This window comes from Acidovorax sp. NPDC077693, assembly GCF_044542805.1.
Lineage (GTDB): Bacteria > Pseudomonadota > Gammaproteobacteria > Burkholderiales > Burkholderiaceae_C > Acidovorax.
On sequence record NZ_JBITVD010000017.1, the window covers coordinates 1 to 57671 of the forward strand.

Sequence of the window (57671 nt, forward strand, 5' to 3'; positions counted from 1 at the left end):
CTAGCTCGCCGTGGTTGTCTGAACGTAGCGCGCAGCGCGCAGTGAGTTCCACGGCGCACCCCGCAACCGCCCCGACGCAGGTTTGCCCCTTCGCACCGCGAAGGGGTCGCAGACTTGGGGTCGCCTTCTCTTTGGTGACTTTCTCTTGGCGAACCAAGAGAAAGTTACCGCGCCGCCGGGCGCGCACCCCGGCCCCCGCCCTCAACACAGGCACGCCGCCTCATCAGCGAGCTCGCGAGCAGCGCCCAGGTTTCGACAAGCTCAACCCGAACGGACAGTGATGACGGACAACGGCTTCGACAAGCTCAGCCCGAACGGCCTGGGGTGCGACAGACCCAGGTTTCCCCCCACATCAGACCGCGCTGAAATCAGGCTTGCGCTTCTCCATAAACGCAGAAAACGCCTCCCGCGCCGCCGGCTCACGCAGCATGCGCCCAAAGCTCTCACCTTCCTCAGCCATCACCTCCAGTACCTTCGCCGTCTGCCCACCCTTCATCAACCGCTTCGTCTCGATCAACGAAGACAACGGCTTGGCCGCCAACTTGCGCGCCTGCGCCTGCGCCACCCCATTGCACTCGGTGGGCGGCACCACGCGGTTCACCAGCCCCACCTCGAGCGCAGCCTCGGCCATGAAAGGCTCGCCCAACAGCAGCGCTTCAGCCGCACGGTGATACCCCAGCATCTGCGGCACCAGCAGGCTCGATGCGGCCTCGGGGCACAGGCCCAGGTTGACGAACGGCATGGAGAACGCCGCGTTGTCGCCCGCATAGACCAGGTCGCAATGGAACAGCATCGTCGTGCCGATGCCCACGGCCGGGCCGCAGACGGAGGCGATCACGGGCTTGGGAAAGGACGCGATGCCGCGCAGAAAACGGAACACGGGCGAGTCCTGCGTGGCCGGGGGCTGCTGCAGAAAGTCGCCGATGTCGTTGCCCGCGCTGAAGATCGCCACGTCGCCCTGGAACACCACCACGCGCACGCTGGCGTCGGCCTGGGCGGCGTCCAGCGCGTCCGCCATGGCGGCGTACATGTCGCGCGTGATGGAGTTCTTCTTGTCCACGCGGTTGAAAGTGATGGTGGTCACACCGGCTTCGGTGTGGGCGAGGATGTCGGGGGTCGCAGTGCTCATGGTGCTCTTATTCCTTGTAGTAAACGATCTGGTGGCTGGTGGCCAGCATGGTGCCGGCCTCGTTCCACAGCTGCACGGTCTGGTCGAAGAAGCCGTTGCGAAACTCCTGCCCGCGCGCCTGGCCGAGCAAAAAGCCGGTGCCCGTGGCCTGCAGTTGTTCGGCCGTGGCATGGAAGTACACGGTGATGGACACGGTGCCCGCAGGCACCTGGCGCGCACGGCGCAACCACACGCGGGGGAAGAACACATCGGCCAGCGCGGCCAGTGCGCAGAAGTCGAGGGCGCGCGGGGGCGCATCGCGCATCCACAGCTGCGTCAGGCTGTGGTCGCCGCTGCCGTCCCAGGTGCGCGGGATGAAGCCGGTGATGGGGCGCATCTCATAACGGTTGAGCCATTCCACAGCGCCCGGCGGCGCGACGATGGCCTGGTGGTCGGTGGGCCGGGGCACCTCGGGCATGGGCACGTCGCCCACGCTCCAGGTCTCGCGGCGCACGGCCGTGACGGCGGTGGCCGTGGTGGCGACCACCGGGGCGCCGTCGGCGTCGGGCTGCAGGATGGACAGCGTCCAGTGCTGCGTGGAGCGGTTGGTGCGCACCGGCACGGCCTGCACGGTGAACGCGCCGGCCGTCAAGGCCCCTGCGTAGTTGACGGTGAGCGACAGCGGATCACCCAGGCGCTGGGGGTGCTGCAGGATGGCCTGCAGCAGCGTGGCCGCGGTGATCCCGCCGAACGGGCCCACCATGTTCCAGTAGCCCGGGTGCGTCGTGCCTTCGTACTGGCCGGCAGCGATCGCCGCCGCGGCAGATTCGGATGCCGACGAAGACGATGACGAAGGCGAAGGGGAAGACGACACAGGCTGGGGCGGCGCATCGGCTGCGCGCCGCAGCTGCAGCGCTTCGTCCAGCGGGTGCGGTAGGGATGTGGATGCGGAAGTCATGCTGCGAGTGTGCCGCCAAATGAAGACTCAGATCGTCGTGCCGGCGACTGCCGCAGCAGCAGCTGCGGCCTCTCCGCCCAAAGGCCCGCCCGCCGCCCCACCCAGTGCCGAGAATGCAGCGGCAGCGCGCGGCCACAGGCTCTGGCGGAACTGGTCGCGGAAGAACCCGAAGTGCCCGATGCGCCGCACCTGCACATCGGAGGGCGTAATGCTCTCCACGCGGCGCTCGGTGTTGGCGTACAGGTTGACGAGGTTGTGCGTGCCGCGCAGCGTCATCAGCTCGTCGTCGGCCATCGACAGGGCCAGCACCGGAAAGCGCACCGCGCCATAGCTTTGCGCCACCGCGGGCCCTTCGGCGCCCACGCTGTAGGCCGGGTGCAGGCACCAGCGCCGCCACTGCAGGATCACGCCCGCTGGCAGGTCGCCCACCTTCTTGAGCGTGCGCCCCGGAAAGTACCCGCACAGCCGCGTGGCCAGGGGCACCAGCACCCACCAGAAATATGGAACGATGCGCTTGAGCTGCGGTGCGTTGTCGCGCCAGTAGCCGCTGCCCGCAGCCACGCTGAGCAGGCCCGCCACCTGCTCGGGCTTCTGGAGCAGCCCCGGCAACTGCGCGCCCAGGCTGTGGCCCAGCAGGTACAACGGCTGCGCGGGCAGCGCAGCCTTGGCCGCAGAGATCACGGCCTCGTAGTCCTGCGCCCAATCGAACAGGTCGGCCTTCACATCGCGCATGGCGCCCTGCAGCGAATCGCCATGCCCCCGATAGTCGAACGTGGTGACCCGAAACCCCTGCTGCGACAACCACAGCGCAAAGCCTTCATAGAACGACTGCCGCACCCCCATCGCCCCACCGATCACGACGCTGGCGCGCGGCGGTGCGCCCTCGGGCTCATAGACGCGCAGTGCCAGCGGCACGGCACCTTGGCTGGCCTGCAAGGTTTGCTTGTTGATCATGTCTGTCTCCTTGTTTCGAAACCGATCTGCGCCGGCTTGAAGAAAAGAAACTATCGCTGAGGGCTGGGCACTGGCTTCGACAGGCTCGGCCCGAACGGGTGGGGGTCCGGTGCCCAGGCTTCGACAAGCTCAGCCCGAACGGGTGGGACTCGTGGACTGGCTTCGACAGGCTCAGCCCGAACGGGCGGGGGCGGGTCAGGTTCTCGGTCACGGTCCCGGTCGAGGTCGAGATGAGACCATCCAAAATCTTCCTGCCCCGTGCCCCTTGACTTCCCACCCCGCCCTCCAGGGCGTAGCGAGCGGGATCAGCTGCTAGGCGGACGGAGCACAGGAACCGGAACGTACTTGAAGTACGTGAGGATTCCGAGCACCGCCCAACGACGCAGATGACCCGCGCAGTAGCCAACCCCCTACAACGCCTCGATGATGCCGGCGGCGCCTTGTCCTGTCCCTACGCACATGGTGACCATGCCGTACTTCAGCTTGTGCCTGCGCAGCGCATGCACCACCGTCGCCGCGCGGATCGCGCCCGTGGCGCCCAGAGGGTGGCCCAGCGCAATCGCGCCGCCCATCGGGTTCACGCGGCTCGGGTCCAGCCCCAGCGTGTTGATCACCGCGAGCGACTGCGCCGCAAAGGCTTCGTTCAGTTCGAACCAGCCGATGTCTTCATGCTTCAAGCCCGCATACCGCAGCGCCGCAGGAATCGCCTCGATGGGGCCGATGCCCATGATTTCGGGCGGCACGCCGCGGGCGGCGTAGCTCACGAAGCGGGCCAGGGGCGTGAGGCCGAATTGCTTGACCGCCTTTTCGCTGGCCACGATGAGCGCACCGGCGCCGTCGCTGGTCTGCGAGCTGTTGCCTGCCGTGACGCTGCCGCGTGCGGCGAACACGGGCCTGAGCTTGGCCAGTCCTTCGAGGGAGGTGTCGGGGCGCGGGCCTTCGTCCAGGCTCACGGTGCGGCGCTTTTCCACCACTTCGCCAGTGGCCAGGTTGGGCGAACGCTCCACGACCTCGAAGGGCGTGATTTCGTCGGTGAACTCACCGGCCTTTTGCGCCTTGATGGCGCGCAGGTGGGATTCGAGCGCGAAGGCATCCTGTGCCTCGCGGCTGATCTTCCACTGCTGCGCGACCTTCTCGGCCGTGAGGCCCATGCCGTAGGCGATGCCCACGTTCTCGTCGCGCGCAAAGATCTCGGCGTTGAACGATGGCTTGTTGCCGCCCATGGGCACGAGGCTCATGGACTCGGCGCCGCCGGCGATCAGCACGTCGGCCTCGCCCACGCGGATGCGGTCGGCGGCCATCTGCAGCGCGGTGATGCCCGATGCGCAAAAACGGTTCACGGTCACGCCGCCCACGGGGTGGTCGAACGCCAGGCCCACGGCGATGCGGGCCATGTTCATGCCCTGCTCGCCTTCGGGAAAGGAGCAGCCGATGATGGCGTCCTCGATCGCCTTGGGGTCCAGCGTGGGGACCTGGGTCATCGCGCTCTTGATGGCGGCGACCAGCAGGTCATCGGGGCGGGTGTTCTTGAAATAGCCGCGGCCCGAGCGCCCGATGGGGGTGCGCGTGGCAGCGACGATGTAGGCGTCCTGGACTTGTTTTTGAGCCATGGTGTTGAAACTCCTTCAATGCTTGGCGGGGCGGCTGGAAGGAATCCAGGCCCACGTAAATACACATTCGACCGGCTCCACGCCGGCGTCGTCGGTCACGGTGACCGCGACCTGCACCTCGCCCTTGTCGCTGGCCTGCATGGCGGCGCGCTGCTCGGCGGTCAGCGTGGCCACGGCTTTGAGGCCGCCCGTGGCGCGCTTCTTGAACGCCATGGACAGCTCCTTGGCCAGCGGGATGCAGTCGTCGCGCACGTTCATGCCGACCACCATGCCCGTGGCCGTCTCGGCCAGCAGGTTCATGGCCGAGGCGTGCACGCCGCCGATGTGGTTCTGCACGCGGTGCTCATTGGCAAGGCGCACTTCCACACGCTCGGGCGTGAGCGACACGAACTTCACCCCGGCCGTGCCGGTGAAGGGCACGGCCCGGCGCAGGATGATGTTCTGCACGAAGCCGCGCATGAAGGCGGGTGCCTCGTCCAGGCGCATCAGCGAGCGCTGGAGTTTGTTGGGGGCGTGGTCCGTCATGGTGATGGCGGTCAGTTGCGAACAGGCTTGCCTGTCGAGAGCATGCCCAGGATGCGCTCGTGCGTCTTGGGCTGGGCGATCAGGTGGCAGAACGCCTTGCGCTCCAGCGTGAGCAAGTATTCCTCGCTCACCAGGGCACCGGCATCCACGTCGCCGCCACAGACCACCTCGGCGATCATGGTGCTGACCTTGAAGTCGTAGGCGCTGATGAAGCCGCCGTCGCGCATGTTCACGAGCTGCGCCTTGATGGTGGCCAGGCCGCTGCGGCCCGCCACGGGGAACAGGCGCTTGTGCGGGGCGCGCCAGCCGCTGGCGGCCATGGACTTGGCTTCGTTGACGGCCACGAACAGCAGTTCGTCCTTGTGCGGGACGATGATGTCGGACTCCAGCAGGTAGCCGAGCTTGCGCGATTCGAGCGCGCTGGTGCCCACCTTGGCCATCGCGGCGGCGGTGAAGCCTTCGGTCAGGAAGGGCAGGATGTCCTTGCCGGTAGAGGCCGCCATGTTCTCGGCGGCGCGGCGCGCGATGTAGGTCAGGCCGCCCGCGCCGGGCACCAGGCCCACGCCGACTTCCACCAGGCCGATATAGCTTTCCATGTGGGCCACGCGCTTGGCGGAGTACACAGCCAGCTCGCAGCCGCCACCCAGCGCCATGCCGTGGATGGCAGCGACGACGGGCACCTGCGCGTAGCGGATGCGCAGCATCAGGTTCTGCAGTTCCTGCTCGATGCTTTCGACCGCATCGGCACCGCCGACCATGAAGGCGGGCATGGTGGCTTCCAGGTCCGCGCCCACGCTGAACGGGGCGTCGCCGGACCAGATGACCATGCCTTGGTATTCGGCCTCGGCCAGCTCCACGGCTTCGGTCAGGGCTTCCATCACTTCGGGGCTGATGGCGTGCATCTTGTTCTTGATGCTGGCGATCAGTATCTGGCCGTCGAGCGTCCAGGTGCGCAGGGCTTTCGATTCGGCAATGGTCGTGCCGGCGGTGCGCCAGTCGGGCAGGTTGGTCTCGCCCAGCAGCGTCTCGGGGAAGATCTGGCGCTCGTACACGGGCAGCTGGCGGCGGGGCACGAACTTGCTTTGCGATGCGCTCCACGAGCCTTGCGCGGTGTGCACGCCACCGGCTTCGGCCACGGGGCCCTTGAAGACCCACTCGGGCAGCGGCGCCTTGGACAGCGCCTTGCCGGCGTCGATGTCTTCCTGGATCATCTTCGCCACCTCGAGCCAGCCGGCCTCTTGCCAGAGCTCGAAGGGGCCCTGCTTCATGCCGAAGCCCCAGCGCATGGCCTGGTCCACGTCGCGTGCGTTGTCGGCAATGGTGCCCAGGTGCACGGCGGCGTAGTGAAAGCCGTTGCGCAGGATGGCCCACAGGAACTGGCCGGGTGCGCCTTCTGCGTTGCGCAAGAGCTTCAGGCGCTCGGCCGCCGGCTTCTTGAGCATGCGGCTGTACACCTCGTCGGCCTTCTGGCCGCCGGGCACGTACTCTTCGGCTTCCAGATCGAAGCGCATCACGTCGCGGCCGACCTTCTTGTAGAAACCGGCCTTGGCCTTCTGGCCGAGGTGGCCCAGTTCCATCAGCTTCTTGAGCACGGCGGGCGTGCCAAAGCTTTCGTAGAACGGATCGGTCTCGATGCTCAGGTTGTCCTGCAGCGTCTTGATCACGTGGGCCATGGTATCGAGGCCCACCACGTCGGCGGTGCGGAAGGTGCCGCTCGATGCGCGGCCGAGCTTCTTGCCCGTGAGGTCGTCCACCACGTCGAAAGTCAGGCCGAAGTTCTCGACCTCTTTCATGGTGGCCAGCATGCCGGCGATGCCCACGCGGTTGGCCACGAAGTTGGGGGTGTCGTGCGCGCGCACCACGCCCTTGCCCAGGCCGCTGGTGACAAAGGCTTCGAGCTGGTCGAGGACTTCGGGCTGGGTGGTGGGGGTGTTGATCAGCTCCACCAGCGTCATGTAGCGCGGGGGGTTGAAGAAGTGGATGCCGCAAAAGCGCGGCTTGATGCTCTCGGGCAGCACTTCAGACAGCTTGGTGATCGACAGGCCGAGGTGTTGGACGCCAGGATGGCGTGCTTGGCCACGTGGGGCGCGATCTTGGTGTACAGGTCGAGCTTCCAGTCCATGCGCTCGGCAATCGCCTCGATCACGAGGTCGCATTCCTTGAGCAGGTGCAGGTGCTCTTCGTAGTTGGCCTGCTGGATCAGCGCCGCGTCGTCGGCCACGCCCAGGGGCGCTGGCTTGAGCTTCTTGAGGCCTTCGACGGCCTTGGTGACGATGCCGTTCTTCGGGCCTTCCTTGGCGGGCAGGTCGAACAGCACCACCGGCACCTTGACGTTGACCAGGTGCGCAGCGATCTGCGCGCCCATCACGCCTGCGCCGAGCACGGCGACTTTTTTCACTTGGAATCTGGACATGGTTTGTGTCATTTCAAAACCGTTCGGGCTGAGCCTGTCGAAGCCTTGGCGGGGAGGTGGCCACCAGGCCCTGGGGCCAAGCTCAGGGCGAACGGAGTGTTGATAGGGGTTGGCGCTTACTGGACCCGGATCCAGGTCTGCGAGCGGCCGAAGGGGCCGATGGAGCCGCGCACTTCGAGCTTCTTGCCGCCCTCGATGGGCGTCATGCGCAGGGTGTAGTTGCGGCCGTTCTCGGGGTCGAGGATCTTGCCGCCCTCCCACACTTCCTTGCCGTCGGCCTTCTTGGCGCCGCGGATGATCTCGAGCCCCAGGATGGGCTTGCCCTTGCGGTCGTCCGAGCATTCGTCGCAGACGTCGTCAGGCTTGGCGTCCTTGGTGAGGCGCTTTTCCAGCGCCCCGTTCAGCACGCCGCCGCCGATGTCGCGGATGCGGATCTCGGCCTTGGCTTCACCGGTCTTGTCGTCGATGTTGCGCCACAGGCCTTCGGGCGTCATCTGCGCCCAGGCCGGCAAGGCACCCGCTACCAAAATAATAGCTGCTACCGCTTTATACATAAGCGCTCCGTGGCAAAAAGGCTGAAGATCCGCAGGGAACGGTGTGGTGACTGGGGAGATCAGGCCAGGGCCAGGTCCGTGTCCATCAGCACCTTGCTGCCAGCGCGGGCGGTGCGCATCAGCGTCGCGGTCTCGGGGAAGAGCTTGGCGAAGTAGAAGCGGGCCGTCTGCAGCTTGGCGCCGTAGAAGGGGTCGGTGTTGCCGGCGGCGATCTCGCGCAGCGCGACCTGGGCCATGCGGGCGAACAGGTAACCGAACACCAGGTGGCCGGCCACGCGCAGGTAGTCCACGGCGGCGGCGCCCACTTCGTCGGGGTTCTGCATGCCCTTGAAGCCGATCTCGGTGGTGAACTTGGTCATCTGGTCGCCCAGCATGGCCACGGGGTTGATGAACTCGGCCATCTTCTCGTTCACGCCTTCTTCTTCCACCAACTTGCCGATCAGCTTGCCCAGCTTCTTGAGCGTGGCGCCGTTGTTGCCCAGGATCTTGCGGCCCAGCAGGTCCAGCGACTGGATGGTGTTGGTGCCTTCATAGATCATGTTGATGCGGTTGTCGCGCACGTACTGCTCCATGCCCCATTCCTTGATGAAGCCGTGGCCGCCGAAGACCTGCATGCACGCGTTGGTGCTGATGTGGCCGTTGTCGGTGATGAAGGCCTTCACGATGGGGGTGAGCAGCGCCACCATCTCTTCGGATTCGGCACGCACCTTTTCATCGGGGTGGCTGTGCACCTTGTCCAGCAGCAGCGTGCAGAAGATCTGCAGCGCGCGGCCGCCTTCGGCGTAGGCCTTGGCGGTGAGCAGCATCTTGCGCACGTCGGGGTGCACGATGATGGGGTCGGCGTCCTTGTCCTTGGCCTTCACGCCCGAAAGGCTGCGCATCTGGATGCGGTCCTTGGCGTAGGCCAGCGCGTTCTGGTAGGCCACTTCGGTCAGGCCCAGCGACTGGTTGCCCACGCCCAGGCGGGCGGCGTTCATCATCACGAACATGGCAGCGAGGCCCTTGTTGGGCTGGCCCACCATGGTGCCGATGGCGCCGTCGATGGCGATCTGCGCGGTGGCGTTGCCGTGGATGCCCATCTTGTGCTCCAGGCCCGTGCAGTAGATGGGGTTGCGGTCGCCCAGCGAGCCGTCGGCATTGATGTTGAACTTGGGCACGACGAACAGGCTGATGCCCTTGCTGCCCTTGGGCGCATCGGGCAGGCGGGCCAGCACCAGGTGCACGATGTTGGCGGTCATGTCGTGTTCGCCGGCGCTGATGAAGATCTTGTTGCCGGTGATCTTGTAGGTGCCGTCGGCCTGGGGCTCGGCCTTGGTGCGCAACAGGCCCAGGTCGGTGCCGCAATGGGGTTCGGTCAGGCACATGGTGCCGGTCCACTCGCCGCTGGTCAGCTTGGGCAGGTACAGGGCCTTTTGCTCTTCGGTGCCGTGGGCGTGCAGGGCTTCGTACGCACCGTGCGACAGGCCGGGGTACATGGTCCAGGCCTGGTTGGCCGAGTTCATCATTTCGTACAGGCACTGGTTCAGCACGAAGGGCAGGCCCTGGCCGCCATAGGCGGGGTCGCACGACAGCGCCGCCCAGCCGCCTTCGACGTACTTGGCGTAGGCGTCCTTGAAGCCCGACGGGGGCTTGACCTCGTGCGTGGCCTTGTCGAGCACGCAGCCTTCGGTGTCGCCGCTGATGTTGAGCGGGAAGGTCACTTCGGCGGCGAACTTGCCGGCTTCTTCGATCACGGCGTTGATGGTGTCCACATCCACCTCGGCATGGGGTGGCATTGCCTTGAATTCATCACTGACCTTGAGCACTTCGTGCATGACGAATTGCATGTCGCGCAGTGGCGGCGTGTAGATAGGCATGGGGTTTACTCCTTGGATGTGGTGGTTTGGTTGGAAACTTTGCGGCGCTTGGCGGCGGCAGGGGTGGCTGCAGGCGCGGCGGCGGCCGGCGAAGGGGACGGGGCGCTGCTGTAGCGCGCCAGGATGTTGTGAAAGCCCTGCACCGCCCGGCCCATGGAGCCGGGGGTCTGCAGGAAGCGCGCTTCGTAGTGCAGCGCGAGGATGAGGCCGTGGATCTCGAACAGCATCTGCTCGGCATCGGTATCCACGCGCAATTCGCCCAGGCCCTTGCACTGCTCGATGGCGCGGCGCATGGCGGCGTGCCAGGTCAGCACCGAGCTGGCCAGCGCGTCGCGCACGGGGCCGGTGCGGTCGTCGAACTCGACCGCGCCGCTGATGTAGATGCAGCCCGAGTCGATTTCGATGGAGGTGCGCTTCATCCAGTTGTCGAACAGGGCCGACAGGCGCGCCACGCCGCGCTCGGCGGACATGGCGGGGTAGAACACTTCCTGCTCGAAGCGGGTGTGGTATTCGCGGATCACCGAGATCTGCAGCTCTTCGCGTGAGCCAAAATGGGCGAACACGCCGGACTTGCTCATGCCCGTGACGTCGGCCAGGGCCCCGATGGACAGGCCCTCCAGCCCGATGTGCGTGGCCAGGCCCAGCGCCGCCTCGACGATGGCCGCCTTGGTTTGCTGGCCCTTTTGCAGGGCACGGCCGGTGCTGCTGCGGGCACGCGGGCTGCGGGTGGCCTGGCTGGATTCGGAGGTGGCGGGCATGCTGGCAAATAAAAACGAACGTTCGTTCTATTCTGCAGCAATTTCAGGGCACCGCCAAAACCCCTGGAAAAAATAGGGAGGGGTACCCAAACGGGCGTTGCAGGGGCGCCACCCGCAAGGCGGGGGCGCGCTGCCCTGCTCTTCTGCTCTGGACCATCGAGCCTTCTGACAGATCCTGTCGTTGGCTCAACCGCTTGGCTGCCCATGCCCTCGTGCTGGCATCGCCGCCGGCAGCGCCCGCCGCTTCGCCCTGACAGCCGGGTAGCCGGGTAGCCGGGTAGCCGGGTAGCCGGGCCCGCCTTACAGGATGAGCGCCAGGCTGGCTTCCAGGTGCTCCGACGGCAGGCGCTTGAAGCCCGAGCGCGCGTAGCGCTGCAGGCGCCCCACGGCAAAGGCGGTGAGCACGCTGGCGGCCACCTGCGCATCCACCGTGGGCGTGGACGACCCTGCAGTCGTGGGCCGCAGGCACTGGCGCAGGGTGGATTCGATGCGGTCGAAGAACTGGTTCATGCGCTGCTGCAGGCGCTCGTGCTCGAACACCAGGGCGTCGCCCACCATCACGCGCACCATGCCAGGGTTGCGCTCGCCGAACTGCAGCAGCAGGCCCACGATGCGCGCCGCCTGGCGTGCGCCGACTTCGGGCGACTGCTCGGGGTCGGGCACCTCGCGGCCGGTGATCTGCGTCACCAGGGTGAACACGGTCTGCTCGATGAAGTCGATGAGCCCCTCGAACATCTGCGCCTTGCTGGCGAAGTGGCGGTACAGCGCGGCCTCGCTCACCGACAGGCGGGCGGCCAGGGCGGCAGTGGTGATGCGCTCCGCGCCCGGCTGCTCCAGCATGGCGGCCAGCGCCTGCAGGATCTGCACGCGGCGCTCGCCCGGCTTGGGGCGCTTGCGCGCCGCGGGGGCAGCCTCCGCGTCGTCGGTGGAGACTGGCTCGGGCAGGGGCGAGAGTTCGGACATGCGGGGCAGGCGCTCAGGTAGGGCCCTGCGTCACCAGCCGCCATGCCGTGGGCATCGCGGGTGGGCAGCAGGACAGGGATCCACAGGGCTTGTGCAAGCGTCGGGGCAGTGGTGCCGCCCCACATGGCGCCAGCGAGGGCCGGCGCCATGTTTGCACAAGTCAATCTTGTATGTAAATGATTCTCGCACAGGGCTTTGCACCCCGGACTGCCTGCCGTGGCTACAGCGGGAACACCACCGTGACGAGCAGTCCGTGGCCTTGCGCACCCGTGCCCAGCGTGAGGGAGGCGCGGTGTACGCGGGCGATCTCGTCCGCGATGGCCAGCCCCAGGCCCGTGCCCTCCCCCACCGTGCCGGGCACGCGGTAAAAGCGCTGCATGACGCGGGCACGCTCGGCCTCGGGCACGCCGGGGCCGTCGTCCTCGACCTCCAGGAACACGCGGGGCGGCCCGGTGCGCCCCTGGCGCATGCCGCAGCGGATGGTCGCGATGCCGCCCGCGGGCGTGTACTTGATGGCGTTGTCCACCAGGTTGGACAAGAGCTCGCGCAGCAGCCAGCCGTGGCCGGTGACGTGCACCGGCTGCACCTCCAGGCCCAGGTCCAGGCCCTTGCCCGTGGCGGGGTCGAGAAAGGTTTCGAGCAGGGTTTCGCACAGGTCTTTCAGGTCCACCCGCTGCGTCTGCTGGGCGTCCAGGCTGCGCGCATCGGCCCGCGACAGGGCGAGCAGCTGGTGCGCCAACTGCGAGGTGCGGCGCGTGGCGTTGCGCAGCTTCTCGATCTGGTCTACTCCTAAAACAATAGCGCCTTGCGCCCGCCCATCGTGCGGTAGCGCCGTTTTTCCATCCAAATCCGGCAGCGAGACGCGCGGCGGCGCTGCCGCCTTGGCCATCATGGCCCAGGCCTCCACCTGGGCCTGCAGGCCGGCCAGGGGCGTGCGCAGCTGGTGCGCCGCGTCGGCCACGAAGCGGCGCTGCCCTTCGGCCTGGGCGTTGACCAGCGCGAACAGCCGGTTGAGCGAGTGCACGAGCGGGCGCACTTCGGCCGGGGACGCGGCTTCGTCGATGGGGCTCAGGTCGCGGGGGGAGCGGTCCTCCACCGCTTCGGCCAGGTCCACCAGCGGCTTGAAGGCGCGGCCCACGGCCCAGTGGATGGCCAGCGCCGCCGCGGCCACCAGCACCAGGTTGGGCAGCAGGACGCGCAGCAGCAATTGCTGGGCCCACTGCTGGCGTGGGTCGGAGCCGTCGGCCAGGGCCACCACCAGCTCGCCCGCGCCGGTGCGCCCGCGCTGCACGGCCACGCGGTAGGTCACGCCGCCGAATTCCACGCTGTGGAACTCGGGCGCCTGCGTGGTGGGCACGGCGCTGTGCACCCAGTCGTCGCCCAGCAAAAGCTTGCCCGACGGATCGCGCACGCTGTAGCCCGAGAAGCCGGCGTTCTGGCGCAGGAAGTCCTCTACCGGCGGCGCGAGCAGCAGCAGGGGCGGTTCGTTGTCGCGGATGGCCGGGGCCAGCACCGAGTCGGACAGCGCGGGCAGCAGGCGCAGCAGGCGCTGGTCGTGCCGGTTGGCGGCATCGTCGGCCGAGCGGTAGTCCAGCCACACGCCGGCCATGGCCAGCAGGCACAGCGGCAGCACCAGCAGCAGCAGCAGCCGGTTGCGCAGGTCCGAGGTCATGGCGCGCAGGCCGGGCCGCTGCGAAGGGGTGGACCGGGGTGGTGTCGGCGTCATGGCGGGAGCAGACGGCAGATGGACGGGCTGGCAGGCTGGCCGATGGACGGACTGGCCGTGGGTCTGGTGGGCCGATGGGGGCCGGTCAGGCCGCCTGCAGCTCCAGCCGGTAGCCGAACCCGCGGATCGAGCGCAGCGCCACGCCGTGCGGCTCCAGCTTGCCGCGCAGGCGGGAGACGTAGACCTCCACCGCGTTGGGCGTGATCTCCTTGTCCCAGCCGGTCAATGCCTGCAGCAGCTTGTCCTTGCTGGCGGGCTTGGGGGCGTTGATGAGCAGGTATTCGAGCACGGTCCACTCGCGGGGGCCGAGCTCGATGACCAGATCGCCATCGCCCGCGCGCACCGTGGCGCGGCGGCCCGCGGTGTCGAGCTCGAGCGGGCCGAAGCTGAGCACCGCCGTGGTGGCGGCCTGCGAGCGGCGCAGCAGGGCCCGCAGGCGGGCCAGCAGCTCGGGCAGCTCGAAGGGCTTGACCATGTAGTCGTCGGCCCCCAGGTCCAGGCCCTGGACGCGGTCGTGCAGGGCATCACGCGCGGTGAGGATCAGCACCGGCATCGACGGGCTGGCCATGTCGGGGCGGCGCAGGCGGCGGGTGAGTTCCAGGCCGTCCATGGCGGGCAGGCCGATGTCGATGATGGCTGCGTCGAACGATTCGGTGCGCAGCACTTCTTCAGCGCGCTCGCCACTGCCCACCCAGTCCACCGCGTAGCCTGCGTCCGACAGGCCCAGCTTGATGCCGCTGGCGACCATGACGTCGTCCTCGACGAGCAGCAGCCTCACGCCTGCGCTCCCTGGTGGCCCACCGGAAGATGACCGCCGCCCGGCATCATCATGGCCTCAGTGCGAGCGGATCATCGTGCCGTAGGCCTGATCCGTGAGGATCTCCAGCAGCATGGCATGGGGGACCCGGCCGTCGATGATGTGCACGGCGTGCACGCCGGCCTTGGCGGCATCGAGCGCGCCGGCGATCTTGGGCAGCATGCCGCCCGAGATGGTGCCGTCCGCGAACAGCGCGTCGATCTCGCGCGCCGTGAGGTCGGTCAGCAGGTTGCCCTGCTTGTCCAGCACGCCGGGCGTATTGGTCAGGAGCATGAGCTTTTCAGCCTGCAGCACGGTGGCGAGCTTGCTGGCCACCACGTCGGCGTTGATGTTGTAGCTCTCGTTGTTCTCGCCGAAGCCGATGGGGCTGATGACGGGAATGAACGCGTCGTCCTGCAGCGCCTTGACCACGCTGGGGTCGATGGAGACGATGTCCCCCACCTGGCCCACGTCGTGCTCGATGGCCGGGTTCTTGTTGTCCACCATCTTGAGTTTTTGCGCGCGGATCATGCCGCCGTCGCGCCCGGTCAGGCCCACGGCCTTGCCGCCGGCCTGGTTGATCAGGCCCACGATGTCCTGCTGCACCTCGCCGGCCAGCACCCACTCGACCACTTCCATGGTCTCGGCATCGGTCACGCGCATGCCCTGGATGAACTCGCCCTTTTTGCCCAGGCGGTTCAGGGCCGTCTCGATCTGCGGGCCGCCGCCGTGCACGACCACGGGGTTCATGCCCACGAGCTTGAGCAGCACCACGTCTTCGGCGAAGTCCGCCTGCAGGGCCGGGTCGGTCATGGCGTTGCCGCCGTACTTGATGACCATGGTCTTGCCATGGAACTTGCGGATGTAAGGCAGCGCCTGGGCCAGGATTTCAGCCTTGTCGCGTGGAGCAATCGAAAGAAGGTCGGTCATGGAGGCGTGCCATCCGCAAGAAGAAAATGTGAAGCGCAAATTGTGCCGCATTCGCGGCGCGGCCCGCTACCGCAGTGCGTGCACCGGTCTCAGTGCCGCAGCCAGTGCGGCACCTTGAAGCGCACGATGGCCATGTAGGCCATCACATAGCTGATCACGAACAGGCCGCAAAACGCCATGAGCAGCGGTGTATTGCTCCAGAACAGCACGGCCGGCACCACGGTCAGCAGGGTGAAGCCCCACAGGTAGGGCGAGGTGCGGTTGTTGCGCATGAGCATGCGGCGGGACTCGTCGTCATGGAACACGCCGCGCACGATGCGCCGGTAAATGAGTTGGTGAAAGTGCAGTGCGTCGGCCACCCCGGGCGACACGCCCCGCACCGCCTTGCGGTAGATGGAAAACACCGTCTCCCACACCGGATAGATCAGCAGCAGCATGGGGAACCAGGGCGACACATCGGTATTGCGCTGCACCAGCGAGATGCTGGCCAGCGCGATCACCACGCCCCACACGTACGCCCCGCCGTCCCCGGCGAACACCATGCCGCGCGGGTAGTTCCACACCAGGAACCCGCCCGTGGCGGCCGCGGTGGACACCAGCAGCGCCGCCAGGGCGCGGTCGCCCACCTGCAAGGCGACGTGCGCCAGCGCCAGGCACACGATGAGCGCCACCATGCCCGCCAGGCCGTTGTAGCCGTCGATGATGTTGAACGCGTGGGGCAGGCCTGCGACGGCGAGCACCACGATGCACCAGCCGATCCAGGGAGCCATGGCCATCCAGCCATCGAGCCACGGCCAGCCCACGCTGGGCAGGGTCAAATCCAGCAGAAAGATGGCCAGCACGCCGGATGCGCCGGTCAGGGCCAGCCTGTAGCGCACCGACAGCCGCTGGGTCATGTCTTCGGCAATGCCGCCCAGCGCAGCCGGCAGCAGTGTCAACAGCCAGGCGCCGACCCAGCTGCCCAGCCGCAGCGAGCCAGGGTCGCCCCAGCCCAGCGACTGCCACACGCCCAGTCCCCAGCTGACGACCATTCCGATCAGCAGCGCAGCGCCGCCGATGCGGGGCACGTCACCCAGATGAAACCGCTGCGGCATGCCCTCGCCATAGACGAGCGCGTGCTCATTCCCCCATCGAACGATGAGCCCTGCAGCCAGCGCCGCCACCAGAAAACCGACTACAGACAACCAAATCATGGGGTGCCGATGGTACCTTTGATACCTGGGGCCCCAGTTAGCAACTGTTGCGCCTGCCGATACACGGGCGACATCCACAGCCGAAACAGGCTGCGAACATGCCAGGCCAGGTGGTCGAGCCGGCGGCCGCTGGCCCGCTGGCCCGCATGCACGATCTCCACCGGCGCCTTGATCAGCGCCCCCCCGGCCAGCCGCAGCCTGAGGCAAAAATCCACGTCTTCGCAGTACATGAAGTAGCGCTCGTCGAAGCCGGCCAGCTCACGCCAGACAGATGTCGGCAGCAGAAGACATGCCGCGTTGACCCAATCGACGCGCTGCTCCGTGCGGCCCAGCAAACGCCGGCGCAACAGCGCCCAGGGGGACGGTAGTTCGCGCTCGCTATCCTGCACACGGCCGCTCTCGTTGACCTGGATGGGGTACGCGCAGCCTGCCGCGTGCCCGGCCAGCGCATTGACCAGGGGCACAAACGGATCATCGCCCAGCACCACATCGGGGTTGAGCACGCACACGAAGGCTTCCTGCGCCGATGCCAGCGCCTGGTTGTGGTTGGCACCGAACCCGATGGGCACGGCATTGCGGACGATGTCGAGCGCAAAAGGGAACCCACCTGCCGGCCGCTGCGGCTCAGCCTCAGGAAGATTGAGTGTGAGCACAACCCTCGATACCACCGGGGAATTCAGGCGGGCCAGGGCCACCAGCAATGCCTGAATCTGCACGCCATGGGCATGGCTGACGATGGACACAACGACGGTGGGTGAAGGGCGGGGAGCAATCAGTGGCACCCCGGTATTGTCGTTCGGATACTGCCATAGTTGTAACAATCTCCTGGAGGCGCACTGGCAAGCCCCGTCATAATTCCGGGATGACGCAAACAATTGAGGACTTGCACGTCTATCTACGTAGCATTCGTCCCGAAGAAAGAACTTCCCTCTCCACCCTCGCCGAGATGATTCCCGCAGGCTCCAAGGTCCTCGACCTGGGCTGTGGCAGCGGCGCATTGGGCCAGTACCTGGCGGAAACCCGCAGCTGTGTCAGCGACGGCGTCACCTGGAGCGAGGCGGAAGCGGCCCACGCCCGCCCCCACTATCGCCACGTGCATGTGGCGGACCTGGAAACCGCGGACCTGCCCACCCTGTTCGCCGGGGAACGCTACGACGCCATCGTGTGTGCGGACGTGCTGGAGCACTTGCGGCACCCCGAGTCGGTGTTGGCAGCCGCCCGGAACATGCTGTCCGCAGAAGGACGGCTGCTCATCTCCGTGCCCAACGCCAGCTACAGCGGCCTGATCGCCGAATTGCTCAAGGGCGAATTCAAATACCGCAAGGAAGGCTTGCTGGATGAGACGCACCTGCGCTTCTTCACGCGCCGGTCGCTGGTGCGGTTCATGACGGAACAGCGCTGGGCCATCGACACCCTGGAGGTCATCGAGCGCCCGATCCCCGAGTCAGAGTTCAAGGTGGAGTTTGACGATCTGCCGCCGTCGGTGGCGCGTTTCATCCTGTCGGGCCCGGATGCCCTGAGCTACCAGTTCGTCGGGGCGGCGCGTCCTGTCGAGTCCGCCGAAGAAGCGGTGGTGGTGCAGGAGTCCTTTCCTGCAGAAGGCAAGGCTCATTTTTCGGCCGAGCTGTACTTGGGGCGCGACGGCCAGTACCGCGAAGCCGACAAGCTCACCGCGTCGGGGATCATCGGCCAGGACCGGCAGACCGTTCGCTTTGACATCCCCGCAGCCGACGTGCCCTGCACGCACCTGCGGCTGGACCCGGCAGACCGGCCGGGCTACCTGCACCTGTACGGCATCGCACTGAAGGACGCCCAGGGCGCCGAGCTGTGGAAGTGGGATGCCCAGGCAAGCCAGCGCTCCCTGCTGGCCACCACGCCCCACCACGAAATCGTCTGGCAGGCGCCCCTGCCTGCCGCCAGCGGAGCGACCCTGCTGCTGATGTCGGGCGAGGACCCGTGGTTCGAGGTGCCGGTCCCGGTAGAGATTCTGCGGTCCCGGTCGCCCGGCGGCCTGGCGCTGGAGGTCGAGCTGGGCTGGCCGATGTCCACGGACTACCTGGCGCTGGCTGCGACGGTGCACCCTCTGCACGACCGCATTGCGCAACTGGAAGGCGATCTACTCGACACGCAAGGTCATCTGCACCAGGTGCAAAGCAGCCTGAGCGCAGACCTGGCCACGGCCCGCAGCCGCAACGCGCTGCTGGAAGAAAGCAACCGCGCCACAGGCCACCAGCGTGCCACCTGGCAACGGGAGGCTACGCGCGTGCAGCGGGACTACGACGACCTGGCCCGTCACTTGAAGAACATCGAGGCGTCCACCGTCTTTCGCGCAACCCGCCCCCTGGTACACGCAAAAATGCGCATTGACCGATTGCTGGGCCGCGCGCCCAAGAGCAGCGCCGCTGCCACCTCCACCGCCCAGCCCATGCCGGCACCGGCCCATCCGGTGGACATCATCGTTCCGGTCTACCGCGGGTTGGCCGACACGCAGCTTTGCATCGAGTCGGTGCTGGCCAGTTCTTGCACCAGCGCCTACCGCCTGATCGTGATCAACGATGCGAGCCCCGAGCCCGAAGTCACCGCGTGGCTGCGCGAGAAGGCCGCCCAGGACAACCGCGTCACCCTGCTGGAGAACCCCGAGAACCTGGGCTTCGTCGGCACCGTGAACCGCGGCATGGCGCTCAGCGACAGCCACGATGTGCTGCTGCTCAACAGCGACACGGAAGTCGCCAATGACTGGCTCGACCGCATCCGCCGCGCGGCGTACAGCGACCAGAAGGTCGCCTCCGTCACGCCGTTTTCGAACAACGCGACCATCTGCAGCTACCCCCGCTTTTGCGAGGGCAACGACCTGCCGGAAGGCTACAGCACCGCCCGGCTGGACGCCCTGTGCGCAGCCACCAACCCTGGCGCGGTCGTGGATGTGCCTACCGGCGTGGGCTTTTGCATGTACGTCCGGCGCGACAGCCTGGCCGACGTCGGGCTGTTCGACACCGAGAACTTCGGCAAGGGCTATGGCGAAGAGAACGACTTCTGCCAGCGCGCCGCCGCCAAGGGCTGGCGCAACCTGCACAACCTGGACACCTTCGTTCTGCACACCGGCGGCGTGAGCTTCGGCGACAGCAAGAGCCCGCGGGAAAAGGCCGCCATGGAGACGCTGCGGCGGCTGCATCCACGGTATGAGACCGAAGTGATGGCATTTGTGCAGGAAGATCCTGCGAAACCCTACCGGCTGGCGCTGGATGTCGCGCGGATACATGCCGCGAGGCTTCCGGTCGTTCTGGCGGTTTTGCACGACCGTGCAGGAGGCACGCTTCGCCACGTGCGCGAACTGGCAGCTCACCTGTCGACGCGCGCGCAATTCCTCGTGCTCACCCCTGCCCCGGGTGGCACCGTGAAGCTGCAGTTCGCCGGTGCGCATGAAGGGTTTGCACTGCAATTCTCCTTGGAAGACGAGGCAGACGAGCTGCTGCAGGCTTTGACCTGCCTGGGCGTGGTGCATATCCACTACCACCATTTGCTGGGCCATGATGAGAAAGTCCTGGACCTGCCGCACCAGCTGGGCGTTGAATACGATTTCACGGCGCACGATTTCTTCAGCTATTGCACCCACATTTCCTTGACCGGCCTGGATGGCCGCTACGTTGGCGAGATGGCGCCAGGCAAATGCAAGTGCTGCGCTCCGGATGCAACAGCCCCCTATGGGGGCACCGTGAATGACTGGCGGCACCGAAATCGCCACTTCCTGACAGCCGCTCGAAACGTCATCGCGCCAAGCCACGACACCGCCCGAAGAATTGCCGGACTTGCACCCGGCGCGAATCTCCTGGTGGTGCCGCATACCGACCTTGATCACGCAGTCCCGCGTCCCACTCCGGCACCGAAGGCCTTGGCTTCCAACGGCACACTGAAGGTCGTGGTACTGGGCGCACTCAGTGCCATCAAGGGCGCCGACATGCTGGAAGCAGTGGCTGAAGAGGCGGCGCGTCGCAATGCCCCGGTCGAGTTCCACCTTTTGGGGTACGGCTACCGCAGCCTGAAGACCCAGCCCAAAACGCATTTGACGGTGCACGGTGCATATGAAGACAAGGACCTGCCCCGCCTGCTGGCGTGGCTGCAGCCTGACGTGGCATGGTTCCCAGCACAATGGCCAGAGACCTACAGCTACACGCTCAGCGCGTGCCTGGAGGCTGGCTTGCCGGTGGTGGCCCCCGACATCGGCGCTTTTGCAGAGAGATTGGCTGATCGCCCCTGGAGTTGGGTCGCGCGCTGGGACCAGACGCCGGCTCAGTGGCTGGAAATGTTCATGCAGGTGCGAGAAGAAAACTTTGTCCGACAACATCTCCCAGCCAGCGTGCCTCCTCTCAGCCTGCAGTTCGCTGCACTGCCGTCAGCCCAGCCTGAGTCACCTGCGCCTGTGCACTACGGCAATACATACATGAGCGGTTTCCCGGCCCGTCTTGAAAGCACGCAGTTGCCCAGCTTGACGCACGAATTCCTCGCCAAGCATCGCGCCAATGCGGCTGCGGGTACTGCTGCGAAATCGCTCCTGTTGAATGGGGTGCTGCGTCTTCGCTCGCATCCACTTCTGCGGGGGATCGCCAAGCGTGTGCCTCAGCACTGGCAAACCCGGGTTAAAAACTGGTTGCAAGCGTAGCCCTGGCTTCAATACTCGCAGGGAGTATTCTCAGCGGGGCGCTGCCCATGCCCCGCCGATGACCCCATGGCGTGGATGTGAAGAGCAGTCTGAGGGGATGAACGGATGCCAAGGCCATCCGCTCCTGTGGTGTTGCTCGTCGGCGGCGTTGCGTTGCTTTGCGTGCCGATCAGATCGACCCGTATCTCAGCGCTGCCCGGCAAAGAAATTGGGCGCCGCCGCTGACATCCTGCATTTGGCAATCTGCTGCCGACGAGGAAACTGCCTCATTTGCCCAGCAGCAGAAATATCTCGTTGTTGAGCAATAGCTCGTCGGGATACCTGCCCTGCAGCTCCGACGGTATGGGCATATCCACATGGCGCCGCTCTTGCCGCACCACATGGAATCCAGCCTGCGCAGTGATCTCCACGAGTTCATCCGCCGTCAACCGGTTGAGTGCCTGGTATTCCTTGAAGACGAATTTTTTATAACCGTCTACCCCAAAGTCCGCAAAACCGAAGTCAACTTCAGCCGCGTCGATAGGGCCTTCATGCTTCTGAATGATGTCCCAGAGCGCATCTTCATCGGCCAGCAAGTGATGCCACGGCACATCGTCATAGCGGCGAAGATGAGACCCAAACGGCGAGTAGAACAGCGGCTCGATCTGCAAGAAGAAAACACCCCCTGGCCGCAAACATGCATGCAGGTCTTTCAGGATCGGCAGAAGTTGATCTCGCTGAACATGTTCAAAAGTCGACCAGCTCATGATTCCGTCGAACTGCGGACGCTTGCCAGCCAGTGCCGAGCCGGGCTGGATGGTCTCGAAGGTCAACGCGGAGGGTATGCGCGCCATGCCCAATTGCTCCTTGGCAATGCGCGGAAGCTTTGCGTACTCCTGGCGGATATCGATGCCATGGATGGACGTTGCACCATGACGCAGAACCAACGACAGGTCGGTGATGCCATCCCCGCAGCCGAAATTCAGCAAACGGGCAGTTTTCAGGTCGAGTGCCCCTTCCATCCAGTGATGGACGACATCGGCCGCGTACTCGAAGTGGGCACGAAACCATTCATCGCTGATCTTGGCCGCATCCCATGGAGCAATGCCCCACATGCGCTCTTGTAGCTTGAGGATCCAGCTCATTCCAAAGGACTTTCTAGCGATAGCGACATGCGATTCAAGGCGGAGGCCTTGTCAACGCTTGCGCAGCACATATGCATCTTGGTGGTTCCAGAAATGGACTGTCTTTTTGTGCACGAGCGTGTCGGCACCCATGGTCTCTGCAATGCGGGCCAGTACGAACGCTTCAGACGTGAACGTGGTGCCATATTCCTGTTCGTCGATCGCATTCGATTCGCTGGAAGCAGCGAAGAAATAGCCGTCGTCGTCCAGCGCCACGTGATCGAAGTTTGCGGCCTTGACGCCGTGCGTACTGAAAACCAGCAGTCCGCCCGGTGCCAAGGCCTCGTACAACTTGGCCAGCCAGCGAGTCCAGGTCGCCTTTGGCAGGTGGCTGAAAAGGGACAGCACAAAGACCAGGTCGTACTTCGCGGGCCATTCCACCTGTTCCGGCGTGCTGGCGGAAAGGAATCCATCCACACCGAAAGTGCCTTTTGCGAACTCCACCGCGCTCGGCACGACATCTGAAACCGCCACCTTGTGCGATCCGACCGCCTTCACAAGATGGCGCGTGAAGCGACCATGACCACTCGCAAATTCAAGGATTCGTCCGGTCTTGAGCAAAGGTTGATCGACCGCTTCGAGCAGCAGCATCAGCTCGGACAGCGTGCGCCACCCGTCGGCCAGATAGTCGCGCAGCGGGTTGCGGCTGGAGTGATGGCCGGCAAAGAAGCCAAAAATATCGTCTTGCGGGGAGATGGTGCAGTCCAGCCCCATCACATTGTTGTAAGAGCCGACGAGGTCGTTGGCTTCAATCAGACTGTGGGCTGCCAGGAGCGTATCGCGCTCGTCCCTGGCACGCGCCAAAACCTGCGCAGCGCCGACCCGGTCGCCCTGAGCCAGCAGCTGCCGGCCTTCATCAAGGAGTTGTTCTCCTGGCGTCATTTGTTGGATTGCCTTGGTTGTCATAGTCGCTGCCGATTATTCATGGATTCGGGGTTTGCAACGTATCGGTGTGAATCCCGCGCTCCGGGCGAACATCACTGACCGGATCGATCGATGCAAAACGCCATCACTTCAGCTCCAATGGTGCGGGAGCCGCACCAAGCCCGGCAAAGGCTTGGGGAAAATAAAGCGAAAGTGCAGGAACTGGAACCATTCGTCGTAGACCGCCAAACCCGTCTCGTCAAAAAGAAAGGCGCTGATGACATAGTCGCCACTGTGCAAAGGCAGGTCCGGGAAAGTCAGAACGGACTGCCATGTGCCGTCCTCCAACTGCACCGGCGCAGCACCATCCTCATGGGTCGCCAGCGATGTGATGCCCACCCCTTTGGACTGCTCGATCATGAAGCCGATGTTGGGCCTCTCTTGTCCACGCCCCCGCGCCTTGATTGTCACGACCAGGTCATTGCCTTTCAAGACAGCCGGCTGGTTCCGCTCTGGCTCCCCAAGGTTGGCAACATCGACCGAGAGAATGCATGCGCTGCCCCCGTCAGGTTCACGTCGCGGTGACTGTCCCGCGTGCAGGTGTGCAGTGTTGTCACCCACCGCTCCGGTTGCCCCTTCTTCAGAGGTCGCCGCGCTGGCGCCTTCGGCGTTCTCTGGTTGTCCTCTTGCGAGTGATTCAGCCTCTGCGTTTGCGGTGCCGCCGAGCGCCAGTTGGCCGGTGACATCCGCCGCCGCTTTTTCCTTTTCGCGGGTGTAGACGTCGTAGGCTGCCAGTACAGCTTCCGTGCCACCAAATTGCTCGACCCGCCCGCCCTTGAGCCAGAGCGCGCGATCGCACAAGTGTCTGATGTGATACGGACTGTGCGAGCAAAAAAGAATGGTGCAGCCGTTGTTGCGAAAGGCAGTGATGCGCTCGACACACTTCTTCTGAAAAGTCTGGTCACCCACCGCCAGGGCCTCGTCGATGATCAACACGTCGGGCTGCACTGCGGTCACCAGGGCAAACGCGAGCCTTACCGTCATGCCGGACGAGTAGGTCTTGACGGCCCGATCCAGGGCTTCGCCCAACTCGCAAAATGCAATGATCTCCGGCTCCAGCCGCTCCATCTCCTCGCGCGAAATACCGATGAGGCTGCCGGCGAAGTAGAGGTTGTCGCGCCCGCTGAAGTCGGGGTGAAAGCCGGCCCCCAACTCCAAGATTGCGGTCACGCGGCCTACCCGGTCGATCTTGCCGTGGCTCGGCTGCAGCGTGCCGGCCAGCAGCTTGAGCAATGTACTCTTGCCGGCGCCGTTGTCACCGATCACCCCAATGCACTCGCCCCGCTGCAGTTCGAACGACACGTCGTTCAGTGCCCAATGGCTGCGGTGCGTTGCCTTGCCCGTGACCAACGCACGCAAGCGGGCGCGGGGTGTGGGGTACAGCTTGTATTCCTTGGCCACGCTCTGCACGCGTAGGACCGTGGTGTGGAGCGCTGCTGGCGCTGACTGTGCTGCGGTGGTCATGGTGTGGTTCATAGCCAGTCCACCAGTTGATCGCGGCTGCGCTTGACCGCGACGCTCAGCAAAGCGGCGCTAAGCACCATCCATGCCAATGTCACCCACCATACGCTGGCGGGGGGCCACACTCCTTGCAGCAGGATCTGCTGGTAGCCCTGCACCAACGCCGTCATGGGGTTGAGCCAAAGCACCCACCGCCAATTTTCAGGAAACAGGCTGAGCGGAAAGAGGATGGGAGACAGGTAGATGCCCACAGACAGCAAAAAACCCACCAGCTGCACGGTGTCGCGCAATGCGGCTGCCAGCACGGCGAGCAGATAGCCCAGCAGCAGACATATGAGCAGTTGCAACAGTAGCAACAAAGGCATGCCAGCCAATACCGGCAATGCGAACCTGTGAAGTGGTGCGTAAGCCAGGGCGACCACAACCAGCAGCGGCCCGTAAATGAGGGCACTGGCCAACACTGCGCGTGTTGTGAAGAGAACGGGGGGTAAAGGGTTCTTCTGCAACAAGCCGCCGGCTTCGATCAGACTGTTCATGCCACGCGAGATGGCGTCGCAGAATGCCATCCACGGCAATGCGCCTACGACGAGGAAGGTGCCGACATTGTGCGAGGGAGCGCCCTCGCCCAGGCGCATGGAGAACACGACGTCAAAGACCAAATAGTAGGCAGCTACTGTGAGCAATGGCTGCAGGTAGGGCCATAGTACTCCCGCTGCGGTGCCTGTATGGCGTGCGGCAAGTTCTCGCCGAGTGAGCACCCAGACCAACGCACGTGCGCGCCAGAGCGCCTGCACTTCATTCAGTAGGGTGAGCATGACAAGTAGCAATCATCAAAAGCAAAAGCCCGCCCTCACTGGGCGGGCCGTAGCGTGGCAAGACTCTGCCCACGCAGAGACCGAAAGCATCAGCGTATCGATCGATGACTATTGCGCGGGTTTGAAGCTCGCCGCAAATGCGTTCACGGCCTCTTGGTTGACCTTCGCGCCCTGCTGCATCTTTTGCGCTTCAGCACTGCGCGCATCTTGCGTCAAACTGAGACGAATCTCTTTCATCAAGTCACTTTTTGACTCTTCGAAAGTCTTGATGCGAGAAGGCTTGCGTTCGTTGAATTTTATGATGTGGTAGCCGAACTTCGTCTCGACGAGTCCACTCAACTCACCTGGCTTCTTCATGGAGGCTGCCGCTGTTTCGAATTCTGGAACCATCCGTCCTTTGGCAAAGAACCCAAGATCACCCCCCTTGTCCGCGCTTGCCTTGTCCGCAGATCGCTCTTTGGCAACTACGGCAAAGTCAGCACCCTTCTTGAGTTCTTCCAGCGCTTGCTCAGCCAATTTTCGCGATTCTGGCACTGTGCCTGCGAACAAAATGTGGCTGACACGGACTTCTTCTTCAGTGCGGAAGCGGTCCGGTTTGGACCGGTAGGCGTTGCGTGCCAAGCCTTCCAAGGCTTCCTGCGTCGGCGCATTCTTTGCATCCTGATACTCAAGCATTGCATCTGACAAGACCTTGTCACGCGCAATTTTCAATGCGGCCGCCACCTTGGGGTCCTTGTCCAAGCCCTCTGCTTCCGCGCGCATTGCAAACGCACGCCGAGCGTACAAGTTAGATGCGATTTGGAGCACGGTTTCAGGCTTTTGCAGAACGACGGTACGCATTTCAGCGGGCATGCGCAAAGAATCTGCGTGCATGTCTTCCGCAGTGATAGCCACCGAAGCACCCTCGATCAAAACTGGACCTGCAGCCCACCCAGGTGTTGCACAGGTGAAGAGGGCAGCAGCAGCGAGACGTTGAATGGGAGTGCAAAGAAAGCGGTTCATAAGTAATTTGATCAGCCAATTCGAGCAGTTAAAAAAAAAGGCGGGGGAAGCCCCCCGCCTTTTTGGATCGCATTGCTGCGATTAAGTGCCCACGAATTACTTCGTGAAGCGGTGTGGCCAGGTGATACCGTAAGTGCCCACGGTGCCAGCAGTGGCTTGTGGGTTCGTCAGCTTGATGAACGAAGCACCCAGGATTGGCAGACCAGTTTGCGAAGCGTAACCAGCGGCCAATGCAGTAGCAACGTTAGTCGTACCTGGCACGCTGTATGTACCACCCAGAGTCGTGGTGAAGCTGTTGCCAGTACCGATCACGCTCCAGCCGTTGGTGAACGGACCGGAAGCAGCGCCAGCAGCCACGTTTTGACGTGCCACGGAGGCAGCCAGAACGGAGTTACCGGTGTCAGCAAAGCTCAGGACGCTGGTTTCACCGCAGAAGCGGGTTTGCGACACGGAACCTGGCGAGAACACAGCACCAGCAGTACGCGAGATTTCTTCACGGTCGAAGAAAGCTTGACCGGTGGAGTTCACGCAGATCAGACCGCCTTGGAGGGCGGTGTTTTCTGGTGCAAACCAAGTTGCATAGGGCGCGGCGCCAGCACCTGTGTCGAGCGTGGTGTACAGACGGTAGTTGTTGTCCGCAGTCGTTGGAGCTGCGTAGTTGGCAGCAACGCTGTAACGGCGGGTAGGCATCGAGAACACCCAGTCAGTCTTGGCCGTGATCGTAGGATCGTTGGCGTACTGGTTGGTGATGGACGTGACAGCCAGTGCCTTGGTCAGGTTGTAAGCCTGAACACGGGTATCAACCGCAGCAGTACCGACAGCAGCCAAGGTGTAAGGCGTGGACAGGTCAGGCAGGTCGTAGTTGGCAGCGCGCAGAGCAGCCGTAGTGACCGCAGCGTTGGCGTTGTTACGCGTGAAGTTCACACGGAACAGGGGATCCGACGTGAAGGACTCAGGCGAAGGAGCAGCAGTAGCGTTTTGTGGGAAGTGCACAAAGTTACCGCGGCCAGCCGTGGTACCACCAGCAGCCGTCACAGCCGTCAGAGCCGTAGCTGCACCAGCGAACGTGGTCGATTGAGCCACGTTGATGATGTACCAGTCACCCATCAGACCGGTCGTGGGGGTATCCAGACCCAGCTGACGAGCAGCTGCTTCGGTCGTGACGTTAGCCAGCGTAGCGTTCAGGACAGAACCCGTGCAAGGAGCGGTACCGTTCACGTGCTTGATGGCAGTGAACAGATCGCTGTTGGCGGTACGAGCGGTGCCGTAGAACTTGCTGCTGTCGATGTCAGCCATGTTGAAAATTTCAACGTAGCCTTCGCGCGTTTGTGCAGCGACATCACCAGCCTTGTCGCTCAGACGGTCGGTCACGAACGACTGGGAAACACCCTTGGCCAGCGCAGGCAGCGTGCAGGTGCCGTCGCCGGTGGTCAGCTGGGCGACGCCGTTAGCGCCAGCGCTGACAGCAGCGGTCCACACGTCGCCAGGCGACAGGAACACTTGGAAGTCAAGAATATCGTCAGAGTTGGCAGCGGAGCGGAAACGCACCTTGGCCAACTTGCCGTACACCGTGTCGGTGTTGACCACATGCAGAACGGTCATGTTGCCGTTTTGCGCGTTGAAGTAAGGAACCACCAGCGAGTGGCCAGTACCGCCTTCAGTAACACGCAGATCGCGGGCATCAGTCGTGGTCAGCTTCCAAGCAGTCGCTGCAGTGGCCGCGTCTGGAATCCAGACACCGCCTACAACCGTACCGCCAGCGCCGCCAGTACCCGGCACCACATCAGCAGAAGCGATGTTTGCAAAGCCCAGGCCACCAATCATGGCAGCAATGCTCAGGGCCAGAACATTTTTCTTCATATCAAGAACTCCAGTTAAAAAAGTTTGTAAGCGCAACTACCACGATTGATTACGCTAAGGGATGGTAGCACAGCGATTCGAGAGGTTCCATCACGTTGCTACCGTAAAAAACCCGTTTGTTGAAGAAATGCAACACTGCTCCTTGGCAGTGGCGCATCTCCCCCTCTAAAGGGCTTCGGCGGCACCGTCAAAGGTCGTGATGGTGCCACCACTGGCCGTCCTCGAGCAGCCAAGTCTCGTCCAGGTGCGTCTCTATATTACTGAGCTTCAGGCCCACCAGGGCGGGTGTTACACCCAGTTTTAGGCGTGCCGTGCACTTTTCTGCTTCGCATGTGACTTTCGTCACCTCAGCGCTGACCACCGATGCAGCAGCCCCCTGCGCTTGCCTGAACTGATCGAGCGTGCGGGCCTTGCGGTAAGACGGGGTGGCCAATGCATACATCTTGTCGAACTGACCTGCCTGGCGCGCCTTCCAGTAGGCCGTCGCGCGCTGTTCCACAGCCGCTTCGGGCGAGGATGGAGTCATGGATGCACAACCCGCCAGCACGGAAGCCGCCAGAGCGAGGGCACCCAGCCGATAAGAAACGAACGATTTAGCCATAGTGTCTAGAAATCCTTAGAAAGTGAGTGTGGGCCGGTGTGCGCTGAAAACAACACACACCAGTCACGGTGCTGCAGCTTGCCGCCGAACCAAGCAGTCTATCCGCCACGTCAGTTGGAGGTGTTGGTGGACTGCGGGACTGATTGCAACGGGGTCGCCTTGGTTCCCAGGCCCAGGTTGTCGATGTCCTTCAGGCCCTTGAGCCTGTCGCGTAAGTCTTCGCTCACTTCACGGATGTCGATATCCGTGCGTACCACCCGCGGCGTGATGACGACGAGCAACTCCGTGCGCCCGCCGTTGACTGTGTTGGTGCTGAACAGCTTGCCCAGCAGGGGCACGTCCTGAAGCAGTGGAACGCCGGATTTGCCATTGGTAGCGTTGTCCTTGATCAGGCCGCCGAGCACGATGGCCTCGCCCGAGCGCACCGCCACCTTGCTGCTGATCTGCCGCTGCAAGAAAGCGCGCTGGTTGTTGGCCTCAGGAATCTGCGCCCCAACATCCGTCACCGTCTGATCGATCTGCATCGTCACCAAATTGCCGGAATTTACGGAAGGGGTTACCGAGAGCCCCACACCGGTGTCCTTGTATTGGATGGAACTGGTTGTGGCGCTGCTGGTGACGTCCGTCGTCGGCGTTGTGATGCTGCTGGTGATGGGCTGCTGGTTCCCCACGGTGATACTGGCCGTGTGATTGTCGAGAACCATCAACGACGGGCTCGAGATGACCTTGACCAGCGACTTGCTCGCCAGAGCGTGCAAAGTGGCCCGCACATTGCCGACCGACTTGCTCAGCGAGTAAGAGAAGCCACTGCCGGGGTTTTTGAATGTGCCCGTATCGCTGTTGCCGAGCACACCGGTACCGCTGTAGTTTCGGCCATTGATGCTGTGCATGTCATTGAAGGCCCATTGCAAGCCGTACTCCAGGTCGTCCGTGAGGGTGACCTCGACAATGGTGGCCTCGATCAATACCTGTGTGGGTGGCAGGTCCAGCCGCTTCAAGGTGGCCTCGATCTTTGAATACTCTGACTTCGTGCCCCACACCAGGATGGAGTTGTTCAGCTCGTCCGCCATGACGCGGATGTTGCCGATGGTGGCCACCGCCTGGCCGGCGGCCTGGGTGCCTTGCTGCGGGGTTCCAAAGCCACTACCGCTTTGATTGGTGCGGCCAAACGATCCCATCGCGGAGCCTGCTCCACCCAGGCTCAAGCCGCTCCGGTTAGCCTGCGTGCCGCCGCCCACCAGACTTCCTGTGTTGCCGAATGCGTTGGGCACCGTTTGCCCGAATGAATTACCAGTGACGCTCGACAAACCGGGGGCAATCCCGGTGTTGGTGTTGGTAGTGGAAGGGCTAGCAGCCCCGCCGAAGATGCCGCTCAGCACCGATGCCAAATGGCGTGCATTGCCGTTTTGCACCTTGTAGATGTGAAGTTGGGCTTCGGCCCCATTGTCGCTGGGCTGATCGAGCTTTTCGATCCAGCGGCGGGCCTCTTCCAGATAGGATGCCCGCGGCGTTACCACCAAAATGCTGTTGAGCCGCTCGATGGGCATGATGCGCAGGGCACCAAAGAGCGGGTTGGCTTCGCCCAGTGCCGAGGCCCCTGCCGATGGGGTGCTCGCTGATGCCACGCCGGGGCGGCCAGCGGAAGTGACGGCCCCGGGCGCACCCTGCCCCTGGCTTGCACCAGGGTTGCCGCCGCTGACCAGGGCCAGCGCAGCCTCTACTTCCTTGATACTGGCATATTTGAGAGGAAACACGCCGACCGACATGCCCTTGAGCAGGTCTACGTCGAAGGTGTTGATCATGTCGAGCCATCCCTCGGCCTGCGTGCGGGTGCCCGCCAACACCAGGAGGTTGCGCAGGTTGTCGACGCGCACCATGGATTCCGCAGGCATCATCGGGCGCAGGATGGCGGCCATTTCTGCCGCCCCGATGTACTGCAGTTGCACCACGATGGCCCCCTGCCCCGGTGACAGCGGGCCCGTGCCCACCTGACGCACAGAGCCCCCAATGGCGCGCAGCGCATCCGGACGGCCCACATGGTAGGAGCCGCGTGCATCCCGTACCATCCCCAACCCATTGGCCTGAAGGGCGCTTTCCAGCAGGAATGCCGCCTGGTCTGGAGTGACAGGATTGCGGGTGGCCAGCGTCACACTACCGGCCAGCGGCGGATGCAGAACGTAGTCCACTTTGAGAATATCGCCGAGCACGGTGCGCACCACCTGCGCCACCGGAGCTTCTTCGAAGTTCAGCGATACCGCCGGACCGTCGAACTGGGGGGTTGCCTTGGGTGCTCCCAGCACCTTGTCGTTGCCGCGAATGAGGCGAGGTTGGTTGACCGCTGCTTCGCCATCGGACGCAGTTGGGGAACTGCCACGCTCACTCACAGTGCCGTTGGGAGAAGCATCGTTGGCAGACATGACCGGCACAGCGCCCGGCGCCGGCACCTGGACCGGTGCCTGCTGCGCGTTGGATAGCTGACATACGGCAAGCGCGGTGGCAGTGAAGGCGTATTGGAATCGTTTCATAACTAGATATCTGTCCGGAGCGTAGCGTCTTTGCGCACATTCTTGCCAACGAAGACCAATGACCGCTGCGCCGAAAAGGCGGCGTCACAGTCCATGAAGCATGAGAGCGCAAAGGCTGATGATGACGAGACACAGTCGCTTAAAGCGGGCGTGCGGCGAACGCAGGCTGTCTGCATGGCTATCGGCTGCCCCCAAAAGTTGCACGTCGGGGGTCAGGCCGGTTGGGCGCCGCAGCGCCACCATTGGTACTGGCATCCGCGGATCCGGGTAGAGGCGCAGCAGCAGCAGGCGGCGGCGATGAGGGCGGCGGCACCACAGCCGCGGGCTGTCCTGTGTAGCTGGTCAGAGCAGCACGGGGCAGCGTCAATATGCGCGTCTGCCCGGAACCGACAAACGTTGCGGTCATCCCTGAGACGGACTGCAGTACCCAGCCCTCGATGGATTCATTCAGCCGGACCCTGCGGTCAACTCCGGCAATATTGATGATGATGCTCGCCCCAGAGGGCCCCTGGAAAATTCCGGATATGCGGGCCGAACTCAGGTTGTCCACCAAGGCCGGCGTCGTCGGCTCCGGCGGTGGTGGCGGAGGAGGAGGCCGCCGGGTCACAGAAAACAGCGGCCGCTCCAGAATCGCCACGAACAGCCCCGTGTCTACCGGTGCAGCATCGGACAGACGCGGAAGCATCGCCACATAGTCTGCCTTTTGGGCACGAGGCGCCTCCCAATGCACGTTGCGGAGTTGGCCTTTGGGCGTGACCCAGAGCCCGGCGAGCACCATCACCAAGGCAACATTGATCAACACCAAAGTCAGCAGTACCGTTCGCTTCATGGGTGCTCTTTCAGCGCACTGAACGCAAAGTAGACCGCCAGCTTCGGATGGAACTTGGGAATGGTGTTTCCCAGTCCGCCAATGATCTGCACTTCAAACTCGTCGATCACCACGATGGGAGCCTGGCTTGCCAGCACGGATAGTGCACTTTGCACGGAAAGCCACTCGCCTTCTGCACGCACGGTGATAGGTATGCGGTCGTAGCCCTTGCCCGTCTTCGGCGGCAGCACCTGACTGCTGCTGATCTGAAGGCCAGCGCTGGTAAGCACATCACGAATCTGCTGCTGCGCGGCATTGCCAGCCTGCGTGGCCTCTTGGGAGGCCGGATACACGTACTTCGCCCGCGCTGTGCGGGCCGTGGTCAACGCTGCCTCAATCTCCTGACGCTGAGCGTCCAGCCCCAGCAAGCGGGAGTACCTGGGCTCAAGTTCATTGAGACGGTCTTGCGCCCATTGGTGCTTGCGGAAAATATAAGTCCCGGCGGCGCCCAAGATGGTCAAAACAAGCAGCGCCACACAGGCCAATGCCAGCATCTCGGCGGATTTTTGGCTCTTCATAAGAATATCAGGGCTTCTTGGCAGGTGAAGGCTCGCCACCTTGGGACGGGGGAGGCCGAGTGCCACCAAATGTTGCCCCCCCGAAAGTGGCCGCCGCGGGAGATGGATTGGTTTTCGGGGTATCCGCTGGCTTGGCGGCTGGTATCACCGACCCACTACCCGCTGGCGCAGACGCTGCAGGAAGCGAAGGCACAGACGACGCAGCACTGGCGGGCACTGCCGGCGCTGCAGCCACTGGAACGGCAGACGCTGCGGGCTGCGGAGGCGCCACCGTCAGAACCCCAAAGAGCTGGGGATCCAGCACAAACTCGATCATGAAGTTTTCCTTCAAGGCTCCGGCCATGCGCGTAGCTGCCGAAGGAGCACGAACGTCACGCACCCCTGGCTGGTCACTCAGTATCTGCATGAGTGCGGACGCATTGCCGGTCAAACCCACGATGGTCACTTTGTCTGCCTGGAGCTTCACGCTTTGCAAAGCCGTGTCGTCGGGCAGCGCGATCGTCAACCGGTGCATGAGCCGCAGCGGATCGATGCGGCGTCCCATGATGTCCGACAGGATGTTCAACTGCTCCACGGCTTGAAGAAGCTCCTCCCGCTGCGCCACTACAGGACGGGCACGTTCGAACACTTCACCGTAGGCGTTGACCGCCTCAATGGCCCGCAGCCGCAGTTGCGCCGTGGGCGTGACAGCCATTGCGAGCAACCAGAACAGCGCAAGAAGCAACAAGCCGTAGCCAACGGCTCGCCAGCGGTTCTCTATGCGTGCACGCAAGGTTTCCCCGTACCCCGCCATCACGATGGCGGGGCCGTGAACGGACCTCACCCAGACCTCGGGGATAGGTTCACCTGTGAGCTGCTCCTTCTGCGAAGCCAAGTATTGCTCGACTTGCTTGCGGGATGCCAAGGCGATATCAAGGTTCACCGCCCCCGGACCGCCACGCACAACCGAGTAGCCCCAGATGACGTCCTGCGCGCCGAACGGACTCGATGTTTTTACGTCGAGCGCTACAGCGCTGGCGATATCGCTCTCTGACATCGGCGGCAGGTTCAGCGTCCTGCGCAGAACCAGTGTTTCCGGCAGTTCCAGTGCCACGCACCGAGCCACAGAGACATTCATGGATCCACGGCCAGACTGCAGCTTGCCATGGAGCCACAGGGTCTTCTGTCCATCCACTTGAATCAGACGAACCGGAATGGATGGATTGATCCATGCGAGCGGCGGCCGTTTTTGCAGCGCTTGCCAGCCCTTGACCGCGGCGCGCCACACGGCATGGAGGTCCACGCCTAAAAAGCGGGCATCAGAAGAAATGGTGGGCATGTTGGGTATCTGGGTCACTCAGCGCGACATGGGTTCAATACTGCGTTCTGCATGGAGCGTTCGCCAGGCGAGCCCGTCCCGGGCGCTGGCCCCCACATCTACGATACGGGCGACACGGACGACCCCCCCGTCCGAAAGAGGCACCGCAGCTTCCACACGATATCGGCGAACAGAGGAAACCGAAACCAACGATGCGTCCAGGGACGTAGTGTCTATCCCTTCAGCTCCGGCTTCGCGCTGCTGGACAATGCGGCGAGCCACCGCTTCATCTCCATTGGCAAGCACCATCAGAACGCCCAGCGGAGCTGCCAAAGGGTTGACCCGAGCGCCACCTCCCGTTGATCCGTAGACGGTCACGAGCGGCGAAAGTCTAGCATAGAGGTCGTAGCCCACTCCTGGGATGCGCAGCAGGTCCTCTGGGGCTTCAAATCGCTCGGCCTGACCTCGCCAATCCTTTTTCTCCCGCGCTTCTATTGTCGATTGCGCCAATTGCTGCGCCGCGTCAGGCCCCAGCCCTCCCGCAAACTGATACAGGCGCGCCAACAGCGCCAGAGAGGCTCCATTCAAGTCTATCCAGCCGTTGAGCGGAGCCAGTTGAACCGGAACGGGCAAGCCCCGGTAGCTCATCGTTCCGGTGACCCCTCTGGATGGTCGGGTGGGGTTGGACGTGAGTTCTTGCAAAGCCAGTGTGATGGCCGCATCACCTATGGCTTGCGACTGCACGGCCTGACTCTGCGCAGACACTGCGCGGATTTCGCCACGGGTGGCTCTGCTCATGCCTGTTACCAAAATGGACAGCGCGGCGACGACCCACAGCACCGCAATCATGGCCATGCCCTTGGCTCTTCGATTAAGTTGCAGAGACGGCGTGCGCATCATGAGCTTCCACCGCCAAAAACCGCATCACCACCCGACCCTCGAGCACCCCGGGGCGTGGAGCGCATGGGAATCACCATCATGGGCCATTCACCCGCTGGCGAGGCGACCGCAATGGCCACCCGGTCCGGCAGCAATTCGGGATGGCTCCAGCCAGCCACCCACTGCACGGGCTCCAGGTTCGTATTCGCGTAACGGAAAGCAAGGGTATTGGCACCGGGCAGCAGCAGACGACTTTGCGCTTGAGACCAGTCCGGCACAGGCACCTCGCCCGCCCAGGGCACGAAACTGAGAACCAAGCCAGTCTGCCCATCCGCTTGCCCCAGCGCCAGTCGGAAATAGTAACGCCCACCAATCCCATGCCGTGCCGGCATGATGCCGATCCAGGTGACCGTGGTGGGAGTGCCCTCGAAGAAGTAAGGGGCCTGCCCTGCCACCGAAGGTTCGTTCAGCCTCTGCAAGAAAGTGCGGCCCATGGCGGACCGGAGAAATCCAGAAGCAATACGGAGCTCGTCAGTCTGCAGCAAACGGGCGTCTATTTTTTCACCGGTCTGCGCCGTGGTGCGCAGCGCGGAGCCCATGGCCAGAACGATGAGAGACAGCAGTGTCATCACCACAAGCACTTCCACAAGGGTGAAGCCGCGTGACGGATGCCGAGACGCGATCTTCACCGGGGAGCCCCCAGACCTTCGATTTTGCGCTCGGGCAGCAGTGTGGTCATCGCGATGGTTCGCGCAGTGGCTCCGTCTTGCCAGCTCACCAAAAATTCCACCTCTTGAAGCTTCGGCACGGCAGGGCCTTGCACAGATGTGGCATAGGGCGCACTGCGGACTTGCCACACATAGCCACCCGAGCTTCCGCCGTCCTGCCACCCGTCTGGCGAAACGCTGTCTCGCATGGACAGCAAAGACTCGGCCAAAAGAACTGCACCCTGCTGGCGCTCTGCCACCCCCGCTGCACGCGCACTTCCGCCACTGGCCCTAAAAAGCATGGTCAAGGAAATCGCCATGATGACAAAGGCCACCAGCAATTCAAGCAGTGAAAAGCCACGCTGCCCGGACATACGCGGTTGCCCCTTCATGGCCCCACAGGCTCTTGGCTGACGCGACCTGAAAGCCAGTCCACACGCAGCCTGACGCCTGCATTGCTGGATGCACGCAGCACGTCGATGCTTCCGCCCGTGGCGCCGCCATCCGGCAGGAAACGAATGGCCGCTACGCCCTCGGCTGTCAGCTCGGCACCAGCGACTGTTGCGCGCACCGTGAGCGATTCTGGAAGTGCATGCATGGTGTTGCCCTGAACCCCGAAGCTGCGTTGCTGCAGATCAACGCTGAACCGGGTCTCGGTGCGCCGCGCGACAGCCTGTTGGCGCGCTTCACGCAACTCCGAGAGCATGGTGCGCAAAACATCCCGATATTGGGCAGTCTCGCGCATCTTCTGGTAGGCAATCGGCGTAATGCCAATCAAAAGCCCCATGATGGCAAATGCCACGAGAAGCTCCACCAAAGTGAAACCTCCGTGGCGCCTCGGCTGCAAGCGCACTTCAGTGATCCAGGAACAGGTCAGGGGGTGTTGCGAACGTCTGCGTTCTCACCCTCGCCCCCGGGAGCACCGTCAGCACCCAGCGAGAGTATTTCTATGCCCCCGTTAGAACCGGAGTTGCTGTAGCGGTACGGGCGTCCCCATGGATCCGAAGGAACATTGCCCTTAACGTAAGGGCCAGACCAGCTGGCGGCATTGCCTGGACGCTTTACCAGCGCTTCCAGCCCCTCCTCGGTGGTGGGGTAACGCCCCACATCCAACTTGAACAGTTCCAGGGACTTGTCCAGGTCTGAAATTTGCACACCCGCCGTCTTGGACTTCGCTCCACCCAACTGATTCAGAACCCTTGGGCCCACCAAACCAGCGAGAAGCGTGAGGATGGCCAGAACCACCAGCAATTCGATCAGGGTGAAACCACGCTGGAGGCGACCATGGGCCCGCGCCACGCGCGCGACCTGGGATGTATGAGTACTCGTCATGGGAAGATGATTCCTTAACATTTAAACAGCGAGATCATTCACGGAAAGAATGCCAAGCAGGATGGAGACGATGATGGCGGCAATAAGGACCCCGAGAATCAGGATCAAAGCGGGCTCCACCAAAGTGAGAAGTCGTTTGATCCCGGTTTCAACCTCCCGGTTCAATATGTTTGCCAATTCCAGCATCATGGGGCCGGTGCGACCTGTCTCTTCGCCTACGCGGATGAGATTGATGGCAAGGGGCTCAAAAATACCCGTGGCTGAAATCGCCTGCACCATCTTGCCCCCCTCCTTGACGATAGGGGCCACCTTGACCAACTCCTGACGCAGTACGGAGTTACTGACGGTCTCCGTCGCGATGTGCAGCGCCGTCAAAAGGGGCACTCCATTGCCAAGCAGTGTCCCCAAGGAGCGGGAAAAAAGCGTGAGTTGATACTTCAAGGCCAAGGGTCCCATCAAGGGCACTCTCAACAGCCGCACCTGCCACCAGCGCTTGCCAGAAGGCGACTTGAGCCATCGTGACAGTGCAACCCACAACAACACAGCCCCCACACCCAGAAACAGACCATAGCGCGTAAAAATTTGGCCCAGCCCCATCACCAGGCGGGTGGGGGTGGGCAGCGCGTCTCCCATGTCCATGAACAACTTTTCGAACTGGGGCACGACGAAGCCCAGCATCACGATCAGCGAGAGCACGGCGACACCCAGCAAAATCGCGGGGTAGATGGTGGCAGAAATGACGCTGTCGCGCAGAGCTCGCTGGCGCTCCATGTGCTCGACCAAGCGGTCGAGCACTGCCGACATCTGTCCGCTGGCTTCGCCCGATCGCACCATGTTGATATAGAAATCGCCAAACAGCGACCCGTGGCGCGCCAGGGCCTTGCTCAGCGGAGTTCCGCCTTTGACTGCATCCAGCGTCGAGCCCACGAGTTCCGCCACACTCGGCTTGTGGCTCATATCGATTAGCACGCGCAGGGCGTTGTCCAGTGCAAGCCCCGCGCGTAGCATGATCGCCAGTTCCGAGGTCAGCGCGAGCACATCTGCTGAATTCACGGCGCTTTTGTCCACACGGCTTTTGCGCCTGCTTCCGAACACGGAAGCGCCGGTCTGCACGCCCGATACCGCGGCGCCGGCGCCACCGGACGCTGCCGCCTCTTGTACCGTCAGTGGGGTCAGTCCTTTGTCACGAAGCGCCTTCATGACCGCCACGGCACTGCCGGCTGACAGTTCGCCCTCCTGAATTTGCCCCTGCGCAGAGGCCGCCCGCCAGACGAAATCAGGCATCGGACTGGTCCTGCGTCACTCGCGCCAATTCGTCGAGGGATGTCGCACCGGCAGCAACCTTGCGAAGACCATCTTCATGCAGGCTCAACATCCCATTGGCCGCCGCGATGCCGTGCAGGGTATTTGCGTCACGCCCTTCAAGGATGGCCCGTCGAATGGGCTCATCCAGCACCAGCAGCTCGTGGATGCCGGTGCGCCCCTTGTAGCCCGACTGCCGGCATTCGGGGCAACCGACGGCCCGGTAGATCAGGCGTTGCCCTTGCGGCATGAAGCGATGAAGTCCTGAACCGGTCATCACGGTGGCATCAGGCTCATAAGATTCCTTGCAGACATTGCACAGCGTGCGCACCAGCCGCTGGGCCAACACACCATTGACCGACGACGTGATCAGATAACGCTCCACGCCCATGTCCTGCATTCGAATGACCGCCCCGGCAGCGGTGTTGGTGTGCAGCGTCGACAGGACCAAGTGGCCAGTGAGTGCCGATTGGACAGCAATCTGCGCCGTCTCACCATCGCGCATTTCCCCGATCATGATGATGTCGGGGTCCTGACGCAGGATCGAGCGCAAGGCATTGGCAAATGTCAGGTTGATCTGGGCATGCACCTGAATCTGGTTGATGCCATCGAGCTGGTACTCCACAGGATCTTCCACGGTGATGATCTTCTGCTCGCTGGCATCGATCTTCGCAAGCGCGGCATAGAGAGTCGTGGTTTTTCCGGAGCCTGTAGGCCCCGTGACCAGCATGATGCCGTGCGGCTTCGCCAGCAACCCGTTGAAACGTGCGAGGGTATCGGCTTCAAACCCCATTTTTTCAAGATCAAGCCTGACGCTGGCGCGGTCCAGCACCCGCATGACAACGCTTTCTCCATGGACTGTGGGCACGGTAGAGACACGCAAGTCCAGTTCACGGCCTTTCACACGCGTCTTGATGCGGCCGTCCTGAGGAAGGCGACGCTCCGCAATATCCAGATGCGCCAACAACTTGACCCGCGAGCTGACAGCAGCGCTGAGCCGCGGGGGGACCAACTCCCCCGGATGAATGACTCCGTCGACCCGGTACCGCACATGCAACCCATCATCAAACGGCTCCAGATGGATGTCAGATGCTCGCAGGTCGATGACACGCCCAATGACCGAGTTGACCAGCCGGATGACGGGCGCCTCACTGGCGAGATCCTTCAGGTGCTCGACGAAGTCTCCCCCATCGGTGGAGTCTTCCAATCCATCGTCAGCCTCGGCGGCCTCCTCGACAGGCCCGGCCAATGCCTTCTCGATATCGCTGTCCAGCGCCAGAAGGGGCTGGATTTCAAGGCCAGTTGCAAGATGAAGGGCCTTGATGACAAAAGCGTCCTGGGGCTTGGACATGGCCACCTGAAGTACAGCCCCCTCCACGCGCAGGGGGCACACGCCATTGGCATGCAGAAATTCTGGAAGCAACCCATCCACCTCGGGCAACAAATCCGGAAAGTCTTGCGCTTGAGCCAGCGGCAATCTCAACTGGGCAGAAATCGCCAAGGCGATGTCCAGGTCGGAAACTACACCGAGGCGAACCAGAACACGCCCCAGGAGTCCGCCCATTTCCTGCTGCGCCAGAAGGGCGCGCTCAAGATCGCGAGCGCTCAACTTGCCGGAACGCACCAGCATTTCACCTATCCGCAGGTGCGGTGTGTCTGGCGAGCTGTCAGTTGGGATGGATAGCAAAATGGGTTCTGTGGTCATGTGCGCAATGCCCAAGCCGCGAAGAAGTCTTGGGAGCAGCCAGGAGGCGCGAAGGCGTGAGTGTATCCGGGGCAGCAGGGGCACCCCCAGCCATCATTTACATTCCAATGCACGACCCATGGCGGCTACCGCCTCGAAGATTCAGCTTTTCCCTGGTGCACATCTTTTCATGCAGTTACTTTCCTGTGGCACTCGCCCTCAACTCCGACAAATTGCGTGGTACCTGAGCACAGGAGCCTTGGCGCTAGGCGCAGGCGCCTGGGGATTCTGGCTGTTCGCATCAAGCCCACACCCACCAGCACCCGAGAGGGATTCCCTCCTTCTAGCACCCATGATCGGCGTGATCGAGAACTGCATCCTGCGTCCTTCAGATACAAGCGCAGCACCCAGCAACGGCCTTTCCCAAAAATGCGATGGTGAACAAGGGTCCGCTGCGGCGTTGGTGGAGTCGACACTTTCCGCCCTGGCACCCCATTCCACCGCTCAGCTGAAAAAGGTGCAGTTGGGCTACACACTCCCCGTGCCGTTGCTGCAGCTGATACGACAGACGCCTGCCGGATGGGAAGTGGATGTTGATACCGCCAACAAGTTTGCGAGAACGATTCGCGACAATGAGCGCCCTCTGATTCTTTACTTGTTCTCTTCGCACTTCTCGACAGGTGCACCGATCGAGAAAATTCTGGCATCCGATGGGGACAACATCGCATCGACCCAAGATGGGCGCCTGAGCACCGGCAGTTACTATGGTGAACCGGTCTACCACTGGTCCACGGCATCGACTCATAACGCCATCACCCGCTGGAGGGTGCGAACCATCAATACGTTGGTCGATCAAATTTGTCGCCTGCCCCCCAAAGACCGAGAGAAGATCCAGGGCATTACCTTGCTGGGCGAGACCCATCAATACTTTCCGAATTTTGAAAGTGGCATGGGCTTTGACTCGCCATATCGGGTCACGGATTACAGTCCACGCTCTGTGGCGGGATTTCAGTCTTTCCTCGCACAGAAATTCGATAGCATCGGCACGCTGAACAGGAGCGTGGGATCCAGTTACTCTTCGTTCAGCGACGTCAAGCCGCCATCCAAGGATATCCGTTCAGAAAAGCTCAGTGGCTTCACTGAGCATATCGACTCTTTTGCCCACGGCTCGCTGCCCATATCGGGGTGGGTCTATGTCCCAGCCAATCACGCCGGCAACACCTCATCGCCGAGGATTCAGATTTACCTCAATGGCAAGTTCTGGGGCAAAACCAATGTGAACATAAGACGCCAAGACGTCTTGGAAGCTCATCCAGAAATGGGCAATGCAGATACCGGCTGGAGAGTGGACATGGACTACCGGCGCATGCCCCTGGGCGTGCACAAGTTGGATATTTTCCTGGAGGCGGGCGGGGGTGGACTCACGCACCTCGGTTCGCGGCGCATTGTCTTGATGGACAAGAGTCAGGCAACGCCTCTGGAACACGCATCGTCAGCGCTGCCCCCGCGCATATCGGCACCATCATTTCCTTTCCATCTTGACCAACCCAGAGATTTGTATTCATACTATTACAACCCCTTGGTGCCACTCTGGCTGGAATTCCGCGAAAAACAAATCAAGGACTACATTGATTTCTTCGGCCACCTGCTCGCCGAATCATGTTTGTCGGGCGTTCCCAGGTACGCTCACCAGATATTTCCCTATGCCAATCCTAGCTGGGACTCCAACAAGCTGTCAGTGGGCTCATCACTCCAAGGAAGTAAGTCCTATCTTCCGGGCGTCAGTCTCTACGGCGATGCAACATACGGCACGTCATTCTTGTCTTGGCACCAGCGAGGTCCGCGCCGTCCGTATGGCATCACCGAGTTTCATCCGTTGAAGCCGTTGGATGCCAAGGCGATTCAGGACGTGATCGAAACCCATCGGCGCAGCGGCGCTAGGTTTTTGTCGTTCTTCCTTGAACCCCGCTGGGAAGGGACCGCGACTCCCAGGAATCACAATATATTTTCTTTCGACCCGAACAATCCGCAGTTTGGATCGGATGTACTGTATGAATCGGTTCGGCAGGTCATCTCTCGCTAGGGACCCGCTGCACGAATCATCGGGCCGTGTGCATCTGCGGTCTCGGGCGGCCTGCGGCGTTGCCAATACTCGCAATAGCTACGGCTATGGCTGCGTTTTGCGTCTTGCACTCCATCCCGATCCGCAGCGCACATTTGGCAGCTCGATTCCTGCAGAGGATCCCTAGCAAGCGAAGACGGCAAGAACATTGCGGCGAGAAGACATGATCAATCAAATGTCTCGGCCAGATGAAAGGCTGATCCTTCAGCATCTTTGGGCGAGACTTGGGGCGATACTCCATCCAGTTGCCAATCGATGCCAAGTGTCTTGTCGTTCCATACGACACATCGCTCATGGGCAGGCGCATAGTAGTCGGTGGTCTTGTAGAGAAAATCCGCACTCTCGCTGAGAACCACAAAACCATGTGCAAAACCAGGTGGCACCCACAGTTGACGCCTGTTGTCAGCGCTCAGCAACTCCCCCACCCATTGACCAAAGGTGGGTGAAGATCGGCGCATATCCACAGCCACGTCAAAAACAGCGCCGGAGACAACGCGCACGAGCTTGCCCTGTGGCTGTTGAATCTGGTAATGAAGACCCCGCAGCACTGATTTGGCGCTGCGGCTGTGGTTGTCCTGAACAAAGGTGCACTCGCGCCCTATCGCTTCCTCGAAACGCTGATGGTTGAAACTTTCGAAGAAAAATCCTCGAGAGTCCTCGAAGACTTTCGGTTCCAGCACGAGGACGTCGGGGATGAGTGTGGGAGTAACGCGCATGTCAACTTCAATCAAATGTCAATGGTGAGGGGTTGGAAGAGCCGGTACTGAAAACTGCTCAGGAGGCAGACCAGCCTGCCAACGATCGTGCATCGTCGTGAATGCGCGCTCAATGGCGGCGGTGAAAGCTGGGGTGTCAAACAACGGAAGATGCATTCGATGGGTCGACAGCTGCGTCTTCAATTGCGTCAAACGCTGTGGATCATCGGCAAGGGCCTTCGCCAGCGCGAAATACTCGTCGAGCGAGTGCGCGATCAGTTCGGGCAAGTGCGTCGCGTGAAGCAAGCTGGCCGCGACCCGACCTGCAAATGACTGGCCCTGCAACGTGACAACAGGCACACCGGCCCAGAGGGCGTCACTGGCCGTCGTGTGTGCGTTGTAGGGCAAGGTATCCAGCAGCAAGCCTGCATGCACATGCCGAGCCAAATGCATCTCCAGCGATCGACGCTGGGCAAAAACAAGCCGCTCCGCGGCCACACCACGGCTCACAGCCTCCGATCTGAGCCGCTGCTGGATGGTTTTGGATTCACAGATCAACCACAGCACGCTGCCCTTTACCTCGCGCAGCAACTTCATCCAGACGGCGAAAAAGGTCGGGGTTATTTTGTAGCAGTTATTGAAAGCGGCGAACACGAAGCCACTGGGGGGAAGCCCTTCATCCTTGCGCGAAGGAGCATCCGCCGCAATGCCTCTTCGGTTGTCATTGGCTTGATAGCAGGCAGGCATGTGCACGATCTTTTCAGCATAGTTCTGCTGACTGGAAAAGGGCGTGACGATCGCATCGCCAATCACATAGTCGAAGGCAGACACGCCCAAACTACCTGGGTACCCCAGATAGTTGACGACGATGGGCGCAGGACGCCGAAGCAGCGCAGAGGCCATGGCATTCCTCGTAAATCCTTTCAGGTCGACTGCAATGTCAATCTGAAGCGATCTCAAATGATTGGCAATCGACGCACTCGTCCAATCCCGCACATCCAGAAAATGCTCGAAGGATTTGCTGACACGGTCGCGCATCGGCGATCCGTCATCAGGCCCGAATGACACACCGAAGGTCTCAAAGCGCGAGCGGTCATGCGCTTCGAACATGCCGACAGCGAGATGAGAAGTGGCATGCTCGTGAAAGTCAGAGGAGAGGTATGCAACCTTGATTCGGCTGTTTCGAGGGCGCGGTGGATGATGAAAAGGAGAAATCTCTTCCCGAATCACAATGTCGTGCGCATATGCTGCGGCACACTTCAGATGGAGCGCTTCGTCTTCGCTGAAAGACAGCGCTTCGAAAGGCAACAGGGCAGGCCGGTCCTGTGCCACAGCTGCCTGAACTCGGGGGATGATGTCTGGCAAATCACTCCATTGACAAGACTCCATGGAGGCCCGCCAAAGACCCGTCCACGCGGCACCGCGGTCTGGCGCCAGATTCAGGGCTGCGCGAAATGCTTCGACAGCTTCCTCATGCCGAGAAAGTGCCTGCAAGATGGTGGCGCGGGTGATCCACGCCGTCACATATTCGGGGCGCATCGCGAGCGCCCGTGAAACGGCATGCAGCGCATCCTGCGTCGCACCGAAATCCTGCAATGCATTCGCAAAATTGTTCCATGCCAGGGGATCGCCGGGGTTGATCTCAACGCTGCGCTGAAGAAGTTCAACGGCTTGCTGGAGCTGCCCCAGTTGGCCCGCCAGTACACCCGATAAATGCAACGCCAACGCATGGCTGGGATTCTGCGCGAGCACCTGCCGATACAAGGCCTGCGCCGCAGCCTTGTGCCCGGATTTCTGCAAATCCAGACCGCGCTTGACCATCTCGAACAACGGATCAACCATGCTCATTTCGACCTGCCCACGTTTCGTTCACCTTCACCATCAGTAAACGACATCCCGAAGAAGGCGCATGAGATAACTGCCGTAACCGCTCTTGGCCAGCGGCTGCGCCAAGCGCTCCACCTGCGCGGCGTCTATCCACTGGCAGCGCCAGGCGATCTCTTCGGGACACGCAATCTTCAACCCCTGCCGGTGCTCCAGCGTCGCAATGAACTGCCCCGCCTCCAGCAGGCTCTCGTGCGTGCCGGTATCCAGCCACGCGTATCCGCGGCCCATGATCTCCACGTTGAGCTGGCCCTTGTCCAGGTACAGGCGGTTCAGGTCGGTGATTTCGTACTCGCCCCGCGCTGACGGCTTCAGGCTCTTGGCCAGTTCCACCACGCTGCTGTCATAGAAGTACAGGCCGGTGACGGCATAGCTCGACTTGGGCTGCGCGGGCTTTTCTTCCAGAGACAGGACCTTGCCCTGCGCATCGAACTCTGCCACGCCGTAGCGCTCGGGGTCGTGCACGTGGTAGGCGAAAACGCTGGCGCCGTCGGTGCGCTGCATCGCGTTTCCGAGCAGCTCATGAAAGTCGTGGCCGTAGAAGATGTTGTCGCCCAGCACCAGCGCGCTGGGCGCGCCGTCCAGAAACTTTTCGCCGATGACGAAGGCCTGGGCCAGGCCGTCCGGGCTCTCCTGCACCGCATAGTCCAGGCGGATGCCCCACTGGCTGCCATCGCCCAGCAGTTGCTCGAACCGCGGCGTGTCCTGCGGCGTGCTGATGATGAGGATGTCGCGGATGCCCGCCAGCATCAGTGTGCTCAGCGGGTAATAGATCATGGGCTTGTCGTACACCGGCAGCAGTTGCTTGCTGATGGCCAGGGTGGCCGGGTGCAGGCGGGTGCCGGAGCCCCCGGCGAGGATGATGCCTTTGCGTTGCGTCATGGTCAGGTGCCGTTCACAGAATTTCAGCCAGCATGCGCGCCACGCCCGCTTGCCAATGCGGCAGCTGCAGGCCGAAGGTGGCTTGCAGCTTGCCGGTATTCAGGCGCGAGTTGTGCGGGCGCACCGCAGGGGTGGGGAATGCGCTGGTCGGCACGGGCGCTACCTCTTTTGCTTTGATTTCGATAGCAGGTTGCGCAATCTGCGCCTGCGCCAGCACGTATTTGGCGTAGGCATTCCAGGTCGTCTCGCCCGCGGCCACGCAGTGGTAGAGGCCCGCATCCTGCGGGCGCTGCTGCAGGTGGCGGATGGCGTGGGCCGTCACGTCGGCCAGCAGGTCGGCGCCAGTGGGCGCGCCCCACTGGTCGTCGATCACCGTCAGGCGCTCGCGCTCCTGCGCCAGGCGCAGCATGGTCTTGGCGAAGTTGCCGCCGCGGGCGGCGTAGACCCAGCTGGTGCGCAGGATCAGGTGCTGGGCACCGGCTTCTGCAATGCGTCGTTCGCCTTCGAGCTTGGTGCGGCCGTACACGCTCAAGGGCGCGGCCGCATCGGTCTCCACCCAGGGGCGGCTGCCGCTGCCGTCGAACACGTAGTCGGTGCTGTAGTGCACCAGCCAGGCGCCGAGCCTTGCGGCCTCCTGCGCGATGGCGCCGGGGGTGGTGGCGTTGAGCGTGCGCGCAAAGTCGGGCTCGCTCTCGGCCTTGTCCACCGCGGTGTGGGCTGCGGCATTGACGATGACGTCGGGGCGCAGGGTGCGCACCGTCTCCACCACGCCGGCGGTGTTCGAGAAATCGCCGCAGTGCTCGGTGCTGTCGAAGTCCAGCGCCGTCACGGAGCCCAGCACCGACAGGCTGCGCTGCAGCTCCCAGCCGACCTGGCCGCCTTTGCCAAAGAGCAGGATGTTCATGCGCTGGCGTCCGCCACGGCCGCGGGCTCCTGCGCCGCGTACTGGGTCTGCACCCAGTCGCGGTAGGCGCCGGTCTGCACGCTGGCCACCCAGTCGGCATGGTCCAGGTACCACTGCACCGTCTTGCGGATGCCGGTGTCGAAGGTCTCGGCGGGCTTCCAGCCCAGCTCGCGTTCGATCTTGCGCGCGTCGATCGCGTAGCGGCGGTCGTGGCCGGGGCGGTCCTTCACATAGGTGATCTGGGTGCGGTAGCTCTGGCCGTCGGCGCGGGGGCGCAGCTCGTCGAGCAGGCTGCAGACCATGTTCACGATCTCGATGTTGGGCTTCTCGTTCCAGCCGCCGACGTTGTAGGTCTCGCCGGGGGCACCGGCCTCCAGCACGCGGCGGATGGCGCTGCAGTGGTCCTTCACGTACAGCCAGTCGCGCACCTGCATGCCGTCGCCATACACCGGCAGGTTCTTGCCGGCCAGGGCGTTGACGATCATCAGCGGGATCAGCTTCTCGGGGAAGTGGTACGGCCCGTAGTTGTTGCTGCAGTTGGTGGTGAGCACCGGCAGGCCGTAGGTGTGGTGCCAGGCGCGCACCAGGTGATCGCTGGCGGCCTTGCTGGCGCTGTAGGGGCTGTTGGGCTCAAAGCCGCGCGTCTCGGCAAACGCCGGGTCGGTGGGCGCGAGCGATCCATACACCTCGTCGGTGGAGACGTGCAGGAAGCGGAAGGCCGCGCGCTCGCTCTCGGGCAGTGCGCCCCAGTAGGCCCGCACGGCTTCGAGCAGGCGGAACGATCCCACGATGTTGGTCTGGATGAAATCCTCGGGCCCGTGGATGGACCGGTCCACATGCGACTCGGCCGCGAAGTTGACCACGGCGCGGGGCTTGTGCTCGGCCAGCAGGCCGGCCACCAGGGCGGTGTCGCCAATGTCGCCCTGCACGAAGACGTGGCGCGCATCGCCCTGGACACCGTCCAGGTTGTGCACATTGCCCGCGTACGTGAGCTTGTCGAGGTTGACCACGGGCTCGCTGGAAGCAGCGAGCCAGTCAAGAACGAAGTTGGCGCCGATGAAGCCTGCGCCGCCGGTAACCAGAATCATGGGTAAGCCGTCTGAGAATGCCTTGCGGCAAAGCTGGCGATTATCCCACCCGCGTTTCCGGCTGGACGTAACAAGCCCCAACGGGCACAGGCCGGCACCAGGACTCAGAAATGGATGCCGCGCATCATCTGCTGCAGGGCCACCGCCTCGGCCGACAACTGCGGCTTGGCGGCCTTGTCGCCCTTGTCCCCCTTGGCCGCGGCGGTGGAGTCCGGGAACATGCGAAAGCTCGTGTTCATCGTGATCTGCGCCACGCGCGGCACCAGGGCATGCAGGATCTGCCCGGTGATGCCCAGGCGGGTGGCGATGCGCACCGGCTTGAAGATGCAGGCCTGGGCGATCATGTCGGCCGCCTCCTCGGGGCTCAGCGTCGGCACGTTGTTGTAGATCTTGGTGGGCGCGATCATGGGCGTGCGCACCAGCGGCATGTTGATGGTGGTGAAGGTGATGCCCTGGTCGGCGAACTCGCTCGATGCACAGCGCGTCCAGGCATCGAGCGCCGCCTTGCTGGCCACATAGGCCGAGAAGCGCGGCGCATTGGTCAGCACGCCGATGGAGCTGATGTTCACCACATGGCCCTTGCGCCGGGCCACCATGCCGGGCAGGAAGCCCATGGTCACGCGCAGGCAGCCGAAGTAGTTGAGCTGCATGGTGCGCTCGTAGTCATGAAAGCGGTCGTAGCTCGACTCGATGGCGCGGCGGATGGAGCGGCCCGCGTTGTTGATGAGGAAGTCCACGCCGCCGTGCTTGTCGATCAAGAGCTGCACGAAGCGGTCGCAGTCGGCCATGTCGGCGATGTCGGCCGCATAGGCGATGAACTCGTAGCCCTTGGCCCGCGCTTCGGCGCAGGCCTCGTCGAGCTTGTCCTGGTCGCGCCCGCAGATCACCGTGGTGGCGCCCGCCTCGGCAAACTTGTGCGCGGCGGCCAGGCCGATGCCCGAAGAGCCCCCGGTCACCAGCACCACCTTGCCGCCCACCGTGCCCTTGAGCGAGCGGTCGATGAAGAGCTCCGGGTCCAGGTTGCGCTCCCAGTAGTCCCACAGGCGCCAGGCGTAGTCCTTGAGGTTGGGGCAGGTCACGCCCGAGCCCTTGAGCGCCGCCAGCGTCTCTCGGCAATCAAAGCGCGTGGGGTAGTTCACAAACGTCAGCATGTCCTCGGGCAGGCCCAGGTCCTTCAGCACGGCGTTGCGCACGCGGCGCACCGGGGCCAGTGCCATCAGGCCCTTCTTCACGCTCTTGGGGATGAAGCCCAGCAGCGCCGCGTTGATGAACAGGTTCATGCGCGGTGCGTGCGCTGCGCGGCTGAAGATGTCCAGCACGTCGCCCACGCGGTAGCCCACTGGGTCCACCAGGTGGTAGCACTTCTTGACGATGTCCTTCTGGTGGCTGATCACGTTCAGCGCATTGACCACGAAGTCCACCGGCACGATGTTCACGCGACCGCCCTCCAGGCCCACGGTGGGCATCCAGGGCGGCAGCAACTGGCGCAGGCGCTGGATCAACTTGAAGAAGTAGTAGGGGCCGTCGATCTTGTCCATCTCGCCGGTCGTGCTGTCGCCCACCACCATGGCCGGGCGGTACACCGTCCAGGGCACCTTGCAGTCCTGGCGCACGATCTTCTCGCTCTCGTGCTTGGTCTGGAAGTACGGGTGGTCCAGGCCCTCGGCCTCCTCGAACATGTCTTCGCGGAACACGCCCTCGTACAAACCGGCGGCAGCGATGGATGAGACATGGTGCAAGTGGCCGGCGTCGATGGCCTTGGCCAGGTCCACCGTGTTGCGCGTGCCTTCGATGTTCACGGCCACCTGGGTCTCTTCGTCGGCCCCCAGGTCGTACACCGCGGCCAGGTGGTAGAAGTGGTCGATCTGGCCCTTGAGCTTTTTGATGTCGTCCGCGGCCACGCCCAGCTTTTTGGCCGTGAGATCGCCGAACACCGGCACCGCGCGGGCGGCCGTCGTGCCCCAGAAGCTGCGCAGGTCGGCCACCTTGTCAGCGCTTTCGCGGCGGATCAGGAAATGCACCACCGCTCCCTTGCGCTCCAGCAGCTTCTTGACCAGCCGCTTGCCGATGAACCCTGTTGCCCCCGTCACGAAATACTGCATGGATAACTCCTGTGTGATCGCCCGATTCTTGCGCAGGCCCACCGGGCGCGGATTCAGCACAAACCCGCGCCGAATCGGGGGCAGCCCCGGCGCCGCCAGTAGACGGCACGCTCTACACTTTTAGGAGCCGGTGCCTACACCTTGCGCGCCGTGCGGCGTACAGTCCGGCCATGCGTGCAAGGCACCCTGCCCTGACAACCCCCACCATCCACACAACGGAGGCCCCATGGTCAAGAAACTGCAGAAACTCAGCGCTGACAACAAGAAGAGCAACGCCCAACTGTCGGGCACCGTGAAGGACTCCGCCCAGCAGATCTGGCTGGCCGGCCTGGGCGCCTTCTCCAAGGCCCAGGAAGAAGGCGGCAAGGTGTTCGAAGCCCTGGTCAAGGAAGGCCTGACCATCCAGCGCAAGACCCAGGCTGTGGCCGAAGAGAAAATCTCCGAAGCCACCAGCCGCGTGACCAACATGGCCACCGACATCGGCTCCAAGGCCCAGGGCCAGTGGGACAAGCTCGAGAACATCTTCGAAGACCGCGTGGCCAAGGCCCTGGCCAAGCTGGGCGTGCCCTCCGCCCGCGACATCGAAGCCCTGAACGCCCGCATCGACGCGCTGTCCAAGGGCACGAGCAAGACTGCACCCAAGGCCGCCGCAACGAAGAAGGCAGCTCCCGCCAAGAAGGCCGCCGCCAAGAAAGCGCCCGCCAAGGCCGCTGCAGCACCAGCCAAGAAGGCCGCCGCCAAGCCCCGCGCCGCCGCCAAGAAGGCGGCGCCCGCAGCATCCAACTGATGCTGCGGCACGCTACGGCACGGGCCATCCGCCCGCGCTGAAGAGGCCCAAGACAAAACGGCTGGCATGCCTTCGGCGTGCCGGCCGTTTTGCCGTGCGGCCCGGGCGCAGCGCGCCGCGCAAGGCCTATCAGATTTGATGCAATGCAGCATCTGCCGCTCGGTTAGAGTGTCGCCAGAGACAAGCACATACCGATCCCCAAAGACGCGAAGAGGGCCCGCCCACATGGTGAAGAAAGCGCCACGCCGCACCGCAGAACGCATTCTGGAAGTCACGCTCGACCTGTTCAACCGGTTCGGCGAACCCAACGTCTCCACCACGCTCATCTCCGCCGAGCTGCGCATCAGCCCCGGCAACCTGTACTACCACTACCCTGCCAAGGACGAGCTGATCAACGCGCTGTTCGATCGCTACGAGCTGTCGCTCAACGAACTGCTGGCCGCCGCCGACGGGGTGCGCAACGTGGAGGACGCCTGGTTCTTCATGCACACGCTGTTCGAGCTGATCTGGCAGTACCGCTTTCTGTACCGCGACTTGAACGACCTGCTGTCCAAGAACCGGCGCCTGGAGACGCACTTCCAGGCCATCCTGAAGAACAAGACCCGTGCGGTGCGCGCCATGCTGGACGGCATGGGCCGTGCGGACGCGCTGCACATCGACACGCGCGAGCTGGAGGCCACGGCGACCAGCATGGTCGTGGTGCTCACCTACTGGCTCAGCTTCGAGTACGTGCGCGACCCGCGCCGGGCCCTGGAGCCCGAGAGCGCGCAGGCGGCGCTGCTGCGCGGCGCCCACCATGTGCTCAACCTGCTGATGCCGTACCTGGAGGCCGGCCAGCGCGCGCACCTGCTGCAGCTCGTGGAGGCCTACGCCGCAGCGCCCGGCTGACGGGCCTGGGCTGCCCGCCACCACCCCCATATCTTCACCAACAAGAACCTCAGGAGACACAGACCATGGCCAAGTGGACCTCTTTCCCACACGCTGGTGAATACACGTTCGATGCTGCGAGCATCAAGAAGCAATGGGCGCGCCTGCACAACGGCGACGCCGAGCCCGTCCCCAAGGAGCCGGCCGTGCTGCAGGCCTGGGCGCTGTTCCACAGCGGCGACTTCGAGAAGGCCGCCGCGGCCGGCATCGCCGCGGGCGGCGCGGGCATCACCGTCGCCAACAAGGCCACGGCGATCTATGCCAACTACCTGGAGCAAAAGGAAAAGACGCGGCTCGACCTCTTCATGCAGGTGGCAGAACGCGCCGCAGCGCAGGCCGCAGCAGAGCCCGGCAATGCCAACGCCTGGTACTGGCATGCGTATGCGCTGGGCCGCTACAGCCAGGGCATCAGCGTAGCCAAGGCGCTGGCGCAGGGCCTGGGCGGCAAGGTGAAGGAATCGCTGGAAAAAGCCATCGCCCTGTCACCCAAGCATGCCGACGCCCGAATCGCCCTGGGCGCCTTCCATGCCGAGGTGATCGACAAGGTGGGCTCGCTGATCGGCGGCATGACCTACGGCGCGAAGAAGGACACGGGCCTGAAGCTGTTCCAGGAGGCGCTCAAGCTCAACCCTGGCTCGGCCATCGGCATGATCGAATACGCCAATGCACTGGTCATGCTGGAAGGCGACAAGAAGATGAAGGAAGCCACCCAGCTGTACGAGAAAGCCGCCGCGAGCGAGCCGGTCGACGCGATGGAGCGCCTGGACATCGAGATGGCGCGCGCGGAGCTGGAAGAGGAATAAGAGGGCATCCCCCTGAGGCGCTTCGCGCCTTCCCCCTTCTCTCGAATCACTGCGTGATTCGGGAAGGGGGACACCGCCAGCGCCCGCAAGCGGGGCGCCGCCTTTGCGGCTTGGCGGCCCTTGCGCGGCGGTCGCTGGTCTGGGCAGCGACCGTTTCCACAGGTCGTGTGCAAAGAAACGCTCTTCCAGAGACTGAGCCGTCGAAGGATGGATAGGAACCACTCGGAGCCAGTGGAGGCCTACACCTCAAGATCTCACGCACAGCCGCCTGCAGCGGCAGCTCTCAGCCCCCGAAGCGCCGCGCGGCGATCTCCAGCAGTCCGTCGAAGATCAGGTTGTCCACCAGCTCGAAGGGGCGGGTCATGCTGGGCGCCATCTTCCAGCCCGCGCCGCCGGTCATCAGGCAGGCCGGCTCCTCGCCGCAGTGCTGGATCACGTGCTGCACCATGCGCTCCACGGCCCCTGCGATGGCATAGGTGCCGCCGCTGGTGAGCGCGTCGCTGGTGTTGGTGGGGAACATGCGCACCTCGCCCGTGGGCACATGCAGGCCTGCGGTGCCGGACTCCAGCGCCCGCAGCATGATGCCGTGGCCGGGCAGGATCAGCCCGCCCATGAAGCGGCCCTGGGCGTCGATGCACTCCACCGTGACCGCCGTGCCCACCATCACCACCACCAGCGGGCGCGCGGGTCCCTGGCGCAGCACATGGTGGCGCGCGCCGACCATCGCCACCCAGCGGTCCGAGCCCAGGCGCGACGGATGGTCGTAGCCGTTGACCAGCCCCGCTTCTTCCGTGGACGAGACCACCCACGAGGGCTGCACGTCCCAGATCTCCATCTGCTCCTGCACGCGCCGCTTGACGGCATCGCCGGCCACCACGCAGCCCAGCATGCGCTCGGGGTGGCGCAGCGGCGCCCAGCTGCCTTCGGCGAGCCGGTCGATGTTGTCCAGGAATTCGGCGCCATGGGCCAGCAACGGGGCCCCGGGACGGGGTGCGTCGTACAAGGCCCACTTGAGGCGGGTGTTGCCGACGTCGATGGCCAGAAAAGTCATGCGGCGGATTATCACGAGTTTTGCCGCGCACCCTGATTCGGGGGCGACACAGGGCGACACAGGGCAACCCAGGGCAACAAGGGCCGAGACGGGGCACGCCGCGGCAGTTCGCCGGCGCGGTATTGTCAAAAATCGTTTCACGTCCCTGTCCGACACGGAGGGCGCGGGCTTTGCCGCTACATTGGTCCTTCCTGTTTTTGTTTCACTCTAGGAGGTACGACATGGGTCTTTTCAGTTTCATCAAGGAAGCCGGCGAAAAACTGTTCGGCGGCAAGGAAGCCCAGGCGGCCACTGCAGCAGCCCCCACGCAGGATGAACTCAACACCAAGGCGGCCAAGGCCATCGAGGCCTACATCGCGTCGCAAAGCCTGGGCGCCACCAACGTGCAGGTGGCCTTCGACGGCACGCAGGGCAAGGTCACCGTGAAGGGCACGGCCCCCACGCAGTCGGCGAAAGAAAAGGTCACCCTGTGCTGCGGCAACGTGGCCAACGTGACCAGCGTCGAAAACCTGATGGACGTGACCAACCCCGAGCCCGAAGCCCAGTACCACGACGTGGTGCGCGGCGACACGCTCTCGGCCATCGCCAAGAAGTTCTACGGCGATGCCAACAAGTACCCCGTGATCTTCGAGGCCAACAAGCCCATGCTGAGCCACCCGGACAAGATCTATCCAGGCCAGAAGCTGCGCATCCCAGAGGTTAAATAAGCCCCCCTGAGTCGCCTTCGGCGCCTTCCCCCGAGGGGGACGCACCCCGTAGCCCGGCAAAGCCGGTTCTACGGGAAGGATGGGCCACCCCCTTAGCCGCTGCGCGCCTTCCCCCAAGGGGGACGCACCCGGTGGCCCGGCAAAGCCGGTTCCACGGGTGCACTGGCGGAGGGCGGGGGTAATTTTGGCGCGGCGGGTCGGCGCTATCGCTGGGCCGTCCAACACCGTCGAATTCAAAGAAAAATAGCTGCTACCGCTTGATGGACAAGCGCTAGCAGCTATATTTTTAGGAGCATCAGCTCTGTTTCCATGGCAAGCCGTGGAAGCGCCAGCCGCCGCGTTGGCCGCGGTGGCCCTGGGCGTCGGGGTCGCCTTCGAAGCCTTCGAGGATGTTGTAGGCGGTCAGGCCCAGTTCCGTGGCGCGGCGGGCGGCGGCGATGGAGCGTACGCCGCTGCGGCACAGCAGCACGGCGGGGGTGCCGGCAGGGACGGCGGCGCGGATCTGTGCGTCGAAGTCGGCGTTCATGGCCATGCCGGGCCACTGCTTCCAGGCCACGGCCGCGGCGCCCGGCACCTGGCCGACCCAGTCGCGCTCGGCGTCGCTGCGCACGTCCACCAGCACGGCCTGGCCGGCCTCGACCCATTGCCAGGCCTGCTGCGGGGAAACATCGCCGGCGTATCCGTCGGCGGGGGTGATCGTCGGGCTTGCTGTCATCGGTCCACTCCTTCGTGTCTCAGTCTCGGGCCTTCACCACAGCGGCGCGGGCTCTTCGCGCAGGTGGCTGCGCAGCTGCGCGTAGTCGGGCACCACCGTGGCCACGGTGTCCCAAAAGCGCGGGCTGTGGTCCATCACGCGCAGGTGGGCCAGCTCGTGCGCCACCACGTAGTCGATGATGGCCGGGCGGTAATGCAGCAGCCGCCAGTTCAGGCGGATGGAGCCATCGGCCTTGGCGCTGCCCCAGCGGGTCTGCGCGCTCGACAGGCGCAGGCTGGCCCAGCGGACGCCCAGCAGCGGCGCAAAATGGTCGAGCCGCGCGGTGAAGTGGCGGCGGGCATCGCGCATCAGCCAGGCCTGCACGGCATCGCGGATCTGCGGGGGGCTGGCGCTGTGGGGCAGGCCGATGTGCAGGCTGCGGGCTTCGGCCGGGGCTGCGCCTTCCGGCGCGGCACCGCCGGGCACCTGGGGGGGCGACGACGGCGCAGCCGACACCAGCGCCCCACCCTTGCCGGTGAAGCAGTGGCTCGGGTCCAGCACCACGGTGAGCGGCTCGCCCAGGTACGGCAGCACGGCGCCATGGGCCCAGACGATGCGCCCGCCCTCCATGCGCTGCTGGCGCTCGCGCGCTTCGGCAAGTTTGCGCAGGATCCAGTCGGCCTTCTCGCGCAGTGCTGCGTCCACCGCCGACAGCGTGACCCAGCTGGGCGCGCGCACCGCCAGCCCGTCGGCGCCCACGGTGAAGCCGATGGTGCGGCGCCGCGCGCGCGCCAGGGCATAGCCCACCACGGCGTCGCCCAGCAGCACCTCGCGGTTGGCCTGCGGATGGCGGAATTCGGCGGGGGACAGCAGCGAGGGCAGCGGCACGCCCGGGGTGTGCACGGGGGGCGTGCGGACGGCCGGGGGGGCAACGGCCGGGGCCGCGTCCGCTATATTTTCAGTAGCACTTCCCGCCCTTCTCTGGCGCGGCAGAGGCACTTTCGGTACGGAGGGGGGGCTGGCAGGCGGCAGACCGGGCGCCCCGGGCGCTGCCGGGGGCGGGTCGAACAGGTCGAGCGCCAGTTGCACCAGCCGCTGCATCACGGTGGATTACTTCCCGGGCGTGGGGGTGGTGACGCCGGTGGCAGCGGTGCTGGCGGCGGGATATGCCTCGGGGTCCAGGCGGCGCATCTCGGCCTCGATCCAGGCCTCCACCTCGCGCATCAGCTCTTCGGGCTGGCGGCCGGCACTGGCGATGGGCTTGCCGATGGACACGTCCACCACGCCGGGGCGCTTGATGAACGCCTTGCGCGGCCACACCTTGGCAGACGTCACCGCGATCGGCACCACCGGCGCGCCGGTGTCGATGGCCAGGCGCGTGCCGCCGGTCTTGTAGTTGCCCTTCTGGCCGCGCTCGATGCGGGTGCCTTCGGGGAACATGATGATCCAGATGCCCTTGTCCAGCAGCTTCTTGCCTTGCTGCACGACCTTGTTGAACGCCTGCGTGCGCTGGTTGCGGTCGATGTGGATCATGTCCAGCCGGCCGATGGACCAGCCGAAGAACGGCACGTGCAGCAGCTCCTTCTTGAACACGTACGCCAGGGGGCGCGGCATGATCGACGGCATCAGGAAGGTCTCGTACGTGGACTGGTGCTTGACCAGCAGCACCGCCCCGGCGTTCTCGCCCTGCGGCAGGTTCTCCATGCCCATCACGTTGGCCCGCACGCCCAGGATCACCCGGGCGCTGCTGATGCACAGCGACAGCCACGCCCGCGCAATGCGGTAGAGCGGGCGCCCGCGCATGCCGAACAGCGAGCCCAGCATGATGGCCAGCGTGTAGGGCACCACGGTGATGCCCATCCAGAGGAAGTGAAGGAGAGAACGGATGAAAGCCATGGAGTAAATCAAGCCTTTTAGGCCGCTACCGCTTGATGGACAAGCGCCAGCAGCTATCAATTAAATAGCATCGGGTGGAACCGCGGGAGCCACTGCAGCGGCGGCGGGCGGTGCGGGCACCGGCACGGCAGGCAGCAGCCGGTCCACAAAATCGTTCAGGCTCGCATGCAGCACGGTGCCGGGCGGGAAGCCCTCCGGCACCGCGCCGCGGGCATCGACCCGGGCCGACTGGCCGGTGCAGACCAGGTGCAGCTGCTGGGCCCCGGCGGCGGCGCCCGCCTGCAGGTGCGCGGCGCAGCTGCCCACCATCTGCACATCGTGCCGCTCCACACCGTAGCGGTCGCAGATCTGCTCGATCAGCCCCGGCGCGGGCTTGCGGCAGGCGCAGTCCTCGTCGGGCGCGTGGGGGCAGTAGAACACCGCATCGATGCGCCCGCCCACCGCGGCCAGCTGGCGGTGCATCTTGGCGTGGATGGCGTTGATGGCCATCACGTCAAACAGCCCGCGCCCCAGGCCCGGCTGGTTGGTGGCGACCACCACATGCCAGCCCGCGTGGTTGAGCCGCGCAATGGCTTCGAGCGCGCCGGGCACGGCGGTCCACTCGTCGGCGGTGGTGATGAAGTCCTCCCCCAGCGGATTGAGGGTGCCGTCGCGGTCGAGGATGGCGAGTTTCATGGGGCTTGGTTACCTTGTGAGAATCGCCAGCCTATCAGCTTGGGCCATCCGGTCAAACGGCCAGGCGGGAAAGATCCGCGACGCGGTTCATCGCGTTGTGCAGCATCTTGAGCAGGCCCAGGCGGTTCATCCGCACATCCAGCTGCTCGGCGTTGACCATCACGTCGTCGAAGAACGCATCCACCGGCGCGCGCAGCACAGCCAGGGTCTGCAGGCTGGCGGTGTAGTCGCCCGCGTCGAACTGGGCGTTGGCTTCGGGCACGAAGCGCTGCAGCGCGGCGTACAGGTCCTGCTCGGCCTTTTCCTGCAGCAGCTCGGGGTTGACGTGGGCATCCACCGGGCCTTCGACCTCGGCCTTTTTCAGGATGTTGCCCACGCGCTTGTTGGCCGCGGCCAGGGCCGGGCTTTCGGGCAGTGCGGCAAAGGCGCGCACGGCCGCCAGCTGCTTCTCGACCAGGGCCAGGCGCTGCGGGCGCAGGGCCATGACGGCGTCCACTTCCTGCGCGCGGTAGCCC

The 57671-nt window shown here is 63.8% G+C and carries 50 protein-coding genes and 1 pseudogene (1 of these 51 running past the window's edge); 6 read left to right on the forward strand and 45 right to left on the reverse strand.

The window, feature by feature from the left end; translation table 11 throughout:
• Positions 1–352 precede the first annotated feature (352 nt).
• The 15 genes and pseudogenes from ACIGHN_RS21705 to ACIGHN_RS21775 form a co-directional block, all read right to left on the reverse strand.
• Positions 353–1129: an enoyl-CoA hydratase gene (locus ACIGHN_RS21705; RefSeq protein ID WP_056164012.1), complete on the reverse strand. Its 777-nt coding sequence runs from the start codon at positions 1127–1129 to the stop codon at positions 353–355.
• Positions 1130–1136: 7 nt separating this feature from the next.
• Entirely contained in the window at positions 1137–2066 is a 930-nt protein-coding gene (locus tag ACIGHN_RS21710) for an acyl-CoA thioesterase (protein ID WP_396505999.1), read from the reverse strand.
• A 27-nt stretch (positions 2067–2093) separates the two neighbouring features.
• Positions 2094–3020 (reverse strand): alpha/beta fold hydrolase, encoded by a 927-nt coding sequence (locus ACIGHN_RS21715; protein WP_396506000.1) that lies wholly within the window; start codon positions 3018–3020, stop codon positions 2094–2096.
• A gap of 410 nt (positions 3021–3430) precedes the next feature.
• Entirely contained in the window at positions 3431–4630 is a 1200-nt protein-coding gene (locus ACIGHN_RS21720; RefSeq protein WP_056413886.1) for an acetyl-CoA C-acyltransferase, read from the reverse strand.
• Between the two features lie 15 nt (positions 4631–4645).
• Positions 4646–5155, reverse strand: coding sequence for a DUF4442 domain-containing protein (locus tag ACIGHN_RS21725; RefSeq protein WP_056164018.1), 510 nt, complete (start codon positions 5153–5155; stop codon positions 4646–4648).
• Between the two features lie 11 nt (positions 5156–5166).
• A pseudogene (locus ACIGHN_RS21730) lies at positions 5167–7568 on the reverse strand (3-hydroxyacyl-CoA dehydrogenase NAD-binding domain-containing protein).
• 116 nt (positions 7569–7684) lie between these two features.
• Entirely contained in the window at positions 7685–8122 is a 438-nt protein-coding gene (locus tag ACIGHN_RS21735; RefSeq protein ID WP_056422334.1) for a DUF2147 domain-containing protein, read from the reverse strand.
• Positions 8123–8181: 59 nt separating this feature from the next.
• Complete coding sequence (locus ACIGHN_RS21740) at positions 8182–9978, reverse strand: acyl-CoA dehydrogenase C-terminal domain-containing protein (RefSeq protein ID WP_056413892.1); 1797 nt, start codon at positions 9976–9978, stop codon at positions 8182–8184.
• 5 nt (positions 9979–9983) lie between these two features.
• The gene (locus ACIGHN_RS21745; protein ID WP_396506003.1) at positions 9984–10736 is read right to left on the reverse strand and encodes a TetR/AcrR family transcriptional regulator; all 753 of its coding nucleotides are present in this window, start codon (positions 10734–10736) and stop codon (positions 9984–9986) included.
• Between the two features lie 300 nt (positions 10737–11036).
• Positions 11037–11699 (reverse strand): nucleoid occlusion factor SlmA, encoded by a 663-nt coding sequence (slmA, locus tag ACIGHN_RS21750; RefSeq protein WP_396506005.1) that lies wholly within the window; start codon positions 11697–11699, stop codon positions 11037–11039.
• Positions 11700–11919: 220 nt separating this feature from the next.
• Positions 11920–13371: an ATP-binding protein gene (locus ACIGHN_RS21755; RefSeq protein WP_396506156.1), complete on the reverse strand. Its 1452-nt coding sequence runs from the start codon at positions 13369–13371 to the stop codon at positions 11920–11922.
• 139 nt (positions 13372–13510) lie between these two features.
• Positions 13511–14203, reverse strand: a complete 693-nt coding sequence (locus ACIGHN_RS21760; protein ID WP_056164036.1) for a response regulator transcription factor — start codon at positions 14201–14203, stop codon at positions 13511–13513.
• Positions 14204–14260: 57 nt separating this feature from the next.
• Positions 14261–15151 (reverse strand): acetylglutamate kinase, encoded by an 891-nt coding sequence (gene argB / locus ACIGHN_RS21765; protein WP_056164040.1) that lies wholly within the window; start codon positions 15149–15151, stop codon positions 14261–14263.
• Between the two features lie 89 nt (positions 15152–15240).
• On the reverse strand, positions 15241–16344 hold the full coding sequence (locus ACIGHN_RS21770; RefSeq protein WP_056413904.1) for a glycosyltransferase: 1104 nt from the start codon (positions 16342–16344) through the stop codon (positions 15241–15243).
• Complete coding sequence (locus ACIGHN_RS21775) at positions 16341–17087, reverse strand: glycosyl transferase (protein WP_396506006.1); 747 nt, start codon at positions 17085–17087, stop codon at positions 16341–16343. Before ACIGHN_RS21775 ends, ACIGHN_RS21770 begins: the two co-directional genes overlap by 4 nt.
• Positions 17088–17206: 119 nt before the next feature.
• Here ACIGHN_RS21775 and ACIGHN_RS21780 point away from each other — a divergent pair, with 119 nt between their 5' ends.
• A complete protein-coding gene (locus ACIGHN_RS21780) occupies positions 17207–21001 on the forward strand; it encodes a methyltransferase domain-containing protein (protein WP_396506158.1) in 3795 nt (1264 codons plus the stop codon).
• A 266-nt stretch (positions 21002–21267) separates the two neighbouring features.
• Here ACIGHN_RS21780 and ACIGHN_RS21785 read toward each other — a convergent pair whose 3' ends face one another.
• The 18 genes from ACIGHN_RS21785 to gspE all read right to left on the reverse strand — a co-directional run bounded on the left by ACIGHN_RS21785 (position 21268) and on the right by gspE (position 39885).
• On the reverse strand, positions 21268–22125 hold the full coding sequence (locus tag ACIGHN_RS21785; RefSeq protein ID WP_396506008.1) for a class I SAM-dependent methyltransferase: 858 nt from the start codon (positions 22123–22125) through the stop codon (positions 21268–21270).
• A gap of 51 nt (positions 22126–22176) precedes the next feature.
• Positions 22177–23046, reverse strand: coding sequence for a class I SAM-dependent methyltransferase (locus ACIGHN_RS21790; protein ID WP_396506009.1), 870 nt, complete (start codon positions 23044–23046; stop codon positions 22177–22179).
• Positions 23047–23178: 132 nt separating this feature from the next.
• Positions 23179–24552 carry an ABC transporter ATP-binding protein gene (locus ACIGHN_RS21795; protein ID WP_396506011.1) on the reverse strand — a complete coding sequence of 458 codons (1374 nt, stop codon included), beginning with the start codon at positions 24550–24552 and terminating at the stop codon, positions 23179–23181.
• Positions 24553–24560: 8 nt separating this feature from the next.
• A complete protein-coding gene (locus ACIGHN_RS21800; protein ID WP_396506013.1) occupies positions 24561–25364 on the reverse strand; it encodes an ABC transporter permease in 804 nt (267 codons plus the stop codon).
• A gap of 108 nt (positions 25365–25472) precedes the next feature.
• Positions 25473–26366 (reverse strand): peptidylprolyl isomerase, encoded by an 894-nt coding sequence (locus ACIGHN_RS21805; RefSeq protein WP_396506014.1) that lies wholly within the window; start codon positions 26364–26366, stop codon positions 25473–25475.
• Between the two features lie 96 nt (positions 26367–26462).
• Entirely contained in the window at positions 26463–28226 is a 1764-nt protein-coding gene (locus ACIGHN_RS21810) for a cell surface protein (protein ID WP_396506016.1), read from the reverse strand.
• 187 nt (positions 28227–28413) lie between these two features.
• Positions 28414–28827: a hypothetical protein gene (locus tag ACIGHN_RS21815; protein WP_396506017.1), complete on the reverse strand. Its 414-nt coding sequence runs from the start codon at positions 28825–28827 to the stop codon at positions 28414–28416.
• Between the two features lie 110 nt (positions 28828–28937).
• Positions 28938–31352, reverse strand: a complete 2415-nt coding sequence (gene gspD, locus ACIGHN_RS21820; RefSeq protein WP_396506019.1) for a type II secretion system secretin GspD — start codon at positions 31350–31352, stop codon at positions 28938–28940.
• A gap of 178 nt (positions 31353–31530) precedes the next feature.
• Complete coding sequence (locus ACIGHN_RS21825; protein ID WP_396506021.1) at positions 31531–32181, reverse strand: hypothetical protein; 651 nt, start codon at positions 32179–32181, stop codon at positions 31531–31533.
• The gene (gspM, locus tag ACIGHN_RS21830; protein WP_396506023.1) at positions 32178–32738 is read right to left on the reverse strand and encodes a type II secretion system protein GspM; all 561 of its coding nucleotides are present in this window, start codon (positions 32736–32738) and stop codon (positions 32178–32180) included. Before gspM ends, ACIGHN_RS21825 begins: the two co-directional genes overlap by 4 nt.
• Positions 32739–32745: 7 nt before the next feature.
• Positions 32746–34056 (reverse strand): PilN domain-containing protein, encoded by a 1311-nt coding sequence (locus ACIGHN_RS21835; protein ID WP_396506025.1) that lies wholly within the window; start codon positions 34054–34056, stop codon positions 32746–32748.
• Between the two features lie 18 nt (positions 34057–34074).
• Positions 34075–34890 carry a general secretion pathway protein GspK gene (locus ACIGHN_RS21840; protein WP_396506027.1) on the reverse strand — a complete coding sequence of 272 codons (816 nt, stop codon included), beginning with the start codon at positions 34888–34890 and terminating at the stop codon, positions 34075–34077.
• A gap of 41 nt (positions 34891–34931) precedes the next feature.
• On the reverse strand, positions 34932–35603 hold the full coding sequence (locus tag ACIGHN_RS21845) for a prepilin-type N-terminal cleavage/methylation domain-containing protein (RefSeq protein ID WP_396506029.1): 672 nt from the start codon (positions 35601–35603) through the stop codon (positions 34932–34934).
• Entirely contained in the window at positions 35600–36013 is a 414-nt protein-coding gene (locus ACIGHN_RS21850; RefSeq protein WP_396506031.1) for a type II secretion system protein, read from the reverse strand. The genes ACIGHN_RS21845 and ACIGHN_RS21850 overlap by 4 nt, the downstream gene beginning before the upstream one ends.
• Positions 36010–36474: a GspH/FimT family pseudopilin gene (locus ACIGHN_RS21855; RefSeq protein WP_396506033.1), complete on the reverse strand. Its 465-nt coding sequence runs from the start codon at positions 36472–36474 to the stop codon at positions 36010–36012. Before ACIGHN_RS21855 ends, ACIGHN_RS21850 begins: the two co-directional genes overlap by 4 nt.
• 20 nt (positions 36475–36494) lie before the next feature.
• Positions 36495–36953, reverse strand: coding sequence for a type II secretion system major pseudopilin GspG (gene gspG / locus ACIGHN_RS21860; protein ID WP_396506035.1), 459 nt, complete (start codon positions 36951–36953; stop codon positions 36495–36497).
• Positions 36954–36974: 21 nt separating this feature from the next.
• Positions 36975–38237, reverse strand: coding sequence for a type II secretion system F family protein (locus ACIGHN_RS21865; protein WP_396506036.1), 1263 nt, complete (start codon positions 38235–38237; stop codon positions 36975–36977).
• Positions 38230–39885 (reverse strand): type II secretion system ATPase GspE, encoded by a 1656-nt coding sequence (gspE, locus tag ACIGHN_RS21870; protein ID WP_396506160.1) that lies wholly within the window; start codon positions 39883–39885, stop codon positions 38230–38232. The genes ACIGHN_RS21865 and gspE overlap by 8 nt, the downstream gene beginning before the upstream one ends.
• A gap of 406 nt (positions 39886–40291) precedes the next feature.
• On the opposite strand from gspE, the gene ACIGHN_RS21875 reads away from it, so the two are divergent.
• Entirely contained in the window at positions 40292–42022 is a 1731-nt protein-coding gene (locus tag ACIGHN_RS21875) for a hypothetical protein (protein ID WP_396506037.1), read from the forward strand.
• 206 nt (positions 42023–42228) lie between these two features.
• Here ACIGHN_RS21875 and rfbC read toward each other — a convergent pair whose 3' ends face one another.
• From rfbC to ACIGHN_RS21905, 6 genes are all read right to left on the reverse strand, one after another.
• Positions 42229–42777 (reverse strand): dTDP-4-dehydrorhamnose 3,5-epimerase, encoded by a 549-nt coding sequence (rfbC, locus tag ACIGHN_RS21880; RefSeq protein ID WP_396506038.1) that lies wholly within the window; start codon positions 42775–42777, stop codon positions 42229–42231.
• A gap of 18 nt (positions 42778–42795) precedes the next feature.
• A complete protein-coding gene (locus ACIGHN_RS21885; RefSeq protein WP_396506040.1) occupies positions 42796–44598 on the reverse strand; it encodes a tetratricopeptide repeat protein in 1803 nt (600 codons plus the stop codon).
• A gap of 39 nt (positions 44599–44637) precedes the next feature.
• Positions 44638–45522 carry a glucose-1-phosphate thymidylyltransferase RfbA gene (rfbA, locus tag ACIGHN_RS21890; protein ID WP_396506042.1) on the reverse strand — a complete coding sequence of 295 codons (885 nt, stop codon included), beginning with the start codon at positions 45520–45522 and terminating at the stop codon, positions 44638–44640.
• 13 nt (positions 45523–45535) lie between these two features.
• The gene (rfbD, locus tag ACIGHN_RS21895) at positions 45536–46426 is read right to left on the reverse strand and encodes a dTDP-4-dehydrorhamnose reductase (protein WP_396506043.1); all 891 of its coding nucleotides are present in this window, start codon (positions 46424–46426) and stop codon (positions 45536–45538) included.
• Entirely contained in the window at positions 46423–47514 is a 1092-nt protein-coding gene (rfbB, locus tag ACIGHN_RS21900) for a dTDP-glucose 4,6-dehydratase (protein ID WP_396506045.1), read from the reverse strand. Before rfbB ends, rfbD begins: the two co-directional genes overlap by 4 nt.
• Positions 47515–47618: 104 nt before the next feature.
• Positions 47619–49616: an SDR family oxidoreductase gene (locus ACIGHN_RS21905; protein ID WP_396506046.1), complete on the reverse strand. Its 1998-nt coding sequence runs from the start codon at positions 49614–49616 to the stop codon at positions 47619–47621.
• Between the two features lie 226 nt (positions 49617–49842).
• Here ACIGHN_RS21905 and ACIGHN_RS21910 point away from each other — a divergent pair, with 226 nt between their 5' ends.
• The 3 genes from ACIGHN_RS21910 (at position 49843) to ACIGHN_RS21920 (ending at position 52133) form a co-directional block, all read left to right on the forward strand.
• Entirely contained in the window at positions 49843–50403 is a 561-nt protein-coding gene (locus ACIGHN_RS21910) for a phasin family protein (RefSeq protein WP_396506048.1), read from the forward strand.
• A gap of 225 nt (positions 50404–50628) precedes the next feature.
• Positions 50629–51291, forward strand: a complete 663-nt coding sequence (locus ACIGHN_RS21915; RefSeq protein ID WP_396506050.1) for a TetR/AcrR family transcriptional regulator — start codon at positions 50629–50631, stop codon at positions 51289–51291.
• Between the two features lie 65 nt (positions 51292–51356).
• Positions 51357–52133 (forward strand): hypothetical protein, encoded by a 777-nt coding sequence (locus ACIGHN_RS21920; RefSeq protein ID WP_056164107.1) that lies wholly within the window; start codon positions 51357–51359, stop codon positions 52131–52133.
• Between the two features lie 283 nt (positions 52134–52416).
• On the opposite strand, the gene ACIGHN_RS21925 is transcribed toward ACIGHN_RS21920, so the two are convergent.
• Positions 52417–53184: a type III pantothenate kinase gene (locus tag ACIGHN_RS21925; protein ID WP_056164110.1), complete on the reverse strand. Its 768-nt coding sequence runs from the start codon at positions 53182–53184 to the stop codon at positions 52417–52419.
• Between the two features lie 221 nt (positions 53185–53405).
• Between ACIGHN_RS21925 and lysM the strand changes: the two genes are divergently transcribed.
• A complete protein-coding gene (gene lysM / locus ACIGHN_RS21930) occupies positions 53406–53891 on the forward strand; it encodes a peptidoglycan-binding protein LysM (RefSeq protein ID WP_056164113.1) in 486 nt (161 codons plus the stop codon).
• Positions 53892–54186: 295 nt separating this feature from the next.
• Here lysM and ACIGHN_RS21935 read toward each other — a convergent pair whose 3' ends face one another.
• The 5 genes in view from ACIGHN_RS21935 to glyS are tightly spaced (at most 60 nt apart) and all read right to left on the reverse strand, a layout consistent with a single transcriptional unit that may run on beyond the window.
• Positions 54187–54606 (reverse strand): rhodanese-like domain-containing protein, encoded by a 420-nt coding sequence (locus ACIGHN_RS21935; protein ID WP_396506053.1) that lies wholly within the window; start codon positions 54604–54606, stop codon positions 54187–54189.
• A gap of 33 nt (positions 54607–54639) precedes the next feature.
• A complete protein-coding gene (locus ACIGHN_RS21940) occupies positions 54640–55686 on the reverse strand; it encodes a M48 family metallopeptidase (RefSeq protein WP_396506162.1) in 1047 nt (348 codons plus the stop codon).
• Positions 55687–55695: 9 nt separating this feature from the next.
• On the reverse strand, positions 55696–56481 hold the full coding sequence (locus ACIGHN_RS21945; protein ID WP_396506054.1) for a lysophospholipid acyltransferase family protein: 786 nt from the start codon (positions 56479–56481) through the stop codon (positions 55696–55698).
• A gap of 60 nt (positions 56482–56541) precedes the next feature.
• A complete protein-coding gene (gene gmhB, locus ACIGHN_RS21950) occupies positions 56542–57156 on the reverse strand; it encodes a D-glycero-beta-D-manno-heptose 1,7-bisphosphate 7-phosphatase (protein WP_396506056.1) in 615 nt (204 codons plus the stop codon).
• Between the two features lie 52 nt (positions 57157–57208).
• Positions 57209–57671, reverse strand: the 3' portion of a protein-coding gene (glyS, locus tag ACIGHN_RS21955) for a glycine--tRNA ligase subunit beta (RefSeq protein WP_396506057.1). The gene runs 1682 nt beyond the window's last position; the window shows 463 of its 2145 coding nt (coding positions 1683–2145); its start codon lies beyond the right edge, outside the window — the gene reads right to left on this strand; its stop codon occupies positions 57209–57211.

Excerpts from the sequence above, each read along its gene's own strand:
- ACIGHN_RS21705 (WP_056164012.1), bottom strand. The coding sequence starts at position 1,129 with ATGAGCACTGCGACCCCCGACATCCTCGCCCACACCGAAGCCGGTGTG.
- ACIGHN_RS21710 (WP_396505999.1), bottom strand. The coding sequence starts at position 2,066 with ATGACTTCCGCATCCACATCCCTACCGCACCCGCTGGACGAAGCGCTG.
- ACIGHN_RS21715 (WP_396506000.1), bottom strand. The coding sequence starts at position 3,020 with ATGATCAACAAGCAAACCTTGCAGGCCAGCCAAGGTGCCGTGCCGCTG.
- ACIGHN_RS21720 (WP_056413886.1), bottom strand. The coding sequence starts at position 4,630 with ATGGCTCAAAAACAAGTCCAGGACGCCTACATCGTCGCTGCCACGCGC.
- ACIGHN_RS21725 (WP_056164018.1), bottom strand. The coding sequence starts at position 5,155 with ATGACGGACCACGCCCCCAACAAACTCCAGCGCTCGCTGATGCGCCTG.
- ACIGHN_RS21735 (WP_056422334.1), bottom strand. The coding sequence starts at position 8,122 with ATGTATAAAGCGGTAGCAGCTATTATTTTGGTAGCGGGTGCCTTGCCG.
- ACIGHN_RS21740 (WP_056413892.1), bottom strand. The coding sequence starts at position 9,978 with ATGCCTATCTACACGCCGCCACTGCGCGACATGCAATTCGTCATGCAC.
- ACIGHN_RS21745 (WP_396506003.1), bottom strand. The coding sequence starts at position 10,736 with ATGCCCGCCACCTCCGAATCCAGCCAGGCCACCCGCAGCCCGCGTGCC.
- slmA (WP_396506005.1), bottom strand. The coding sequence starts at position 11,699 with ATGTCCGAACTCTCGCCCCTGCCCGAGCCAGTCTCCACCGACGACGCG.
- ACIGHN_RS21755 (WP_396506156.1), bottom strand. The coding sequence starts at position 13,371 with ATGACCTCGGACCTGCGCAACCGGCTGCTGCTGCTGCTGGTGCTGCCG.
- argB (WP_056164040.1), bottom strand. The coding sequence starts at position 15,151 with ATGACCGACCTTCTTTCGATTGCTCCACGCGACAAGGCTGAAATCCTG.
- ACIGHN_RS21770 (WP_056413904.1), bottom strand. The coding sequence starts at position 16,344 with ATGATTTGGTTGTCTGTAGTCGGTTTTCTGGTGGCGGCGCTGGCTGCA.
- ACIGHN_RS21780 (WP_396506158.1), top strand. The coding sequence starts at position 17,207 with ATGACGCAAACAATTGAGGACTTGCACGTCTATCTACGTAGCATTCGT.
- ACIGHN_RS21785 (WP_396506008.1), bottom strand. The coding sequence starts at position 22,125 with ATGAGCTGGATCCTCAAGCTACAAGAGCGCATGTGGGGCATTGCTCCA.
- ACIGHN_RS21790 (WP_396506009.1), bottom strand. The coding sequence starts at position 23,046 with ATGACGCCAGGAGAACAACTCCTTGATGAAGGCCGGCAGCTGCTGGCT.
- ACIGHN_RS21795 (WP_396506011.1), bottom strand. The coding sequence starts at position 24,552 with ATGACCACCGCAGCACAGTCAGCGCCAGCAGCGCTCCACACCACGGTC.
- ACIGHN_RS21800 (WP_396506013.1), bottom strand. The coding sequence starts at position 25,364 with ATGCTCACCCTACTGAATGAAGTGCAGGCGCTCTGGCGCGCACGTGCG.
- ACIGHN_RS21805 (WP_396506014.1), bottom strand. The coding sequence starts at position 26,366 with ATGAACCGCTTTCTTTGCACTCCCATTCAACGTCTCGCTGCTGCTGCC.
- ACIGHN_RS21810 (WP_396506016.1), bottom strand. The coding sequence starts at position 28,226 with ATGAAGAAAAATGTTCTGGCCCTGAGCATTGCTGCCATGATTGGTGGC.
- ACIGHN_RS21815 (WP_396506017.1), bottom strand. The coding sequence starts at position 28,827 with ATGGCTAAATCGTTCGTTTCTTATCGGCTGGGTGCCCTCGCTCTGGCG.
- gspD (WP_396506019.1), bottom strand. The coding sequence starts at position 31,352 with ATGAAACGATTCCAATACGCCTTCACTGCCACCGCGCTTGCCGTATGT.
- ACIGHN_RS21825 (WP_396506021.1), bottom strand. The coding sequence starts at position 32,181 with ATGAAGCGAACGGTACTGCTGACTTTGGTGTTGATCAATGTTGCCTTG.
- gspM (WP_396506023.1), bottom strand. The coding sequence starts at position 32,738 with ATGAAGAGCCAAAAATCCGCCGAGATGCTGGCATTGGCCTGTGTGGCG.
- ACIGHN_RS21835 (WP_396506025.1), bottom strand. The coding sequence starts at position 34,056 with ATGCCCACCATTTCTTCTGATGCCCGCTTTTTAGGCGTGGACCTCCAT.
- ACIGHN_RS21840 (WP_396506027.1), bottom strand. The coding sequence starts at position 34,890 with ATGGCCATGATTGCGGTGCTGTGGGTCGTCGCCGCGCTGTCCATTTTG.
- ACIGHN_RS21850 (WP_396506031.1), bottom strand. The coding sequence starts at position 36,013 with ATGAAGGGGCAACCGCGTATGTCCGGGCAGCGTGGCTTTTCACTGCTT.
- gspG (WP_396506035.1), bottom strand. The coding sequence starts at position 36,953 with ATGACGAGTACTCATACATCCCAGGTCGCGCGCGTGGCGCGGGCCCAT.
- ACIGHN_RS21865 (WP_396506036.1), bottom strand. The coding sequence starts at position 38,237 with ATGCCTGATTTCGTCTGGCGGGCGGCCTCTGCGCAGGGGCAAATTCAG.
- gspE (WP_396506160.1), bottom strand. The coding sequence starts at position 39,885 with ATGCTGGTGCGTTCCGGCAAGTTGAGCGCTCGCGATCTTGAGCGCGCC.
- ACIGHN_RS21875 (WP_396506037.1), top strand. The coding sequence starts at position 40,292 with ATGATCGGCGTGATCGAGAACTGCATCCTGCGTCCTTCAGATACAAGC.
- rfbC (WP_396506038.1), bottom strand. The coding sequence starts at position 42,777 with ATGCGCGTTACTCCCACACTCATCCCCGACGTCCTCGTGCTGGAACCG.
- ACIGHN_RS21885 (WP_396506040.1), bottom strand. The coding sequence starts at position 44,598 with ATGGTTGATCCGTTGTTCGAGATGGTCAAGCGCGGTCTGGATTTGCAG.
- rfbA (WP_396506042.1), bottom strand. The coding sequence starts at position 45,522 with ATGACGCAACGCAAAGGCATCATCCTCGCCGGGGGCTCCGGCACCCGC.
- rfbD (WP_396506043.1), bottom strand. The coding sequence starts at position 46,426 with ATGAACATCCTGCTCTTTGGCAAAGGCGGCCAGGTCGGCTGGGAGCTG.
- rfbB (WP_396506045.1), bottom strand. The coding sequence starts at position 47,514 with ATGATTCTGGTTACCGGCGGCGCAGGCTTCATCGGCGCCAACTTCGTT.
- ACIGHN_RS21905 (WP_396506046.1), bottom strand. The coding sequence starts at position 49,616 with ATGCAGTATTTCGTGACGGGGGCAACAGGGTTCATCGGCAAGCGGCTG.
- ACIGHN_RS21910 (WP_396506048.1), top strand. The coding sequence starts at position 49,843 with ATGGTCAAGAAACTGCAGAAACTCAGCGCTGACAACAAGAAGAGCAAC.
- ACIGHN_RS21915 (WP_396506050.1), top strand. The coding sequence starts at position 50,629 with ATGGTGAAGAAAGCGCCACGCCGCACCGCAGAACGCATTCTGGAAGTC.
- ACIGHN_RS21920 (WP_056164107.1), top strand. The coding sequence starts at position 51,357 with ATGGCCAAGTGGACCTCTTTCCCACACGCTGGTGAATACACGTTCGAT.
- ACIGHN_RS21925 (WP_056164110.1), bottom strand. The coding sequence starts at position 53,184 with ATGACTTTTCTGGCCATCGACGTCGGCAACACCCGCCTCAAGTGGGCC.
- lysM (WP_056164113.1), top strand. The coding sequence starts at position 53,406 with ATGGGTCTTTTCAGTTTCATCAAGGAAGCCGGCGAAAAACTGTTCGGC.
- ACIGHN_RS21935 (WP_396506053.1), bottom strand. The coding sequence starts at position 54,606 with ATGACAGCAAGCCCGACGATCACCCCCGCCGACGGATACGCCGGCGAT.
- ACIGHN_RS21940 (WP_396506162.1), bottom strand. The coding sequence starts at position 55,686 with ATGCAGCGGCTGGTGCAACTGGCGCTCGACCTGTTCGACCCGCCCCCG.
- ACIGHN_RS21945 (WP_396506054.1), bottom strand. The coding sequence starts at position 56,481 with ATGGCTTTCATCCGTTCTCTCCTTCACTTCCTCTGGATGGGCATCACC.
- gmhB (WP_396506056.1), bottom strand. The coding sequence starts at position 57,156 with ATGAAACTCGCCATCCTCGACCGCGACGGCACCCTCAATCCGCTGGGG.